59 protein-coding genes and 1 riboswitch are annotated in these 56,050 nt (G+C 69.9%); of the genes, 35 read left to right on the forward strand and 24 right to left on the reverse strand.

Annotated features, from left to right (window positions below; all coding sequences use genetic code 11):
- Window positions 1–394 (reverse strand): FAD-dependent oxidoreductase (locus ABZ193_RS16825; protein WP_354710479.1); only part of this gene is annotated, 394 nt, incomplete at its 3' end.
- Between the two features lie 105 nt (window positions 395–499).
- Between ABZ193_RS16825 and ABZ193_RS16830 the strand changes: the two genes are divergently transcribed.
- Window positions 500–1,342: a metalloregulator ArsR/SmtB family transcription factor gene (locus ABZ193_RS16830; protein WP_354710480.1), complete on the forward strand. Its 843-nt coding sequence runs from the start codon at window positions 500–502 to the stop codon at window positions 1,340–1,342.
- Window positions 1,343–1,877: 535 nt separating this feature from the next.
- Here the strand turns inward: ABZ193_RS16830 and ABZ193_RS16835 are convergent.
- Window positions 1,878–2,807 carry a cation diffusion facilitator family transporter gene (locus tag ABZ193_RS16835; protein ID WP_354710578.1) on the reverse strand — a complete coding sequence of 310 codons (930 nt, stop codon included), beginning with the start codon at window positions 2,805–2,807 and terminating at the stop codon, window positions 1,878–1,880.
- A 3-nt stretch (window positions 2,808–2,810) separates the two neighbouring features.
- A complete protein-coding gene (locus ABZ193_RS16840) occupies window positions 2,811–3,467 on the reverse strand; it encodes an isoprenylcysteine carboxylmethyltransferase family protein (protein ID WP_354710481.1) in 657 nt (218 codons plus the stop codon).
- Between the two features lie 135 nt (window positions 3,468–3,602).
- Between ABZ193_RS16840 and ABZ193_RS16845 the strand changes: the two genes are divergently transcribed.
- The 5 genes from ABZ193_RS16845 (at window position 3,603) to ABZ193_RS16865 (ending at window position 6,834) form a co-directional block, all read left to right on the forward strand.
- On the forward strand, window positions 3,603–3,863 hold the full coding sequence (locus ABZ193_RS16845; protein ID WP_354710483.1) for a hypothetical protein: 261 nt from the start codon (window positions 3,603–3,605) through the stop codon (window positions 3,861–3,863).
- A 303-nt stretch (window positions 3,864–4,166) separates the two neighbouring features.
- Entirely contained in the window at window positions 4,167–4,745 is a 579-nt protein-coding gene (locus tag ABZ193_RS16850; protein WP_354710579.1) for a TlpA disulfide reductase family protein, read from the forward strand.
- On the forward strand, window positions 4,742–5,515 hold the full coding sequence (locus ABZ193_RS16855) for a cytochrome c biogenesis CcdA family protein (RefSeq protein WP_354710484.1): 774 nt from the start codon (window positions 4,742–4,744) through the stop codon (window positions 5,513–5,515). The genes ABZ193_RS16850 and ABZ193_RS16855 overlap by 4 nt, the downstream gene beginning before the upstream one ends.
- A gap of 24 nt (window positions 5,516–5,539) precedes the next feature.
- Window positions 5,540–6,220, forward strand: a complete 681-nt coding sequence (locus tag ABZ193_RS16860) for a thioredoxin domain-containing protein (RefSeq protein WP_354710486.1) — start codon at window positions 5,540–5,542, stop codon at window positions 6,218–6,220.
- A gap of 50 nt (window positions 6,221–6,270) precedes the next feature.
- Window positions 6,271–6,834: a vitamin K epoxide reductase family protein gene (locus ABZ193_RS16865; RefSeq protein ID WP_354710580.1), complete on the forward strand. Its 564-nt coding sequence runs from the start codon at window positions 6,271–6,273 to the stop codon at window positions 6,832–6,834.
- Here the strand turns inward: ABZ193_RS16865 and lspA are convergent.
- The 3 genes from lspA to ABZ193_RS16880 are packed head-to-tail and all read right to left on the reverse strand — an operon-like array spanning window position 6,821 to window position 9,686.
- The gene (gene lspA, locus ABZ193_RS16870; RefSeq protein WP_354710487.1) at window positions 6,821–7,330 is read right to left on the reverse strand and encodes a signal peptidase II; all 510 of its coding nucleotides are present in this window, start codon (window positions 7,328–7,330) and stop codon (window positions 6,821–6,823) included. The two genes, ABZ193_RS16865 and lspA, sit on opposite strands and share 14 nt — an antisense overlap.
- Window positions 7,327–9,288, reverse strand: a complete 1,962-nt coding sequence (locus tag ABZ193_RS16875) for a cation-translocating P-type ATPase (protein WP_354710488.1) — start codon at window positions 9,286–9,288, stop codon at window positions 7,327–7,329. Before ABZ193_RS16875 ends, lspA begins: the two co-directional genes overlap by 4 nt.
- Window positions 9,285–9,686, reverse strand: a complete 402-nt coding sequence (locus ABZ193_RS16880) for a metalloregulator ArsR/SmtB family transcription factor (protein WP_354710489.1) — start codon at window positions 9,684–9,686, stop codon at window positions 9,285–9,287. Before ABZ193_RS16880 ends, ABZ193_RS16875 begins: the two co-directional genes overlap by 4 nt.
- Window positions 9,687–10,042: 356 nt before the next feature.
- Here ABZ193_RS16880 and ABZ193_RS16885 point away from each other — a divergent pair, with 356 nt between their 5' ends.
- Window positions 10,043–10,330, forward strand: coding sequence for a hypothetical protein (locus ABZ193_RS16885; RefSeq protein ID WP_354710491.1), 288 nt, complete (start codon window positions 10,043–10,045; stop codon window positions 10,328–10,330).
- 142 nt (window positions 10,331–10,472) lie between these two features.
- Here the strand turns inward: ABZ193_RS16885 and ABZ193_RS16890 are convergent, their stop codons facing one another.
- From ABZ193_RS16890 to ABZ193_RS16910, 5 genes are all read right to left on the reverse strand, one after another.
- Window positions 10,473–10,877: a TIGR03943 family protein gene (locus ABZ193_RS16890; protein WP_354710492.1), complete on the reverse strand. Its 405-nt coding sequence runs from the start codon at window positions 10,875–10,877 to the stop codon at window positions 10,473–10,475.
- A gap of 348 nt (window positions 10,878–11,225) precedes the next feature.
- Entirely contained in the window at window positions 11,226–12,227 is a 1,002-nt protein-coding gene (locus ABZ193_RS16895) for a permease (protein ID WP_354710493.1), read from the reverse strand.
- 80 nt (window positions 12,228–12,307) lie between these two features.
- Window positions 12,308–13,360, reverse strand: coding sequence for a C40 family peptidase (locus ABZ193_RS16900; protein ID WP_354710494.1), 1,053 nt, complete (start codon window positions 13,358–13,360; stop codon window positions 12,308–12,310).
- Window positions 13,361–13,488: 128 nt separating this feature from the next.
- The gene (locus ABZ193_RS16905; RefSeq protein ID WP_354710495.1) at window positions 13,489–14,148 is read right to left on the reverse strand and encodes a TetR/AcrR family transcriptional regulator; all 660 of its coding nucleotides are present in this window, start codon (window positions 14,146–14,148) and stop codon (window positions 13,489–13,491) included.
- Window positions 14,149–14,167: 19 nt separating this feature from the next.
- Window positions 14,168–15,604 carry an MFS transporter gene (locus ABZ193_RS16910; RefSeq protein ID WP_354710496.1) on the reverse strand — a complete coding sequence of 479 codons (1,437 nt, stop codon included), beginning with the start codon at window positions 15,602–15,604 and terminating at the stop codon, window positions 14,168–14,170.
- A 51-nt stretch (window positions 15,605–15,655) separates the two neighbouring features.
- On the opposite strand from ABZ193_RS16910, the gene ABZ193_RS16915 reads away from it, so the two are divergent.
- Complete coding sequence (locus ABZ193_RS16915; protein ID WP_354710497.1) at window positions 15,656–16,435, forward strand: alpha/beta hydrolase; 780 nt, start codon at window positions 15,656–15,658, stop codon at window positions 16,433–16,435.
- 35 nt (window positions 16,436–16,470) lie between these two features.
- Window positions 16,471–17,319, forward strand: a complete 849-nt coding sequence (locus tag ABZ193_RS16920; RefSeq protein WP_354710498.1) for a F510_1955 family glycosylhydrolase — start codon at window positions 16,471–16,473, stop codon at window positions 17,317–17,319.
- Here ABZ193_RS16920 and ABZ193_RS16925 read toward each other — a convergent pair whose 3' ends face one another.
- Window positions 17,320–17,922: a hypothetical protein gene (locus tag ABZ193_RS16925; RefSeq protein ID WP_354710499.1), complete on the reverse strand. Its 603-nt coding sequence runs from the start codon at window positions 17,920–17,922 to the stop codon at window positions 17,320–17,322. It abuts the gene before it with no gap.
- A gap of 113 nt (window positions 17,923–18,035) precedes the next feature.
- Between ABZ193_RS16925 and ABZ193_RS16930 the strand changes: the two genes are divergently transcribed.
- Window positions 18,036–19,424, forward strand: coding sequence for a molybdopterin-dependent oxidoreductase (locus ABZ193_RS16930; RefSeq protein WP_354710500.1), 1,389 nt, complete (start codon window positions 18,036–18,038; stop codon window positions 19,422–19,424).
- 30 nt (window positions 19,425–19,454) lie between these two features.
- Entirely contained in the window at window positions 19,455–20,324 is an 870-nt protein-coding gene (locus ABZ193_RS16935; protein WP_354710502.1) for an alpha/beta hydrolase, read from the forward strand.
- Between the two features lie 33 nt (window positions 20,325–20,357).
- Here the strand turns inward: ABZ193_RS16935 and pgsA are convergent, their stop codons facing one another.
- Window positions 20,358–20,960, reverse strand: a complete 603-nt coding sequence (gene pgsA, locus ABZ193_RS16940) for a phosphatidylinositol phosphate synthase (protein WP_354710503.1) — start codon at window positions 20,958–20,960, stop codon at window positions 20,358–20,360.
- 188 nt (window positions 20,961–21,148) lie between these two features.
- Here pgsA and ABZ193_RS16945 point away from each other — a divergent pair, with 188 nt between their 5' ends.
- Genes ABZ193_RS16945 through ABZ193_RS16980 form a run of 8 tightly spaced genes read left to right on the forward strand, consistent with a single transcriptional unit; the run spans window position 21,149 to window position 29,509 of the window.
- Window positions 21,149–21,490, forward strand: coding sequence for an NADH-quinone oxidoreductase subunit A (locus ABZ193_RS16945; protein ID WP_354710504.1), 342 nt, complete (start codon window positions 21,149–21,151; stop codon window positions 21,488–21,490).
- The gene (locus ABZ193_RS16950; RefSeq protein ID WP_354710506.1) at window positions 21,481–22,956 is read left to right on the forward strand and encodes a hypothetical protein; all 1,476 of its coding nucleotides are present in this window, start codon (window positions 21,481–21,483) and stop codon (window positions 22,954–22,956) included. The genes ABZ193_RS16945 and ABZ193_RS16950 overlap by 10 nt, the downstream gene beginning before the upstream one ends.
- Window positions 22,949–23,872, forward strand: a complete 924-nt coding sequence (locus tag ABZ193_RS16955; protein ID WP_354710507.1) for a complex I subunit 1 family protein — start codon at window positions 22,949–22,951, stop codon at window positions 23,870–23,872. Before ABZ193_RS16950 ends, ABZ193_RS16955 begins: the two co-directional genes overlap by 8 nt.
- A 16-nt stretch (window positions 23,873–23,888) precedes the next feature.
- A complete protein-coding gene (locus ABZ193_RS16960) occupies window positions 23,889–24,452 on the forward strand; it encodes an NADH-quinone oxidoreductase subunit J (protein ID WP_354710581.1) in 564 nt (187 codons plus the stop codon).
- Window positions 24,449–24,754 carry an NADH-quinone oxidoreductase subunit NuoK gene (nuoK, locus tag ABZ193_RS16965; protein WP_306996831.1) on the forward strand — a complete coding sequence of 102 codons (306 nt, stop codon included), beginning with the start codon at window positions 24,449–24,451 and terminating at the stop codon, window positions 24,752–24,754. Before ABZ193_RS16960 ends, nuoK begins: the two co-directional genes overlap by 4 nt.
- Before the next feature lie 4 nt (window positions 24,755–24,758).
- The gene (locus ABZ193_RS16970; protein ID WP_354710509.1) at window positions 24,759–26,582 is read left to right on the forward strand and encodes a proton-conducting transporter membrane subunit; all 1,824 of its coding nucleotides are present in this window, start codon (window positions 24,759–24,761) and stop codon (window positions 26,580–26,582) included.
- 16 nt (window positions 26,583–26,598) lie between these two features.
- Complete coding sequence (locus ABZ193_RS16975; RefSeq protein WP_354710582.1) at window positions 26,599–28,083, forward strand: NADH-quinone oxidoreductase subunit M; 1,485 nt, start codon at window positions 26,599–26,601, stop codon at window positions 28,081–28,083.
- A gap of 13 nt (window positions 28,084–28,096) precedes the next feature.
- On the forward strand, window positions 28,097–29,509 hold the full coding sequence (locus ABZ193_RS16980; RefSeq protein WP_354710511.1) for an NADH-quinone oxidoreductase subunit N: 1,413 nt from the start codon (window positions 28,097–28,099) through the stop codon (window positions 29,507–29,509).
- An 85-nt stretch (window positions 29,510–29,594) separates the two neighbouring features.
- Here ABZ193_RS16980 and ABZ193_RS16985 read toward each other — a convergent pair whose 3' ends face one another.
- A complete protein-coding gene (locus ABZ193_RS16985) occupies window positions 29,595–30,122 on the reverse strand; it encodes a DUF305 domain-containing protein (RefSeq protein WP_354710513.1) in 528 nt (175 codons plus the stop codon).
- Window positions 30,123–30,186: 64 nt separating this feature from the next.
- Window positions 30,187–30,594, reverse strand: a complete 408-nt coding sequence (locus ABZ193_RS16990; protein ID WP_354710514.1) for a four-helix bundle copper-binding protein — start codon at window positions 30,592–30,594, stop codon at window positions 30,187–30,189.
- A gap of 240 nt (window positions 30,595–30,834) precedes the next feature.
- Between ABZ193_RS16990 and ABZ193_RS16995 the strand changes: the two genes are divergently transcribed.
- Window positions 30,835–31,704 (forward strand): class I SAM-dependent methyltransferase, encoded by an 870-nt coding sequence (locus tag ABZ193_RS16995; protein WP_354710516.1) that lies wholly within the window; start codon window positions 30,835–30,837, stop codon window positions 31,702–31,704.
- Here ABZ193_RS16995 and ABZ193_RS17000 read toward each other — a convergent pair.
- Complete coding sequence (locus ABZ193_RS17000; RefSeq protein ID WP_354710517.1) at window positions 31,693–32,274, reverse strand: SDR family NAD(P)-dependent oxidoreductase; 582 nt, start codon at window positions 32,272–32,274, stop codon at window positions 31,693–31,695. The two genes, ABZ193_RS16995 and ABZ193_RS17000, sit on opposite strands and share 12 nt — an antisense overlap.
- A 153-nt stretch (window positions 32,275–32,427) precedes the next feature.
- On the opposite strand from ABZ193_RS17000, the gene ABZ193_RS17005 reads away from it, so the two are divergent.
- The gene (locus ABZ193_RS17005) at window positions 32,428–34,224 is read left to right on the forward strand and encodes a VanW family protein (protein ID WP_354710518.1); all 1,797 of its coding nucleotides are present in this window, start codon (window positions 32,428–32,430) and stop codon (window positions 34,222–34,224) included.
- Here the strand turns inward: ABZ193_RS17005 and ABZ193_RS17010 are convergent.
- The gene (locus tag ABZ193_RS17010; RefSeq protein ID WP_354710583.1) at window positions 34,216–34,665 is read right to left on the reverse strand and encodes a DUF2231 domain-containing protein; all 450 of its coding nucleotides are present in this window, start codon (window positions 34,663–34,665) and stop codon (window positions 34,216–34,218) included. The genes ABZ193_RS17005 and ABZ193_RS17010 overlap by 9 nt on opposite strands.
- Before the next feature lie 48 nt (window positions 34,666–34,713).
- Window positions 34,714–36,012, reverse strand: coding sequence for an NlpC/P60 family protein (locus ABZ193_RS17015; RefSeq protein ID WP_354710519.1), 1,299 nt, complete (start codon window positions 36,010–36,012; stop codon window positions 34,714–34,716).
- A 213-nt stretch (window positions 36,013–36,225) separates the two neighbouring features.
- On the opposite strand from ABZ193_RS17015, the gene ABZ193_RS17020 reads away from it, so the two are divergent.
- On the forward strand, window positions 36,226–37,173 hold the full coding sequence (locus tag ABZ193_RS17020) for a M56 family metallopeptidase (protein WP_354710521.1): 948 nt from the start codon (window positions 36,226–36,228) through the stop codon (window positions 37,171–37,173).
- Between the two features lie 24 nt (window positions 37,174–37,197).
- Here ABZ193_RS17020 and ABZ193_RS17025 read toward each other — a convergent pair whose 3' ends face one another.
- The 5 genes from ABZ193_RS17025 to ABZ193_RS17045 form a co-directional block, all read right to left on the reverse strand.
- Entirely contained in the window at window positions 37,198–37,935 is a 738-nt protein-coding gene (locus ABZ193_RS17025; protein WP_354710522.1) for a CbtA family protein, read from the reverse strand.
- Between the two features lie 12 nt (window positions 37,936–37,947).
- Window positions 37,948–38,181 (reverse strand): CbtB-domain containing protein, encoded by a 234-nt coding sequence (locus tag ABZ193_RS17030; protein ID WP_354710523.1) that lies wholly within the window; start codon window positions 38,179–38,181, stop codon window positions 37,948–37,950.
- A gap of 30 nt (window positions 38,182–38,211) precedes the next feature.
- Window positions 38,212–38,401, reverse strand: a riboswitch (cobalamin riboswitch).
- A 46-nt stretch (window positions 38,402–38,447) separates the two neighbouring features.
- On the reverse strand, window positions 38,448–39,503 hold the full coding sequence (locus tag ABZ193_RS17035; protein ID WP_354710524.1) for an ABC transporter ATP-binding protein: 1,056 nt from the start codon (window positions 39,501–39,503) through the stop codon (window positions 38,448–38,450).
- Window positions 39,500–40,978, reverse strand: coding sequence for an iron ABC transporter permease (locus ABZ193_RS17040; protein WP_354710525.1), 1,479 nt, complete (start codon window positions 40,976–40,978; stop codon window positions 39,500–39,502). The genes ABZ193_RS17035 and ABZ193_RS17040 overlap by 4 nt, the downstream gene beginning before the upstream one ends.
- Before the next feature lie 98 nt (window positions 40,979–41,076).
- Window positions 41,077–41,985 (reverse strand): iron ABC transporter substrate-binding protein, encoded by a 909-nt coding sequence (locus ABZ193_RS17045; RefSeq protein WP_354710526.1) that lies wholly within the window; start codon window positions 41,983–41,985, stop codon window positions 41,077–41,079.
- 332 nt (window positions 41,986–42,317) lie between these two features.
- Here ABZ193_RS17045 and ABZ193_RS17050 point away from each other — a divergent pair, with 332 nt between their 5' ends.
- The 4 genes from ABZ193_RS17050 to ABZ193_RS17065 all read left to right on the forward strand — a co-directional run bounded on the left by ABZ193_RS17050 (window position 42,318) and on the right by ABZ193_RS17065 (window position 48,813).
- On the forward strand, window positions 42,318–44,771 hold the full coding sequence (locus ABZ193_RS17050; RefSeq protein ID WP_354710528.1) for an AMP-binding protein: 2,454 nt from the start codon (window positions 42,318–42,320) through the stop codon (window positions 44,769–44,771).
- Window positions 44,772–44,874: 103 nt separating this feature from the next.
- On the forward strand, window positions 44,875–46,656 hold the full coding sequence (gene ctaD, locus ABZ193_RS17055) for a cytochrome c oxidase subunit I (protein WP_354710529.1): 1,782 nt from the start codon (window positions 44,875–44,877) through the stop codon (window positions 46,654–46,656).
- A gap of 233 nt (window positions 46,657–46,889) precedes the next feature.
- Window positions 46,890–48,320 carry a multicopper oxidase family protein gene (locus ABZ193_RS17060; RefSeq protein WP_354710530.1) on the forward strand — a complete coding sequence of 477 codons (1,431 nt, stop codon included), beginning with the start codon at window positions 46,890–46,892 and terminating at the stop codon, window positions 48,318–48,320.
- Window positions 48,321–48,360: 40 nt separating this feature from the next.
- Window positions 48,361–48,813, forward strand: a complete 453-nt coding sequence (locus tag ABZ193_RS17065; RefSeq protein ID WP_354710531.1) for a hypothetical protein — start codon at window positions 48,361–48,363, stop codon at window positions 48,811–48,813.
- On the opposite strand, the gene ABZ193_RS17070 is transcribed toward ABZ193_RS17065, so the two are convergent.
- Window positions 48,740–49,477, reverse strand: coding sequence for a cytochrome c biogenesis protein CcdA (locus ABZ193_RS17070; RefSeq protein WP_354710532.1), 738 nt, complete (start codon window positions 49,475–49,477; stop codon window positions 48,740–48,742). The genes ABZ193_RS17065 and ABZ193_RS17070 overlap by 74 nt on opposite strands.
- 83 nt (window positions 49,478–49,560) lie before the next feature.
- Here ABZ193_RS17070 and ccmA point away from each other — a divergent pair, with 83 nt between their 5' ends.
- From ccmA to ABZ193_RS17115, 9 genes are read left to right on the forward strand one after another with little or no spacing between them, the layout of a single operon-like run.
- Window positions 49,561–50,250 (forward strand): heme ABC exporter ATP-binding protein CcmA, encoded by a 690-nt coding sequence (gene ccmA, locus ABZ193_RS17075; RefSeq protein WP_354710533.1) that lies wholly within the window; start codon window positions 49,561–49,563, stop codon window positions 50,248–50,250.
- The gene (locus ABZ193_RS17080; RefSeq protein ID WP_354710534.1) at window positions 50,247–50,927 is read left to right on the forward strand and encodes a heme exporter protein CcmB; all 681 of its coding nucleotides are present in this window, start codon (window positions 50,247–50,249) and stop codon (window positions 50,925–50,927) included. Before ccmA ends, ABZ193_RS17080 begins: the two co-directional genes overlap by 4 nt.
- Window positions 50,924–51,643, forward strand: coding sequence for a cytochrome c biogenesis protein CcsA (ccsA, locus tag ABZ193_RS17085; RefSeq protein WP_354710535.1), 720 nt, complete (start codon window positions 50,924–50,926; stop codon window positions 51,641–51,643). Before ABZ193_RS17080 ends, ccsA begins: the two co-directional genes overlap by 4 nt.
- 3 nt (window positions 51,644–51,646) lie before the next feature.
- Window positions 51,647–51,769: a hypothetical protein gene (locus ABZ193_RS17090; protein WP_354710536.1), complete on the forward strand. Its 123-nt coding sequence runs from the start codon at window positions 51,647–51,649 to the stop codon at window positions 51,767–51,769.
- Entirely contained in the window at window positions 51,766–52,203 is a 438-nt protein-coding gene (locus ABZ193_RS17095) for a cytochrome c maturation protein CcmE (protein WP_354710537.1), read from the forward strand. Before ABZ193_RS17090 ends, ABZ193_RS17095 begins: the two co-directional genes overlap by 4 nt.
- Window positions 52,200–54,176, forward strand: coding sequence for a cytochrome c-type biogenesis CcmF C-terminal domain-containing protein (locus ABZ193_RS17100; RefSeq protein WP_354710539.1), 1,977 nt, complete (start codon window positions 52,200–52,202; stop codon window positions 54,174–54,176). The genes ABZ193_RS17095 and ABZ193_RS17100 overlap by 4 nt, the downstream gene beginning before the upstream one ends.
- Entirely contained in the window at window positions 54,169–54,654 is a 486-nt protein-coding gene (locus tag ABZ193_RS17105; RefSeq protein WP_354710540.1) for a cytochrome c-type biogenesis protein CcmH, read from the forward strand. Before ABZ193_RS17100 ends, ABZ193_RS17105 begins: the two co-directional genes overlap by 8 nt.
- On the forward strand, window positions 54,651–55,241 hold the full coding sequence (locus ABZ193_RS17110) for a hypothetical protein (protein WP_354710541.1): 591 nt from the start codon (window positions 54,651–54,653) through the stop codon (window positions 55,239–55,241). Before ABZ193_RS17105 ends, ABZ193_RS17110 begins: the two co-directional genes overlap by 4 nt.
- A complete protein-coding gene (locus tag ABZ193_RS17115) occupies window positions 55,238–55,867 on the forward strand; it encodes a redoxin domain-containing protein (RefSeq protein ID WP_354710542.1) in 630 nt (209 codons plus the stop codon). Before ABZ193_RS17110 ends, ABZ193_RS17115 begins: the two co-directional genes overlap by 4 nt.
- The last annotated feature ends 183 nt before the right edge of the window (window positions 55,868–56,050 follow it).

A 56,050-nucleotide genomic window follows, 5' to 3' on the forward strand; every position in this document is an offset into this window, starting at 1 on the left:
CGTGCACCGTCAGCGGCTCGGTGTCGCGCCCGTGGTCGACCACGCGGTCCCGGCCACGGCGCGCCACCCCCACCACCTCGGCGCCGAACCGCACCCGCTCGCCCAGCGCGGCGGCCAACGGGGCCAGGTAACGCGCGACCCACTCCTGTCCCGTCGGGTAGCCCTCGGCCGCGGGGCGTTCCCAGCCGGTGGCCTCCAACAGGCGGCCGGCCGCCGGGTCCACCAGCTCCGACCACTGCGAGAACAAGCGCACGTGGTTCCACTGCGCCACCGACGCCCCCGCCTGCGGACCACGCTCCAGCACCAGCGGCTCCAGACCCCGCTCCAGCACCTCGGCAGCAGCCGCCAGCCCGATCGGCCCGGCCCCCACCACCACGACGGGCAGCTCGCTCATCCCGACCCCTTTCATCGATCCAGCTCGATTGAGCACGTTATGGCAGACTCTATCGACCGGGGTCGATTGATGCAACCATCGATTCGGGTCGATACACTCGGGGGCATGACCACGACTGTCGCGCCCCAGGCGCAGGTCCTGCCGGACGGGGAAGCCGCCACCTACGCCGACTGGTTCGCCTGCCTGGCCGAACCGACCCGGGTGCGGCTGCTGCACGCTGTGGCCACCGCGCCCCGCGGGATCACCGTCGGCGCGTTGACCGACCTGCTTGGGATCAGCCAGTCCACCTGCTCACACCACGTGCGCAAACTCGCCGACGTCGGGTTCGTGCAGGCCCGCAAGGAGGGCACCGCCACCATCGTCACGGTCAATGCGGCGTGCTGCGCCGGCCTTCCGCAGGCCGCTGACGCGGTCATGGGGCTGCTCGCGCCGCGTCCGTGCTGCCCGGAAGACGTGCCCGCCGACGTCACCGTCCGGGCCCTGCGCGACGAGGACTGGTCCGCGGTGCGCCGCATCTACGGCGAAGGCATGGCGACCGGGGTCGCGACGTTCGAGACCGACGTCCCCAGCCACGCCACCCTCGACGCAAAGTGGATCGACGGACAGCGCTGGGTTGCCGAGATCGACGGCACCGTGGCCGGCTGGGCCGCCGCCACCCCGGTCTCCACCCGCGAGTGCTACTCCGGCGTCGCCGAAACCTCGATCTACGTCGCCGACGGCTACCGCGGCCGGGGTATCGGCAAAGCCCTCATCCGCCAGCAAGTCATCGCCCTCGACGAGGCCGGCTACTGGACCCTGCAAACCTCCATCTTCACCGAAAACCGCGCCAGCCTCGCCCTGCACCACTCCGCCGGCTACCGCACCATCGGCATCCGCGAACGCATCGCCCAGCGCGACGGCACCTGGCACGACACCGTCCTCCTCGAACGCCGCAACAACATCAGCTAGGTGACCGAGGCCCACAGGTCCGGCATAAGACGTCCGCCACCTGACGAGGACAACGATCGCGCCTAAACGCTCCCGCGAGGACCAAGGAATACTGGCCGGCCTACACCAAGATCACACTGGACATCGCCATCGACGGGCGAGCAACGGGCGGCGATGTCCTCGGGGAGACGAACCGCCGCATCAGCTTTCAGACGGGGCCTTCGATCGTGTCCCGCGTCTCGGACACGGACAAGCAGCTCCGGATGTACAAAGACAGGCAGCTCGTGCTCACCGCGCCGGTCAGTCTCGGTAAGCCCTCTGCGCGGGCGATGTGGTGGTGGTCAGCGACACCGGCGAGCAGGTCAGGCCCGGCGATGGTTGGACAGACTGGCGGTTCACCTGGGAGGAGTGGACGAAGAAGTCCTGAGCGTCGCTCGACCGTCGCGGGCGGGTCCGCCGCCAGTTCAGCAGAAGCATCGACGAACGCGGGGCACCAGCGCTCGCGAACCGATCTCGGCGGCATCAAATCGAGCTACTTCCCACCCTGATCACGCCGCTACCATTTCAAGTCTGCGCAGTGGCCGGCGCCGTCCTCCGGTTCTACCTGCAGAGTCGCGTGCTCGAGTTGGTAGCGCTCGGCGAGCATCGTCTGCGCGGCACGCAGCACAGCGGCTGAGTCGGCGCCACGGCGCACGAGAAGGTGGGCCGACACCACTTCCATCCCCGACGTCAGGGTCCACACGTAGACATCGTGCACGTCGGTCACCGGCGGCAGAGCGCGGATGTCGTTCGTCAGTTCCTCGACGTCGACGCGATCGGGAGCATGCTGCAACAGGATTTTCAGGGCCTGCCGGGCCAACGCGAACGCCCGCGGCAGCACGAACAAGCCGATCGCGACGCCGACGACCGGATCGGCGTAGCGCCATCCGAAGACCAGGGTAACCAGCCCGCTCACGAGCACGCCGACCGAGCCGAGCATGTCGGCCATGACCTCGAGGTACGCGCCCCGCACATTCAGGCTTTCCTTGGCGCCGGCCCGCAGCAACGCGAAGGCCGCGACGTTCATCACCAGTCCGACCGCGGCGACGATGGTGACCGGCAGCCCGGGCACCTCGGGCGGTTCAGCGAGCCGGTCGATGGCCTCATAGAGCACCCACCCCGCCACCGCGAACAGCAGGACAGCGTTGAACAGGGAGGCGAACACCTCCGACCGGTACAGGCCGAAGGTCCGGTTCGGACGGTCGCTCGCCCGCCGCGCGACCAGGATCGCCGCGAGCGCCATGAAGATCCCGAACACGTCGGTGAACACGTGCGCCGAGTCCGACAGCAACGCCAGCGACGACGTGGACAGGCCGACCACGACCTGCGTCACGAACGTCGCCAGGCCAAGCCCGGCAGCGATCGCCAACCGGCGGACGTGCTTACTGGACGGGCTTGCGGCCTGCGCCGCGGTCATTCCGTGCCCGTGACCGTGGTCCTGTGCCATCACTCAGCCCTTCCTCGACGCGGTTTCCGCGTTCCGCACCTCGCGAAGCCGGCCCACGCCAGGCACGAACCGGCCCACTCGCGCAGCGTAAGCGAGGTAACTTCTCCCCTGCGTCGCCCGCAAGTGAGGCTCCTCCACAAACCTCACCTGCACTTGCACAGCCACGATCAGCACGACCAGCCCCGCGACGGCGATGACGTTCGCGGCGAGGAGCACCAGCCCGGCGGCCGCGATGATCATGGCGGTGAACACCGGATTGCGCACGAGCCCGAAGAGGCCTTTGATGACGAGGTTCGTCCGCTCCCCCGCCGCCACGCCCACCCGCCAGGACGAGCCCATGGCACCCTGCGCGGTCACCGTCAGCACCACACCCGTACCGGCGAGCACGACTCCGACCAGGACAACCACCGGTGCCCCGAGCCAGGCTGGCGGTGCCACCAGGCCAGCCCACTGAGCGGCCGGCGGCACCAGCCCGAGCGCGAGCGCCAGGACGAACGCGACGCCGCCGCACCACTCCACCGACCCTGGCCTGCCACTCACGCCGTGGAACCCTGTCGAGCCGGTCCGCCGGTGCTGCAAGACCGCGCGCAGCCCGAACGCCACGACCATGAAGACCACCATCGCCGCGAAGGCGACACCCCCGAGCATCCTGCTGTCCACCGGCATCTCCTCTCATATGCATACATTGCTATGTATTTATGTATCATTGTGCGGTGATCACGCAAGGTCCGCACACCTCGTCTCGAAGGTGGGCGGCTGTGAGAACGGCGGAACGCGGTGGTTAGCCTGTTTGGCGTGCCCGGCACCGTGAGCTCCCGGCCCTCCGCGCGATCCGCCTTCGCGCGGCTCGTCGCGGTGCTCGCGATTGTCGCCGGTATCGCCATGCTCCACGACTCCCCGTGCGCTGTGGGCAGCGCCGGGCCATGCCTTCCCGCGGGGGACACCGCAAGCGCCGTGACCTTTCAGGTGACCGCGGCACCTCTCGTCGACCTGAATGCGGGCGCCGCCCTCACCCCGCAACCGCCCGACGGCGTGGACGATGTGCTCGGCGCGTGACTGATGGTCCTGATGGCAGTCCTGTTCGTCGCGACCGGCTTGCGCCGCCCCGGGACCCTGCCGTCACAGCCCGGTCCGGCTCGTCGGCTGTTCCCCGCCGGAAGTCGGCCCGCTGCCCCCTGCATCGAACAACTCTGCGTGCTCCGGACGTAGGCCGGTTCCACGACTCGTCCTGACGCCCTGATCGGCGCGTCGGTGACGCGGTGGAACCCGCACCTACGTTCCGACGAGCACTGGAGTTCTTCTGTGCGCGCATTTTTCCCCTGCCAGCGCCGTGCGCGGTCACGGACCGCCGTGGTCGCGGTGTTCGCCGCGCTGGCCGTGACCGGCTGCGGCACCGGGTCCGATGCCGTGGTCCCGGGCAGCACGTTCGAGTTCGTCGCGCCCGGTGGGCAGACGAGGATCTTCTACGATCCGCCGGAGCAGCGGGGCAAGCTGCCGGAGATGTCGGGTGAGAGCCTGACCCAACCGGGCCGCCGGCTGAGCCTGTCCGACTACGCGGGGCAGGTCGTCGTCCTCAACATCTGGGGTTCGTGGTGCGGTCCGTGCCGGGGCGAGGCGGACGATCTGGAGCGGGTGTTCGCCCGGACCCGCGACTCGGGTATCCAGTTCCTCGGGGTGAACGTCCGCGACGAGATGCGTGGAGCGGCCGAGGACTTCGTGCGCAACCTCGATGTCGGGTACCCGTCGTTCTACGATCCGCCCGGCCGGACGTTGCTGGCGTTGCGGGGCTTTCCCCGCAACGTGGTGCCCTCCACGATCGTCCTGGATCGCCAGCATCGCGTGGCGGCGGTCTTCTTGACCGCGCTCCTGGACACCGACCTGCAGCCGGTCGTCGAACGGATCGCGGCGGAGCCGTCCGTCCCGGGCGGTCTGCCGTGAGCCTGACCGACCTCGCGATCTCGGGACCGCTCGTCCTCGCCACGCTCGTCGCGCTGGCCGCGGGCATCATCTCCTTCGCCTCACCGTGTTGTATCCCGCTGGTGCCCGGCTACCTGGCCTACCTCGCGGGCCTGGTCGGCACGGACCCGGGCGAGGTCGCCGATGACGGCGCGGCTCGGCGGGACCGCTGGCGGGTGGCCGGTGCCGCGTTGTTGTTCGTCCTCGGTTTCACCGTGGTCTTCTGCGCAGCGGTGCTGACCGTGCTCGGCGTGTCCGACGCGCTGCTGATGAACCAGGACCTCCTGCAGCGCCTCGGCGGTGTCGTCACCATCGCGATGGGTTTGGCCTTTCTGGGGCTGATTCCCGCGCTGCAACGGGAGTTCCGCCTCCGGCACCGCCCGCGACGCGGCATCTGGGGCGCTCCCGCACTCGGCGCGGTGTTCGGCCTGGGCTGGACACCGTGCCTGGGCCCCACCCTCGCCGGTGTGATCGCCCTGGCCAGCGGCACCCAGGCCGGACCCGCGCTGTGGCGGGGCCTGCTGCTGGTGCTGGCCTACTGCCTCGGGCTCGGGCTGCCCTTCGTGTTCCTGGCGCTGGGTGCCCGCTGGGCGGTCGGCACGGCCGGGTTCCTCCGGCGCCACACCCGGGGCGTGCAGATCGTCGGCGGCGTTCTCCTGCTGACGGTCGGCGTGCTGCTCGTGACCGGGCTGTGGGGTTCGCTCGTGGCGGCCCTGCGCAGCCCGATAGCCGGATTCACCACCTTGCTCTGACATTCCTCGAAAGGTTTCCTCGTCATGACACGAAACACGAAGCTCTCGCTGGTCGTGGTCGCGGTGGTCGCCGCTGTGGTCGGGATTCTCCTTGTGGTGAACGGCACCGGCCGACAGGCTCCGTCCACGGAGGTCGCTTCCTCCGCCGGCTCGCTGCCGCTCGAGGCGCAATCGTTGCTGGTGCGGCCGGACAGTCACCGGCTGGCCTCCGCGGCCGATGGCAAGGTCACGGTCGTGGAGTTCTTGGACCTGGAGTGCGAGGCGTGCGGCGCTGCCTTCCCCGGTGTGGAACAGCTGCGTGCCGAGTACGGTGACCGGGTCACGTTCGTGATGCGTTACTTCCCGATTCGCAGTCACCGCAACGCTGAACTGGCCGCGCGTGCGGTGGAGGCGGCCGGGCGGCAGGGCAAGCTCGAACCGATGTACCAGCTGATGTACGTCAACCAGCCGCAGTGGGGAGACCAGCAGGTGTCGCACCGGGACACCTTCCTCGGCTTCGCCCGCCAGCTCGGCCTGGAGATGGCCCGGTTCGAGTCCGATCTGGACAGCCCCGAGGTCGCTGACCGGGTGCGCCGCGACCAGGCCGACGGAACCGCACTGGGAGTGCGCGGCACGCCGACCTTCTTCATCAACGGCTCGGTCTTCCAGGGCAGGCCCACCTACCAGGGCCTGAAGGCCGCGATCGACCAGGAGCTGGCCCGGTGACCACGGCCACGACAGAATCGACAGGTCAGCGCTCGGCGTTCACCACCAGGCTGCTGCCCTGGCTGCTGACCGGCGCGGGGCTGATCGGTCTGGCCGCCTCCGTCACCTTGACGATCGAGAAGATCGCTTTGCTGCGGGACCCGGACTACGTGCCCTCCTGCAGCATCGACCCCGTCCTGAGCTGTGGCTCGATCATGCGCACCGCGCAGGCCGAGGTGTTCGGGTTTCCCAACCCGCTGCTGGGGATCGCCGGTTTCGCCGTGGTCGTGACGACCGGGGTCGTCCTCCTCGCCCGGGCGTCACTGCCCCGGTGGTACTGGCTCGGCCTGCAAGCCGGCACCACGCTCGGCATCGTCTTCGTGCACTGGCTGATCTACCAGAGCCTGTACGAGATCGGCGCCCTGTGCCCGTACTGCATGGTCGTGTGGGCGGTCACGATCCCGATCTTCTGGTACACCACCGTGCACAACCTGGGACACCGCCACCTGCGCGCACCCCAGGCCGCCGTGAACGTGCTGACGGCCTATCACGGCCTCATCCTCACCGCGTGGTACCTGCTCATCGGGATCGCCGTGCTCGCGGCGTTCTGGGACTACTGGATCACCCTGGTCTAGCGGTCGAGTCGCTGCTGTCGGTGTTGCGGAGACTGGCGAGAACCAGTACCGCGGCACCCACGGTGATGAAGACATCGGCGAGGTTGAAGGTGGGGAACCACCCGGTGTGCAGGTAGTCGGTCACGACGCCGTCCACCGCCCGGTCGGCCAGGTTGCCGGCCGCCCCGGCCAGCACCGCGGCCAAAGCCGTCCACACGAGCGCCGTCGCAGTGCGCGCCGCCTTCCACGCGAACACGACCAGGCCGGCGATGACCAGCCCGGCGACGCCGAGGACGACGCCGCCGGGCAGGGAGTCACCGAGGCTGAAGGCGACCCCCGAGTTGAACGCCAGCCGCAGGTCGATCAGCGCGAGATCCACCGAGGACCCGTCAGCCAACGCGCGCTCCGCCCAGATCTTCAGGCCGAGATCGAGCGCGGCCAGCAGGACGGCGGTGGCGGCGAGGGCGAGCCGCACGCGGTTCGCCCTGGCCGTTTTCCTCGCTGGGCTGTCGGTCATGCGCCGACCCCGGCCGGCACCGCCGCGGCTGGCCGGTGCGCAGCCGTCGTGATCTGCAGCTGCCGGGTGCGCCCGGCACGCACGCCGTTGGCAATGACCACGACCTCGGCCAGCTCGTGCACCAGCACCACGGCGGCCAGACCGAGCACGCCGAACAGCGCCAGCGGCATCAGCACGATGATCAGCCCCAGCGAGAAGCCGACGTTCTGCAGCATGATCCGGCGTGCGCGGCGGGCGTGGGTGAACGCCTGCGGCAGGTGCCGCAGATCCTCGCCCATGAGCGCGACATCGGCGGTCTCGATGGCCACGTCGGTGCCCATCGCGCCCATTGCGATGCCCAGATCCGCGGTCGCCAGAGCGGGTGCGTCGTTGACTCCGTCGCCCACCATCGCCGTCGACCGCTGAACCCGCAGCTTCTCCACCAGACGGGCCTTGTCCTCCGGCCGCAGCTCGGCGTGCACGGACTCGATACCGACGTCCTTGGCCAGCGCCGTGGCCGTGGCGTGGTTGTCGCCGGTCAGCATCGCGACGTGGTAGCCGTCCCGGCGCAGCTGAGCCACCACCTCGGCGGCTTCCGGACGGAGTTCGTCGCGGACCGCGATCGCCCCGACGACCTCGCCGTCGTCCTCGACCAGCACCGCGGTCGCGCCGGCCTGCTGCATCCGCTCCACGTCCGCGGCGAGCGCGCCGGGCTCGAGCCAGCCCGGGCGGCCGAGCCGGACGCTGCGGCCATCCACACGGCCGGTGAGTCCCGCTCCCGTGACCGCTTCCACGTCCGCCGCCGGGGACACCTCATCGACAGCGGCGAGGATCGCGCGGGCGAGCGGGTGCTCGCTACGCGCCTCCAGCGCCGCGGCCAGGTGCACAACCCGCTCACGGCTCGCGCCGCCGGTCGTGGCGACCTCGATCACCGCGGGCCGGTTCGCCGTGAGCGTGCCCGTCTTGTCCAGCGCCACCCCGCGCACCTTGCCGAGCGCCTCCAGCGCCGCGCCGCCCTTGACCAGCACGCCGAGCTTGCTGGCCGCCCCCACCGCGGCCACCACCGCCACGGGTACGGAGATCGCCAGCGCACACGGCGAGGCCGCGACCAGGACGACCAGGGCCCGCTCGATCCAGGTGACCGGATCACCCAGCAGACTGCCGATCAGCGCGATCAGGGCAGCAGCGACCATGATCCCCGGCACGAGCGGCTTGGCGACGCGATCGGCCAGCCGCTGCGAGGCGCCCTTGCGGACCTGTTCGGCCTCGACGATCTTCACGATCCGCGCGAGGGAGTTGTCCTCGGCGGTCGTGGTGACCTCGACCTCGAGCACACCGGTGCCGTTGATCGACCCGGCGAACACCTCGCTCCCGGGGCCGGCCTCGACCGGCACCGACTCCCCCGTGATCGCCGAAACGTCCAGCGCGGTACGGCCGTCGCGGATGATGCCGTCGGTGGCCAGCCGTTCCCCCGGCTTGACCAGCATCCGGTCGCCCACCCGCAACTCCGCCAGGGACACCACGAGCTCCGTGCCGCCACGCAGCACGGTGGCCTGCTCCGGCACCAGCGACAACAACGCGCGCAGGCCGCGGCGGGTACGGGCCAGCGAGTACTCCTCCAGGCCCTCGCTGATGGAGAACAGGAAGGCCAGCATCGCGGCCTCGCCCACCTCACCGAGGATCACCGCGCCGACCGCGGCGATGGTCATCAGCGTGCCGACGCCGATCTTGCCCTTGACCAGCCGCTTGAGCGTGGACGGCACGAAGGTGTAGGCGCCGACCACCAACGCCACCGCCTCCAGCACCAGCTCGACCGGCCGCGCGGCACCGGCCCAGCTCGCGATGAACGCGGCCAGCAGGAACACTCCGGACGCCGCCGCGAACTGCAGCTCCCGGACCTGCCACAGCCGCTCCGGCTCGTGCTCCTCGGCCTCCTCGCCGACCACCGGTTCGTCGTGGCCGCAGCACGCGTCGCTCATCTCGCGCTCTCCCTCGTCTCTTCGTCCACACCGGCGACCGACGAATCCGTGCCGTAGTTCGGGCACAGCGCCACCGCGTTGCCCGTGGCCGCCAGCAACGTCTCCGCCGATGCCAGCAGGTCCATCAACTCCGGCCGGGCCAGGCTGTAGAACACCTGCCGGCCCTGCGGGCGCCCCACCACCAGCGCGCAATCCCGCAAGCAGGCGACATGAGCCGACACCGTCGACTGCGCCAACCCCAGCTCGGTCACCAGATCGACCACCCGCGCCTCACCATGGGCAAGCCGCTGCACGATCGCCAGCCGCGTGGCATCCGAAAGGCTGTGGAACAGCGCCACGGCCGGATCCAACCCAGACCCACTCGACGCGAGGCATCCATCGGTGCTATTCATCGTCACATGGCGATGATAACAGTCACGGGCGATAGAATCGAGGGGTAGCGATGCAGGACCCGGGCATCCCGAACGCTGGTCAGCTGTGCTTGTCAGCAACATCAGCCGACTCGACACCCGCCGGACTTCCTCACCAGCTGAACAACCTGACGGCACCGACGTCGAATCAGACTTTCTCGGGTGCACAAGGAATCCAAACCCTCGACAGTTCGCGAATTACAGTTTTGACAATTGCTTCGCCGGTGAATCAAAATCCGCAACCGGTCGCGATAAGTGAACAAATGAGCGCACGCCGCCCCTTGTCCACCCACATCCATGGGCGCATAGTGAGATTCCACCATCGACCGGAACTCAGGTGAGTCATGATGAAGCGCAAGATTTTCGCATTCGCCGCCGCCCTGTCGTTGTCGTTCGGCCTGATGAGCGGCGTCGCGTCCGCAACAATTCATCCGATTGTCGAGTCGGCCGATTGTGCCAATCCGACCGCGGACGCGCACCACCCGCTCGGCGACGTCGCCGATCCGATCGGTCAAACTCCGGGCGCCGGGTCGCACTCCGAGCAAAGCACCCTCAGAGCGATCCAATCCGCCAACGAGAACGCGTTCTTCGGGCACAAGCTCGACGGCCAATGCGGGAAGGTCGGGCAGTAGCACAGCATTATCTCAGGGACGCCGCGCTGCTCCTGGGCAGCGCGGACGGACCCCGGCGCCCCGGGCTGGGAAGACCGCTCAGCAGCGGAGAACCCGTTCCTGACATGGACTCCGTCGCAGAACGGCTTCTCGTCCAGGCGCGTCAGTACTCGTACGTGTCCTGTGGGGTGGGAATCGGCCGAGCACTGTGCACGATCAAGGTCGGCGTGTAGCGGTTGCTTTCGGTCGCGGTGTTGGGTGCGACGGTTCCGGTGACGGTCAGCCACTGGTCGTCCCGGTAGTGACCGAGGTTGTCACCGACAAGCCGCGCATGAAGGGGGAAGGCATCGGCGGCGCAGCAGTTGATGACGATGCGGGCGAGGAACGGGGCGCCTGCCTTGTTGCGGACGACGAACCCGGTGACCTGAATCGTGCGGCTGTCGAGCGTCCCGGCGCTGTCCCACCCGGCGCGGGTGATGACATCCGTGAAGCGCATCGGGACGACCTCGCCTGGCGGCAGGGGTGGGAAGGGGACGCGGCGCGTGGTGTCCGGGCTGGGGGCAGCCACGGTGCGATTCCCCGCCCGGTTGACCCGCGTCGGCGCCCAGGGCGGGAGGGGCGATGAGGAAGATGGCCAGGACGGGGACAAGGAGCAGCCACGGGCTTCGTGGGGCGTGATGGTGCTCGTCGGCGCAGGCCGGGCCTGGAGGCGGTCCGGCCTGCCCGGTTGGGCCTGGGCGGGCGGCGCGGATGTCGCGCGCGATGGCGAGGATCGCCAGCGCGACGATCACGATGCCGGCGGTCAGCAGCCACGGCGCCATGACCGGCTTGACGTAGCGCAGATAGCCGGCGTCGAGGACGATCTTGATCAGCGCGCCCCCGACCAGGAGCAGAAGTACGTTCTGCGTCTCCCGCTTCATCGACCACTCCCCAGCAGAGGCAGCCCGACCGCGACGGCGCATCCGATGGCGACCAGGAACGTCAGTGGCGCGAAGCGGAGGGCGAACCGGCGGCCGAAGGTCCCGGTCTGCAGCGCGATGAGCTTGAGGTCGACGGCCGGGCCGACCACCAGGAACACGAGCCTGGGCACCAGGGGAACGGCGGAAAGTGATGCCGCGACGAAGGCGTCGGCCTCGCTGCACAGCGCCAGCACAACGGCGAGCACGGCCATGACGAGCACGCCGAGCACCAGGTTCCCGCCCAGGGTGCCCAGCCAGGACTGCGGGACGACGACGTTGAGAACGGCGGAGGCGAGCCCGCCGATGACGAGGAACCCACCCGCTTCGACGAGGTCGTGCCGTGCCGTCTCGGTGAACACCCGCCAGCGGGACTCGCCGACCGGCCCGGACAGCCGGCCCAGCGCACGCTCCGCGATCCACTCGGCGCGGCCGAACCGCTGCCACAACCAGCCCGTCACCACAGCGGTGGCCAGCGAGCCTCCGAATCGGGCCAGCACCATCTCGGGCCGGCCCGGGAAGGCAACCGCGGTGGTGACCAGCACGACCGGATTGATGGCCGGGGAGGCCAGCAGGAACGCGAGTGCCACCGAGGGGGCCACCTGGTTCTGCATCAACCGGCGCGCGACCGGCACCGACGCGCACTCGCATCCCGGCAGCGCGGCCCCCGCCAAGCCCGCGACCGGAACCGCGAGCCCAGGACGGCGCGGCAGCAGCCGCCGCAGGCGCTCGGCGGGCAGGAACGCCATGATCGCCCCGCTCAGCAGCACTCCGGGCACCAGGAAGGGCAGGGCCTGCACCACCACGGCGACGAACACCGTCGACCCGGTCCGCAACGCCGCTACGTCGAACAGATCGACCAGGTAGCTCTGGGCCAGCAGCGCCACGAGTAGCACCACGCACAGCACCTGCAGGGAACCGATCGATCCTCGCCGCCACCTGGTTCGGGCGGGTGCCGTCACCGATCCTCGCTCCCCATGGTCAACTCTCTTCTGGTGCGTGGCGCCCGTGGCCGCCCGGCGTCCTCAACGAGCCGTCAGCCTCAGCCGACGATCCGCCGTGCGCCGATGTAGTGTCCGTCACCCTTTGCGGACCGGACGTCCACGAGCTGCCCTTCGGTCGGGGCGTCGACCATCTTCCCGTTGCCGACGTACATGCCGACGTGGTGGATCTTCGACGGATCACCACTGCCGTCGTCGAAGAAGACGAGGTCACCGGGCTGGAGCTCGTTCATCGACACCGGCCTGCCGACCGTGTACTGCTGCCGGCTCGTCCGAGGAAGACTGACCCCCGCCTGCTTGTAGGCCCAGCTGGTCAAGCCCGAGCAGTCGAACTCGCTGGGGCCGGTCGCTCCCCACTCGTACTCGGAACCACGCTTGGAGAGCGCAGCCTGCAGCGCGTCGTTCGCCGCGCCCGGAGGCCCGAGGTAGGAGCCGGTGTCCTGCACCGTGTTGAGGACTTCCCGTTCGCTGGCGGACAGGGCGTTGAGCGCCTGCCGCACCTGCCTGATCTGGGTGTTGAGATCCCGCCTGCGCTGGTTCACGAGGTCCAGTGCCTGTTGCGCCTCGGCCGCCGCGGAATCGGCACGGGTCTTCGCCTCCGCGGCGGCTGCCTGGGCGGTTGCCGCCTGGCTGCTCGCCGCCTGCAACTGGGTCAGCGCCTCCATGTTGTTGGCGGACAACATGCTCAACGCCGACATGCGCTCGAGGTAGTCCTGAGCCGAACTGCTGCCCATGATCGCCGACAGCCGGGCGAACTGGCCGCCCCGGAACGATTCCGCGGTGAATTCGTCCACCGCGCCACGGAACTGCCCCTCGGCAGCCTGGGCGCGGGCGAGAGCCTCGTTCGCGGCAGCCAGGTCGGCGTTGGCCCGGTCACGGATGATGTTTGCGTTGGTCAGGTCTGCTTGGGCGCCTAGCAGATCCTCGTCAGCCTGCGCGGCGGCAGCACCGAGCTCCTGGTACCGCTGCATCTCCTCGGAGCCTTCGGAGGAGGGCTGAGCCCCCGCGGGGATGGCGATCAGAGTCATCGCGAGGACCGCTGTGGCCGCGAGGGCCCTGACGGCGTTGGTGAGTCTGCGGTTGTGCGGGCGCACCTGAGGTGGTTCTCCTTTGTGGATCAGCGAACGTTGTTCGACCTCCCCGAAGGTCCGCGGTCACAGTAGGGTAACGAGCAGTCGTTGTCCACTATCGTGTTTCGTACTACAGGTTGTCGTTGTATTTCTCACGCTTGGTGATCAGGTCGACCGGCCGCTTCGTCCGATGGATCGTGAGCTTCGGCACATCTCCGCCTGTGCTGTTGCGATGCGCGGGTCTCGAGCACGGACAGCAACGTCGCGGTGAGCACGCCGGGGGCCTGCTCGGTGGTGAGTTCGCCGTTGCCGACTTCGTCCGCGGCAGCGTGGATCAGCGCGTAGCAGGTCGTGACCAGCCAGTCTTCCGGCAGGTCGGTGCGGAACACGCCTTCGCTCCGCCCCCTCGCGATGAGCCGTTGGACGTGACGGAACGCCCGGTCGTGCCGGCGGCGCAGGTGTTCGGGCCCGAGAACCTCCAGCGCCACGGCGTGGAGCCTGCGGTACTGGTCCAGAATGGACCATGAGGTGCCCACCAGTCTGGCGAGACATTCCGCCGGCGGGCCGTGGTCGAGGCGGAGGTTGCTCAGGGCCCGATCGGTGTCTTCGATCGCACCCTGGATGACAGCTTCGAGCAGGACTTCCCGGGACGGGAAGTGGTTGTAGAGGGTTACCCGGCCGACACCCGCGGCCTGCGCGACCTCGATCATGGAGGGGTTCCTGCCCTTGCCGAACAGGTCGCGGGCAGCGGTCAGGATTCCGTCGATGTTGCGCTCGGCGTCCGCTCGCCGGCGTGGTGGGGTGGCGGCCACGTCCACAGGGTACGGGCGATCAGTGGCCGTGCCCGGTCACCGCCTGCGGCTTGCCCGGCGGCACGAGGCCCACGGCGATCACACCGGCGGCCGCGGCCACGATGGCGCAGAGGAGATAACCGCCGACGAAGCCGGTGGTGTCAGGTGCGATGGCACCGATCGAAGCGACCGCGACGGTCGAGACGGCGGCGACGCCGATACTGCCACCCAGCTCGTGGAAGGTGTTGATCACGCCGGAGGCGACCCCGGATTCGGCGTGCGCGACGTTCGCGAGGGTGGTCGTCGTGGCGGTGACGAAGATCGGACCGATACCGACCGCGGCCAGAAGGAACCCGGGCAGCACATCGCCGTAGACGCCGGCACCCGGATGGATCCGGGTGAGCAGCCCGGCCCCGATCGCTGCGAGCAGAAAGCCCGCGACGGCCACGGCCCGGCCCCCGATCTTGCTGATCAGGTGCGCCGCCAGCTGCGCGCCAAGCGTGAGCGCGATGGCCACCGGCAGGAACAACAGCCCCGTCTTCAGCGCACCGAAGCCGAGCACGTGCTGGAAGTACAGCGAGGTGAGGAAGAACAGGCCGAGCAGCAGGCCCGTGGCGATCAGCATCAGGAACGTTCCGGACACCACCGGCCGTTGCGCGAAGGTGCTCGGCCGCATCAGAGGATTGCGGGCACGTGACTCGATCCAGGCGAACGCGGCGTACCCGAGCAGCGATCCCGCGAGCGCGAGCAGCGTGCCGGCCGAACCCCAGCCGGCGTCACCGGCGTGAACCAGCGCGTAGATGAGCAGGCCCGTGGCGACGGTGACCGAGAGCGCACCGGGCAGATCAAGCCCTTCTCGCCGGTCGTCCCGGCGGTGCGCCGGGACGACCACGGGCAGCGCAAGGACCACGAACAGCCCGACGGGCACGTTGACGAAGAACACCCATTCCCAGCCAGGCCCCGCCGTCAGGAGCCCGGACAGGAGCACGCCGACCGCAGCGCCGCTGCCGCCGATGGCCGCCCAGATTCCGAGAGCACGATGACGTTCCCGTCCGCTGAACGTCGTGGTGATGATCGACAGCGCTGATGGTGAGAGCAGCGCCGCTCCGACACCCTGGACCGCGCGGCCCGCGATGAGCATGACGCCTCCGGTCGCCAGGCCGCAGACGAGCGAGGCGACCGTGAACAGGGTGAGCCCGGCCAGAAGGGTGCGGCGTGCGCCGAACGCGTCGGCCAGGCGCCCGCCGAAGACCATCAGTCCACCGAACCCGAGGGTGTACGCGGTGACCACCCACGTCAGTGCGTCCCGTCCCAGCCCGAGGTCGGTGCCGATCGTCGGCAGCGCCACCTGAACGACGGTGATGTCCACGATCAGCATGAACTGCGCCAGGCAGAGCAGCACCAGGGCCGACCAGCGACGAGGTGGGGGCGACGCGTGGGCGGTCAGAGCACCCGATGCGTGGTGTGCGTGGGTCATGACACCTCCATAACTTGAACACCGGTGTTCAAGTTATTACCGTACGGGGGTATGGATGTCAACCAGACGCTGGTCCTTCTGCACGGGGGTGGAGTGGACAGCCGGGCGTGGGCTCGCCTCCTCCGACGACTACCGCCGAAGACCGACGTTCTCGCTCTCGACCTCGCCGGCCACGGCGCGGAACCCGGATTCGACTACGGGCCGGACGTGGTTTCCCGGCTCGCCGGCCTGACAGCGGTCACACTCCGGGACCGTGGTGTCGAAACGCCGCTCGTCCTGGGACATTCACTGGGCGGCGCGGTCGCACTCGAACTCGCACGCCTGGTTCACGTCTCCGGCGCGATCGCCCTCGCACCCATCGGGTTCTGGAGTCCCCTCCGCGGCAGGTACGCGGCCGCAGCGCTGCGGCATGCATCGAAGCTCAGCCGTAACCTGCACATCCCGCTGCGCGACCGCCTCCTGGCCGGCCGCGTGACCCGATCCGCCGCGCTCGGCCTGTTCTCGGCGGAACCCAGCATGATCAGCGCAGAGGAAGCGTCCACGATGGCATCGGCGCTGGCGGTCAGCGACATCGCGGCGATGAGCCGGCACACCGGGCGCTACCGGTTCCGTCGGGCTCCCGAGATCACGGCACCGGTCACCATCGTCTGGGCCGGCCGAGACCGCATCATCGGTCGTCGCGGTGCCCGCCGCGCCGCCGAGCTACTGCCAACGGCGACGCAGGTCGTGATCCCGCACAGCGGACATCTGGTGCCCACTGATGCGCCCGGCGAAGTCGCCCGGATCATCACGTGCCACGCCACGCTCCGGCCCCAGAGAGGCGACTACTAGTATTCCTAGTAATGACCCCCCGGGGAAAGGTCGGCATGCGCGCACGCCTCCACACCAAACTGCTGCTCGCGATCACAGCTCTGACGCTGTCCGCCTGCGCAGCGCCGTCCGCGACCGGGGGCGACAGCACATCCGCCACGCCGGACCTGGCACACGTGCACGGGCTCGGCGTCGACCCCGCGGACGGCGTGCTCTACGCCGCGAGCCACTACGGACTGTTCAAACTTCCACCGGGCGGCACACCCGAGCGAGTCGGCCCCGTGCAGGACGTGATGGGGTTCACCGTCGTGGGGCCCCGGCATTTCCTCGGCAGCGGCCATCCCGGATCTCGCACTGACGGGCCTCCCCACCTGGGCCTCGTCGAAAGCACCGACGCGGGCCAGACCTGGCACGAGCTGTCCCTCGCGGGTCGCGCGGACCTGCACTCGATCGAAGCGAAGCACGGCCTCGTCTACGCCTACGACAGCCAGAGCCGCCAGATCATGGTGACCACCGACATGCGGAACTGGGACAATCGAGCCCGCCTCGCCCTCAGCGACTTCACCGTCGACCCCGCCAATCCCGACGTCGTCGTCGCGAACACCGCGGACGGACTGATGCGAAGCGACGACGGTGGGCGCAGCTTCTCCCCGTTGCCTGACGCCCCGGCCCTGGTTTTCGTGGAGTGGCCTGCCACTGACACGCTGCTGGGCTCCGACCCGAACAACACGATCTACGTCAGCACAGACGGCGGGCTCAGCTGGGCGCGACGGGGACAGGCGCCCGGTCCACCGGGCGCGTTCGCCGCGTCCAGCGTTTCCGACGTGTACGTGGCGACCGAAACAGGGATCCACTACTCGTCCGACGGTGGCCGCACTTTCACGGTCCGCCAAGTGTTGGCTTGATCAGCCGGGCGGACGTCCGGCCACCGCGGCCAGAGCCAGTGTCACCACGGAGTCCTCGGCCTGCTCCCGAGTCCACTGTTGACCGACGCGCAACGCCAGGTAGGTCCAGCCAACCTGGTTGAACAACACGGTCGCCGTCCGGTCGACGTCGGGCACTTCGGCGAGACTGCCGTCGGCGATCCCGTCCCGCAGCAGCCGCGCGAGGGGCTCGACGAACACCGTCCGAGTTGCCAGCGCCCGGTCACGCTCGGCCCCGCTGACCTTCTCGGGTTCGTGGAAGATCCCGCCGTCCTCGGCGAACAGGCCGACCAACAGGTGCCGCCACGGATCCGCGACCTGGCACGTCGCTCGCAGGGCGCGTTCCAAGCGCGCCAGCCCAGTCCCGTCGGACACGAGCGTCGGCCAGACGGCTTGCTGGTACTCGTAGCCCGCCCGGATGCTCAGTAGTTCGATCACTCGTTCCCGGGTCAGGCCCTTGCGGTGCAGGGTCATCCGGGATGCACCCAGCCGTCGCGCGATGCCGGCCACCGAGAGAGCCGCCAACCCCTCCTCGGCGAGGATTTCCAGACCCGCCTCGGCGACTCGGCTTTCCCATTCGTCCATGAGACGCTACTGTATCACTTCGAATACGGGCCAGTATCGCGAGCGGAGGAGCCATGCGAAGGAAGCCGAGAGCCCCACGACGAACCGCGGGGTACCGCGCGGTCGCTGCCGGGTTGGCGGGACTGGGTCTCGGCGAGCTGGTCGGGGCCACGAAGGGCCAGTCGTTGATCGACAACGTCGGCCGGAGCGTGGTGGACTGGAGCCCCCGGCAGGTGGTCGATCTGACCGTGAAGCTCCTGTCGAGCCAGGACAAGCCGGCGATCCGCGCAGCCGTGGGCGCGACGGCGATCAGCACGACCGCCGCCTTGGCCCGTCTGCCCAAAGCCGCCCGCACCTCGGCTCTCATGGCTCTCGCCACCGCGACCGCAGGGCTCGCGCTGCGCCGCCCGCCCCGGTCGGTTCCGGTGACTCTTGCCGCGGCGACCGCCGGAGCTGTTACGACGAGTGTCGCCTTGTCCGGCAGCTCGGGCCTGGGTCGCTCGACAGCATGGGCCCTCCTGGGCAGCGGTTCACTGGTGGCTGCGCGGAGTCTGCTGGCGAGTCGTCGGCGGCGGCACGAAGTCGAGACACAGCGGCCGCTGGAGACCGCCGCCGTGCCCGAGGACGGAGCCGCGGCGGTGCCCGGGCTGGCTCCCCTCATCACCCCGGTCGACCAGTTCTACGTCACGGATGTCAACCTCAGCACGCCGCTGATCGAGCAAAGCCGGTGGCGGCTCACGATCGCGGGACTCGTCGCCGAACCCCAGCGATGGTCTTTGGCCGACCTCATGGCGGAGGCCGAGGAGTTCGACGCGGTCATGGTCTGCGTCCACAATCCGGTGGGCGGGCACCGGCTGGGCAACGGCAGGTGGCACGGCGTGCCACTGCGAACCCTGCTGGACCGGGCGAGCCCGTCCGCCGAAGCGGACACGCTGGTCACGCGAGCGGTCGACGGGTTCACCATCTCCCTGCCTGCCGAGCCGTTGCGGACCGGGCAGTGGAAGGGCTACGTCGTGGTCGCTCTCAACGGCCGGCCGTTGTCGGCAGCGCACGGCTATCCGGCGAGGGTGTTCGTGCCGGGCATCTACGGGCAGTACACCGGCGTGAAGTGGCTGACCGAGCTGGAACTGACGACCGGCCCCCACTCCGACTACTGGTCCCCGCGGGGGTGGCCCCACGAGCCCGCCTGGATCCAGCCGCAAGCCCGCATCGACGTGCCGGCGGAGGGCGTTCGAGCCGGCCGGTCGCTCCCGGTGGGCGGCGTCGCCTGGGCACCGCCACACGGTGTCGCGGGTGTGGAGGTGCGCGCCGACGACGGCCCATGGCAGCCGGCGCGGCTGGCACGCGAACTCTCACCGTCATCGTGGCGACGATGGACGGCCGCCCTCGACCTCAGCCCAGGTGCGCACTCGGTCCAGGCCCGGGCCATCAGCCGATCGGGTGAGGTCCAGGACGGCCGGGTGCGGCCCCCATACCCCGTCGGAGCGAGCGGCTGGCACACGGTCGCTGTTCGCGTCTCGTGACAACCGACTTCACGCCCAAGGAGGCAAACCGTGGCCATCTCCGCTCAGCTGGGCGCGCCGCGCCGAACAGAGCTCACCGCCGGCCCCATCGAGTACCGCGAGCGCGGGACCGGCGCACCCGTCGTCTTCCTGCACGGGATCATCGCCAACGGTGACGTCTGGCGAAACGTCGTCCCCGAACTGGCCGGCCAGTACCGCTGCATCACCCCCGACTGGCCGCTCGGTTCGCACCGGCTGCCCATGCGTGCCGGCACCGACTTCACCCTCTTCGGGCTGGCGAAGCTCGTTGACGAGTTCCTCGCCGCGCTCCGGCTCGACGACGTGGTGCTGGTCGCCAACGACACGGGCGGTGCCATCGCGCAAGCGGTCGCGGCGCGCCACCCGAACCGGCTCGGCCGGCTGGTGCTGACGCCGTGCGACGCCTTCGGCAACTTCCTGCCTCCGCCGATCAAGCACCTGCAGGTGTTCGGACGCACGCCCGCAGGGCTCTACCTGCTCGCGCAGGGGCTCCGCTCGCGAGCCGTCCAGCGACTGCCGATCGCCTTCGGCAGGCTGACCGAGCGGCCGATCCCGGCGGAGATCATGCGGTCGTACACCGAACCACTGCGGAAGCGCAGCGGCGTGCGCCGGGACTTCGCCGCACTGGTGCGGTCCATCAGCTCCGAATTCACACAGGAAGCCGCTCGCGGCCTCGTCACCTTCCGCCTTCCCACGCTGATCGCCTGGGCCCGCGAGCGGCGCCGGTTCTTCCCGCAAGAGCACGCGCACCGGCTCGCCGGCATCCTGCCCAACGCACACCTGGAACTACTCGAGAACACCGGTCCCTTCATCAGTGAGGACCAGCCGGTGGCACTGGCGCGCCTGATCCACGACTTTCTCGCGGTCAGGGCTACCGCGTAACCGTGACCGTGCTGTCCTGCGGGGCTCCGCTCATCAACCGGCGTTCCGCGCGGCCTCGACCACCACCCTGATTCGATGCGCGAGAGTCAGCAGGGACAGCAACGCGAGCAACCACAGCGACACCTCGACGGCGTGAGGCACGCCGAGACCCTGAAGGCCGGTGCCGATGAGCGCTATGACCAGCCGCTCGGCGCGCTCCGCGAGACCGCCCTCAGCGGGGAAACCCGACGCCGCGGCTCGCGCCTTGACATAGGAGATCACCTGGGCGAGCACGAGGCACACGAGCGCGACCGCCGCAGCCCGCGAGTTGCCGACCGCGAACGCCCACCACGTGATGGCGGCGAAGAGCGCGCCGTCGACGAGGCGATCACACGTGGCGTCGAGCACCGCGCCGAACCGGGTCGCGCCTGTCACACGGGCCATCGCCCCGTCGACCAGGTCGAGCATCACGAAGGCCCACACGGTGAAGGTGCCGGCGAGGAGCATCCCGCGCGGCAGGAACACGAGCGCACACGAGACCGCGCCCGCTGCGCCGAGGAGAGTCACGACGTTGGGCGTCAGCCCGACCTTCAGCAGCGCCGCGCCGAGCGGATCGATGAGACGCGCGACGAAGGCACGGGCGAAGGTGTTGAACATCGGACACCACCATCGGAAGGTGACAGGGACCCCGACCACAGGGGAACAAGCCGGCGGCTTGGCGACCCGAGCGAGCCGTTCTTCACTATTAGGGTTACCCCGTAATGGTATAAAGCGTGTCGGCAGGCCGGACGCGTTCCCACCCTCTAGGCTGCCTAGTAGATCGACTTCGACCACAGGAGGGCGCGGTGACTGGTGCGGTTACGGCTCTCGTCGCCGTGGTTGCGCTCGTGGCCGCCATCTACGGCGGCTCGATGCTGGCACGATTGGCACCCACGGCACGCGAGGTCCACCCCTTCCTGTCCGGCGGCGCACCCGCGGAGCACGCCGTGTCGCGGTACCACGTCCGCTGGTACACGGTCACGATGATCTTCCTGGCCTTCGACATGGAAATGGTGTTCATGTACCCGTGGACGCTGGTCGTCTCGGAGGTCGGCACCGCGGCCGTGGTGGAGATGTTCCTCTTCCTCGCGCTGCTGTTCGCAGGCGTCTGGTACGCGTGGCGGGAGGGCGTGTTCCGGTGGACCTGACATCCTGGTTGCTCCGCCGGACGCCCGTGCGACCGCTGATCGCCGCGGCGCCGGGCGGTACGGCCGCGCGCCTCGCCGCCGAGCGGGAGGCGCGAGTCCGTGGCTGGCGGCCGGCACTCAACCCGGCTGAAGCCAACCTGCTGATCGTCGCAGGCCAACCACAGGAGCCGATGGCCGCGGCGGTCGAAGCGGTCTGGCGGCAGATGCCCTTCCCCCGTGTCCGCGCAGAACTCCTCCACGCGGCGGAAGTCGAGGGCGCACTGGACGACGCGGTACGCCGACTGCACTCCGCCGATCACCAGCGCGCCCAGGCGCACCAAGCCCATCCAAACGACCCTGCCGGCCACGAGCACGGTGAGCACCCCGATGCCCACGGCGCTGAGACCCACACCATGGACCACGGACACGGCGAGCCGCACGAAGGCCATCCGCGCGCGGCGCACGGCCACGGTGATCACGGCCCCGCCTCCTCGATGACCCCCCATCACGGCGCCCACGACGACCATGCGCAGCACCACGAGCATGCGTCGCAGGGCCAGGCCGGGCACGAGCAGCACCACCGGGATTCGCCCGCGCACCGCGCCGAGCAGGAACACCACGCCAAGCACGACCAAGGGGGCCACGAGCACGACAGGCCCGCCGGCCCCGATGGGCACGCGGGCCACGGTGACCATGGTGAACACCCCGGCCATGGTGAGCCCATCCAGCACACCGCCCAGGGCAACCACGGCGGGCACGCGGACCAGGGCGGCCACGGCGGGCATGACGATCACGGCGGGCACGGCGGGCACGCGGGCCACGACATGAGCGGCATGGAGATGCCTGGCGGTATCCCGATGGCCGACCGCTCGCCGGACCGTGACGGGCTGCAGCTGGATCAACTGCACGTGCAGCTCGGCCCGATCCTGCCGGCGTGGCCGGAGGGGCTGGTGGTCCGCACGGCGCTCCAGGGCGACGTCATCCAGGAAGCGACTATCGACTTGCTTCCAGCCCCGCGCGGGAGCGACCCCTTCTGGTCGTCGCTCGCGGAGGGCGTGCCCGGCACGGCGGCGCGGCGACTCGACAGCTGTCGCCGGCTGCTGACCGTCGCGGGTTGGGAGGAGGCGGCGGTCGTAGCGGCCCGGTTGCGGGACAGCGCCCTGGCAGGCGAGCGGATCGACCCGGAGTTCTCCCGGTGGGCACGCCGGGTCCGCAGATCACGGGTCTTGCGGTGGTCGCTGTCCGGCGTCGGGGCGCTCGACGAGCCGGGGTCTCCGCTGGCCGGAGATGCGATGGACCGGTTGACGCGGTGGCTCCACGACGCCGAGGCGGAGCTGCGCGACGGCGTCGCCGCGAACGCGGAGGATCCGGTCGGGGCCCTCGAGCGCTTGCCAGGCCTGCTCGCCGGTAGCGAGTTCGCGGCCGCTCGGCTCATCGTCGCCAGCCTGGATCCGGAACTCGAGCGTGCGCGGGTGGCCCATGGTTGAACAGCTCCCGTTCTGGGGCGGCCTGGTGTTGCCGCTCGTCCTGGTGTTGCTCGTCGCGGCCGCCGCGGCCTGGGACTCGGTGCTCGCGTCCCAGGCGGCCGGAAGCCGGAACGGCGCACTCATCGAGCCGTTTCGCGCCGTGGCCGGGCTGCTGGTCCAGCAACGGCGCCGGACGCTCGCGGCGGACCTCCTGCTGTCGCGCGGCGGTGCGCTCGCCCTCGTCGTCGCCGGCTTCCTGGCCTCCTTGGTGACACCGCTGGGCCGGTGGGTGGTGGCGGATTTCTCGATCGGAATCGTGTGGTTCAACGCCATGGAGGCGGTGGCGTGGGCCGCGGTGTGGCTCGTCGGGTGGGGCGCCAACTCGGCGTTCGGCCTGATCGGCGGGTACCGCTTCGTCGCCCAGGGCCTGGCCTACGAGCTGCCGCACATGTTCGCGTTGATCACCGCCGCGCTGGGCGCGGAATCGCTGCGGGTGGCGGATGTCGTGGCGGCCCAGGACGAGCTGTGGTTCGTGGTGTGGATGCCGGTGGCCTTCGTGGTCTACCTGCTGTCGGTGCTCGCGATGGCGTTCTGGGGACCGTTCGACCAGGCTGTCGGGCCGGACCTCGCCGGCGGAGCGTCGGCCGAGCTGTCCGGTGTAGACCGGCTGCTGTTCGAGGCGGGGCGGTGGCTGCTGCTGGTGTCGGGTGCGGCCTTCGCGGTGCCGTTGTTCCTGGGCGGTGGCGCGGGGCCGCTGCTGCCGGACTGGTTGTGGTCGCTGGTGAAGACCGCCGCGGTGCTGGCGGTGCTGGTGTGGATCCGTCGCCGGGTGCCGACGGTGCGGATGGAGCGCTACCAGGAGATCGCCTGGATCGTGCTGATCCCGCTGACGTTGGTGCAGGCGCTCGTGGTGTCGCTCGTGGTGCTTGCCCGGTGAGAGAGGAGCGCACGTGATGTGGGCACAGATCGCCTTCTGGGTCTGCGCCGTCGGCTCGGTCGTCACCGGGGTCGCGGTGTTCCGTGTGGATTCGATGGCGCGGGCGACGTTCGCGTTGCTGGCGTCGTTCGTCTTCGCGGCCGGGACGGTGCTGCTGCTGAACCTGGCCTACCTGGGGGTTCTCGTGATCCTCATGATGATCATGGAGATGGTCGTCATGGTCGTGTTCATGATCATGTACATGATGAACCCGGCCGGGTTGATGCCGATGACCATGGTGCACAACCAGAAGGGCTCCCTGGCGATCGCGGGCGCGGTGTTCGCCGCGCTCGCGGCCGGGATCTTCCTGATCCCCTGGCCGACCTCCGGTGAGCCGCGCCCGGAGGACACGACCCGCGCGCTCGGCGAGGCGCTGATGGGCTCGAAGATGCTGGTGATGATGGTGCTCGGGCTGTGCCTGTTCGCCACGATGGTGGCCACGGTCGTCCTGGCGGCGCACCGGGGCCGCTACGACCGCTACGGTGACCGGCTCGACGCCAAGCGCCCGCACGATCCGGTGCGAGGGGGCTTGAACCGGTGATCCTGCAACAGTTCCTGCTCCTGGCCGCGGCGTTGTTCAGCGTCGGCCTCTACGGCGCGCTGTCCCAGCAGTCCATCGTGATGATCATGATGGGGCTGGAGCTGATGGCCAACGCCGTCATCGTGGCGGCGTCGGCCTACTGGTACTTCGCCTCGCCCAGCCGTCCCGACGGCCAGGTCGTCGTGGTCGTCGCGCTCGTGCTGATGGCGGTGGACATGGCGATCGGGTTCGCCGTGACGACGGCGATCTTCCGGCGGCGGGACGTGGACATGACCGACTCCGCCGCCGACCTCAAGGGCTGATCCGATGACCCTGTGGTTGCTCATCGCGCTGCCGTTCCTCGCCGGAACGGCCCTGTTGGTGTCGGGACACCGGGCCGACCGGCTCGCCCCGTGGGCCGGGATCGCGACAGCGGCGGTCACCGCGGTTCTGGCGATCGTCGCCGCGGTGAGCGCGCCCGAGGTGTCGATGCCGTTCCTGGCCGGCCTGCGGATCGGGCTCGGCGTGGACGGCCTGTCGGCAGTCATGGTGGTCACCGTGGCGGTCGTCCTGGTCGCGGTACTGGTCTTCGCGGCGGGCGAGTTCGGCGCTGCGGAGTCCCGCGCTCGTTTCCACGGGCTGATGCTGGTCTTCGCGGGCGCGATGCTCGTGACGGTCACTGCCCGCGACCTGATCGTGCTGCTCATGGCCTGGGAGGTCGTGGGGGCCTGTTCGTACGCGCTGATCGGGTTCTGGTGGCGCGAGGAGCGCCGCGCGGGCTCGGGCGTGGTCGCCTTCCTCACCACCCGGGCCGGGGACCTGGGGTTGTACCTCGCGGCGGGTGCCGCGCTGGCGGGCGGGGTCGGCGGGCTCACCCTGGCCGGGTTGCCCGCCGCGGCGGGCGGCTGGCGGGACGCCGTCGCGGCCGGGCTGGTGCTCGCCGCGCTCGGCAAGTCCGCGCAGTTGCCGTTCAGTTTCTGGCTCTCCCGGGCGATGGACGGCCCGAGCCCGGTGTCAGCATTGCTGCACTCGGCGACGATGGTCGCGGCGGGCGCGTACCTGCTGTTGCGCGTGGAGCCCCTGCTGGCCGTGACGGGCTGGGCCGCCACGGCCACCGCCTGGATCGGGGTGCTCACCGCGCTGGTGCTGGGCGCGATCGCGGTGGCCCAGCGCGACCTCAAGCAGGTGCTGGCCGCGTCGACGTGCTCGCAGATCGGGTTCATGGTGCTCGCCGCGGGCACCGGCGGTGTGGCGGCCGGGACCGGGCAGCTGGTGGCGCACGCCGCGACGAAGAGCCTGCTCTTCCTCGGCGCCGGGGCGTGGCTGGTCGCATTGGACACCAAGGATCTCGCGCGGCTCAAGGGAGCGGCGCGACGGTTCCCCGTACTCGGGTCGGTGTTCACGGTCGGCGCGCTGACCCTGGCCGGTATCCCCCCGCTGTCGATCTGGGTGACGAAGGACGCGGTCCTGGCGAGCGCGCTGGCCGGCTCACCCGCCCTCTACGTCGTCGGCCTGGCGGCCGCGCTGCTCAGCGGAGCGTACGTGGGCCGCGTGCTGGCGGTGCTCTGGCTGCCCGCCGAACCGGATGCGGTCCGGCCGTTGAACGCTTGGCTCCTCGGCCCGTTACCGGTGCTCGCGCTGGCCGCCACGGTGCTCGGGATCGTAGGCCTGCCCGGGCCCGCGCGCTGGTTCGCCACGCTGCTGGGCGCGGCCGAGGTCCCCGAGACGTCCTGGCTCGAACTGGTCGTCTCCGGGGCGCTCGCGATCGCCGGTGCGCTGGCCGCCGCCTCGTGGACCCGGGCGGAGAAGCTCGCGGCGCCCGGCCTGTTCGCCGGCTGGCTCGGGCTCGAACGCCTCACCCGGCTCGTCGTCGTGACGCCGACGGTGCGGCTGGCCGACGGTCTCGCCCGCTTCGACGACCGGGTCGTCGACGGTGGGGTGCGCGCGGCCGCCGCGACCGCCGGTGCCCTTGCCCGCCTGACCGACCTGCGGGTCGAGTGGTCGATCGAGGGCGCCGTCCGTGCGGTGGCCAGGGCGGCGCGGTCGCTCGGGCGGCAGGCGCCCCGGCCGCAGACCGGCCAGCTGCACCACTACTACGCCCAGGCCGCGGTCGGGCTGGGCGTCCTTGTCCTGTTGTTGATCGTGCTGTGACGAACGTGAGGTGAACGTGCTCAGCGTCGTGGTGTTCCTGCCGCTGCTAGCGGCGGTGGTGCTGTTCGCGGTGCCGCGCGTGCCCGACCGGTTCGTCCGGTGGTGGTGGGTGTCCGTCTCGGCCGTGGAGTTCGCCCTGGTCATCGCGTTGTGGGCCGGGTACCCGGGCGGGGACGGCTACGCCTACGAGGTGAACCTGCGCTGGATACCGAGCGTCAGCTCCGGCTACCACCTCGGGGTGGACGGGCTGAGCCTGCCGCTCGTGGCGCTGACCGCCGGCCTGTTCCTCGCGTGCGCGGTGTACTCGCTGCGCCAGGACAAGCGGGTGCGCTCCTTCGCCGCGCTGTTCCTGTTCCTGGAGACGGTGAGCCTGGGGCTGTTCGTCGCCCTGGACCTGATCCTGTTCTTCGTCTTCTTCGACCTCTCGATCGTAGGGATGTACTTCGTGATCGCGGGCTGGGGCCACCGCGACGCCGCCCGTGCCGCCGTGAAGTTCTTCCTGTACACCTTCGTCGGCTCGCTCGCCCTGCTGGTCGGGTTCATCGCGCTCTACCTCGCGGCCTCCCCGCACACCTTCGACATCGTGGAGCTGACCCGGCAGATGCCGCTGGCCGGTGGCGGATGGGCCGCCGGGCTGGTGCTGCTCGCGCTGGGCCTGGGATTCGCGATCAAGACCCCGACCGTGCCGTTCCACACCTGGCTGCCGCCCGCCCACACCGAAGCCCCCGCGGCCGGGTCGGCGATCCTGGCGGGCGTCCTGCTGAAGATGGGCACCTACGGGTTCGTGCGCATCATGATGCCGATCCTGCCCGATGCGTGGCGCCGCTACGCCGTGGTCGTCGTCGTGGTCGGCGTCGTCAGCGTCCTCTACGGCGCCCTGGTCGCGCTGGCGCAGCGGGACTTCAAACGGATGATCGCCTACACCTCGGTCAACCACATGGGCTACATCATCCTCGCGGTCGGCGCCGCCGGACTGGTCGCCGACACCGCCGCCGAGGCGCGCCAGCTCGCGGTCACCGGAGCGGTCACCCAGATGGTCAGCCACGGCCTGGTCACGGCCGCGCTGTTCCTGCTGGCCGGGGTGCTCTACGACCGCGGCGGCACCTACGACATGTCCCGCTACGGCGGGCTGGCCGCCAGCGCGCCCCGCTTCGCCGGGCTCACCGCGGTCGCGGCGTTCGCCTCGCTCGGCCTGCCCGGGTTCTCCGGGTTCATCGCCGAGTTCCAGATCTTCACCGGCTCGCTCGGCGCGACCCCGGTCGCCACCGTCCTGGCGTTCCTCGGCATCCTGGTCACCGCCGCGCTGTTCCTCCGCGCGTTCCAGCGGATCTTCCTCGGTCCCAGCCGCTCCCCCGAACCCGCGGCCGACCTCACCGTCGCGGAGGGCGTCTCGATCGCGCCACTGCTGGTGCTCGCCGTCGTCATCGGCGTCTTTCCGCGATTCCTGCTCGACCTCATCGAACCGGCATCGCGCGCGGTCCTCGACCTGATGGCCCGGTGATCCTGCCGTGGAGATGATGAACGAAGACCCGTCCGCGCTGCTGCCCGAGATCTTCCTCGCCGTGGCCGCGGTCGCCGCCCTGCTGCTGGGGTCCTACCTCCCCCGGCACCGGCAAGGGCCCGTCCGTCTGGTCACCGCCCTCGCCTGCCTCGCCGGGCTGGTCGCGACCGTGGTGACCTGGGGGCACGACGAGACGGTGTTCGGCGGCAGTTACGCGATCGACGTCGCCACCAACGCCGCGCGCGTGATCGTGCTGGTCGCCGTGCTCATCACCCTCGGCATCAGCGCCGGCGAGTTCCGGGCCGTGCCGCGGGAGTCCGAGCTGTACGTCCTCGTGCTGCTCGCCGCCCTCGGCACCGTGCTGCTGGCCGGGGCGAACGACCTGATGCTGCTGGTCGCCGCCTTCCTGATCGCCAGCATCCCGCTCTACGCCCTGGCCGGGTTCGCGAAGGACGACACCGGCACCGAAGCCTCGCTCAAGTTCTACCTGCTCGGCGCCTTGCTCGGCATCGTCATGCTCGCCGGCGCGACCGTCCTGTTCGGAGTCGGCGGAGCCAGCGCCTACGCCGAGATCGGGGAATCGCTCGGCGCCGCCCCGGTCGCCGCCGTGGCCGCGGGTTTCGTCGGGGTGCTCGGCGGGCTGCTGTTCAAGATGGGCGCGGTGCCGGCGCACTTCTGGGTTCCCGACGCCACGGAGGGCACCAAACCGCCGGTGGCCGCGTTCCTGACCACCGTGCCCAAGATCGGCGCGGTGATCGCCGCCTACCGGCTGGTGTCCTCCGCCCTGGCGGACTCGCCCGTCGACTGGGCGCTGCTGCTGGCGATCATCGCCGCGGCCACCATGACCCTGGGCAACCTCGCGGCGTTCTTCCAGCACAACGTCCGCAGGCTGCTCGCCTACTCCACCATCAGCCAGGTCGGCTACCTGCTGATGGCCGTCACCGCCGCGCTCCGCAGCGACCTCGCCCTGCCCAGCCTGCTGCTGTACGCCGCCGCCTACGCCATCACCAACCTCGGCGCGTTCGCCGTGGTCTGCGCACTGCCCAAGGCCGCCGTCATCGAGGACTACCGCGGCCTGATCCGCCGCCGCCCCTGGCTCGCCGTCAGCCTCGTGGTGTGCCTGCTCGGGCTCGTCGGGACCCCGCCGACCGGGGTGTTCGCGGGGAAACTGACGGTGTTCACCGCCGCGTTCGACGGTGGCTACGCGTGGCTCGTCGTGATCGCCGCGATCAACACCGTGGCCAGCCTGTTCTACTACCTGCGCTGGATCGCCCCCGCCGTGCGCTCGGGGGTCTCCCCCGCCGCCTCGGACGTCGACCGGTGGTCCGCCGGCACCGCCTATGCCGGTGCCACAGCCTCTGTGGTGCTGGGCCCGCTGGCCGGTCCGCTGCTGACCGTGTTCGGCGGGAGCCTGATCGTGATGTGACAACGGTGAACGCGGGAGCGGGGCCCGGCCTGTCCCTGGAGCCGGGCCCCTTCTTCTCGCAGTTCCCGGCAGCAGCCGGGGTCCGCTAGCCGAGTGCCGCGAGCAGGTCGTTCATCCGGGTGATCTCACGGCTCTGGTCGGTCTTGGTGGTGCGTGCGATGTCGAGTGCGAACCGGTCACGACCGTGTTCGAGTTCGTCGATCGCTTCGGCGACAGCCTGGCCGTGGTGGGGGCGCATCATCATCAGGAACATGCGATCGACCATGGCGCCCTCCGCGCCGCGAAGCATCTGCAGATCCTGCTGCTCCATCTCCCGCACCGGCGCGGGCGGTGGCTCGGGCTTCGCGCCGTGCCGGCTCAGCCAGGCCTGCATCTGCCGGATCTGCCCGCTCTGCTCCTCGGCGATGTGCGCCGCGAGTTGCCGCACCTCGGCGTTCGTCGCCTTGGCCTGGGCAACCTCGGCCATCTCGACGGCCGTCTGGTGGTGCGGTACGAGCATCGCGATGAAGCTGATGTCATGACCGGTGACGCGGTCGTTGCCCTTGGCGTTGTTCGAGGTCGAGGCGCTCGCCGCCGGTGCGACCACCAACGCCGCCGCGGCCAGCGCGCCCACGACGAGACGGATGCGGCTTGGAGCGATTCGGAAACGCATGCGATCTCCCTTTCGGATGGAGGGCTCAGCCCAGTGAGGCAATGAGGGTGCGGCACGCCTGCTCGCAGCGGCGGCATTCATCCGCGCAGACACGGCAGTGGTCGTGGTGCCCGGCATGCCGGGCGCACTCGTCACCGCACGCCTTGCAGGCAGCCGCGCAGGCTTCGAGGATCGAGCGGGGGAGGTTGGCGTCGTAGCCGGTGTGCCGCGACAGTGTCCGGCCGGTGGCGTCGCAGATGTCGGCGCAGTCGAGGTTGCCGCGAATGCATTTGGTCAGTTCGGTGACCTTTTCCTCGCTGAGACAGGCGTCCGCGCACGCGCTGCACGCCTGAGCGCAGCTGAAGCACGCGTCGATGCACCGCGCCAGCGCCTCCCGGTCCACGCCACCGAGATCAGCCGGGTAGGCGCCGAGCATTTCAGCACTCCTGGTCATCAGGTCTCCTATCCAGAGTCGTAGCCGTGCGGCCGGTCGCCCGGGTACCCCCTCGAACGCGGGCCACACACATCGGCGAAATGACCCTTGCGTCCGGAACATGTCGCCATGGGAAGCCTCAACCCGTTGCACCGGAAGGATCTCGCGACAGATCGAGCGGATGACGTAACAAACTACTATGCTCGATAGTCTTAAACAGGGTAGGAGTGGCGGCTCAGCCCAGTGGACGATGGAGGACCGATGGCACTCTCCAACCAACGGCGATCGGACCAGCGAGCCGCGAACACCCGCGACGACGCCGTCCGCGACCAGTACGCCGACGCCTCCGCGGCCACTGGTTACGTCGCGGCTCACGAATCAGGACCGTCCACCCGGTACTTCTTCTCGCGCCTCCACGTCGTCGACGAAGCCCTGGCGCCGGTCGCCGGCGAGCTCCTGGACGTCGGTTGCGGCCCCGGCATCCTGATCAGTCATCTCCTCGCCACCCGGCCCGGGGACTTCCGGATCACCGCGTGCGACCGTTCCCCCGCGATGATCGAGGCCGTCGCGGAACGCACCGGGCGCGCCGGCGTCCGCCTCTCGGTCGCCCGGATCGAGGACATGCCGTTTCCGGACGACAGCTTCGACGTCGTCGTGGCCATGGGCGTGCTCGAGTACGCCGACGTCCCCCAGGCGCTGCGGGAATTGGCCCGCGTCGCCCGGCCGGGTGGCCTCGCGGTCGTGACCATGCTCAACCCCTTGAGCCCCTACCGAACCTTCGAATGGTGCGTCTACTGGCCGGCACTGCGCCTGCTCGGGCGGATCGAACGGCTGCTCGGGGTTCCTTCCGAGAAGCGGCACGGAGTGCCGAGGTCCGGGATCCGCGCGCTGCGCGTGAGGCGCCTCCGTCGCATGTTGCGGGACGCGGGGTTCCACCCGACGGACCTCGTCCACTACGACGTGACACCGTTCCTGCCACCCCTGGACAAGATCATCCGCCGGTGGCGGCAGGGCTGGCGGCACCATCCGGAGAAGACCGTGAGCCGCGGCGCGAGCCGATGGCTGGGTACCGGCTACCTGGTCACCGCACGCCGGGTGGACCAGCACCCCCGCGGGCGGCTATCGGAGTGATGTCACCGAACGCACTGCGGCTGCGATCGACTCGACGCGATCGGAGCCCGTCGAACCTGCGGTGGCATCCCTGGCCGGGTCGATCACCGTCACTCGAACCCCGTGCCGCTCTTCCTCCTCGCGCAACGCCTCGGTCAGCACCGAAAGCGCGGCCCTGCTGCCCACATAGGCCGCCCGGTTCTCCGGTGAGTCGGTGCTCCTCGCCGAGTCGATCACGATCACGTGCCCACGCGCCGCTCTCAACGCAGGCAACAGCCGATGCGTGAGTTCGGCGAAGTCGAACAAGTTCGCCTGGTACAGGTCTCGCCATACTCGTGCGCTGGTGTCCCGCAGCGGACCGTCGGCGAAGACATCGGCACAGTGCACCAGGATTTCCACGCCTGCCGGCACAGGGTCGAGTTCCGACCACGGCCGGCCGGGCGGACAGACAGCCGCCGCAGGGGACGCCATGGCACCGGCCACCCAGACCTCGTGGCTGCCGGCCAGGGACCGCACGATGGTCCCGACGAGTCTTCGGTTGTCGCCGATCACCACGGCCACCGGGCGGGAACCCATCGCTGTCGCCTCCATGAGGCCGAAAATCCGAACGTAGCATCGCCGGAAGCCCGCCGCACCTGTCTGCACCTGGAGTGCCGAGCAGGCAACTACCTGTGATAGTAGTTACCAGCTGTGGCCCGACATCGGGGCAGCGGGCCGGGATCAGGGGAGACAGTGGTTCCTTCGATGGACGATGCGGACAGGACTGCCGACGACCAGGGGCGCGGCGACCAGACCGCCTACCTGCCCCTCGCGGGCAGCGTGAGCGATTCTCAGCCGAAGCAGCGGCCCTGGTGGCGCAGGCCCGCGGCGATCGCGGGCGCGGCAGTGGTGGTCGTGCTCGGGGTGCTGTATCTGCTCGACCTCACCGTGACCGGCGGCGAAGTCCCGCGCGGGACGGTCGTGGCGGGTATCCCGGTCGGCGGCATGAGCACCTCCGCGGCCGAGCAGAAGCTGCGTGACGAGCTGACGCCGCGGCTCACCCGGCCTGTCCAGGTCGTCGCCGGAACGGCCGAAACCCAGTTCCTCCCGGCGGACGCCGGAATCAGTGTCGACTTCGCCGCCACCGTCGCCCAGGCCGGGTCCCAGCCGCTCAATCCCTGGACCCGCCTGACCTCGCTGTTCAGTGACCGCGATCTCGACATCGTGGCCACGGTGAGCGAGGACGGCCTGGCCGGGACACTGGGCAAGCTGAAGAGCAGCGTCGACCGGCCGGCCGTCGAGGGCGACATCCGCTTCGACGGGTCCACCGCGATCCCGGTGGACCCCCAGCCCGGCCAGGTGCTCGACACCGACAGCGCGCAGCAGGCGTTGCTCACCGGGTGGGCCCGCTCGTCCCGAGTGGAGCTGGCGGTGCAGGAGGTACGACCGAAGGCGACGCGGGAGGGCGTGCGAGCCGCCCTGGCGCAGGTGGCCGAACCCGCCGTCTCGGGACCGGCCGGCGTCCGCGGCGACGGCCGCATCGCCACCGTGGAGCGACGACGCATCGCCGCCGCGTTGTCCTTCCAGCCCGCCGAGGACGGCTCTCTCGTGGCCCGGCTGGACAAGGCGAAGCTGGACGCTCTGGTCGATCAACTCGCTCCGACCGAGAAACCCGGTCAGGACGCGCGGATCAGCTTCGACACCGGCGCGCCCACCGTGGTGCCCTCCAGCGACGGCAGGGTCATCGACTGGGACCAGACCCTCGCCGGGCTCCTGCAGGCCATCAGCCGGGGCGGCAACCGGACGACCGACGCCCGGTACGTCACCACTCCCGCGAAGATCACGACCGAGCAGGTCCAGCAGGCTGGGATCAAGGAAGTGATCGGCGAGTTCACGACGGGCGGCTTCGCCCAGGACTCTGGCGTCAACATCCGGGTGGTCGCCGAGAAGGTCAACGGTGCGGTCGTCCTGCCCGGGAAGACCTTCAGCCTCAACGGGTACACCGGACCCCGCGGCGCCCCGCAAGGCTACGTGGAAGCGGGCGTGATCGAGGACGGTGTCCCGGCACGCGAGGTGGGCGGCGGAATCTCCCAATTCGCGACGACCCTGTACAACGCCTCCTACTTCGCGGGCATGACCGACGCCGGCCACAAGGAACACAGCTTCTACATCAGCCGTTACCCGGCGGCGAGGGAGGCGACCGTGTTCCAGAGCCCGGACGGCAGCAGCGTCATCGACCTGAAGTTCAGCAACGACTACCCGACCGGCGTGGCGATCCAGACCATCTGGACCCCCAAGTCGATCACGGTGCGTCTGTGGGGCACCAAGCACGTGACGGTCGAGTCCGTGCCGGGCCCGCGACGGGACTACGTCAACCCGACGACGGTCACCAAGCCGGCGGGTACCCCGTGCAAACCGGTGCAGGGCCAGCAGGGCTTCACGGCATCGGACACGCGGATCATTCGCGACCTCAGCGGCAAGGAGATCAGCCGCAGCACCCGGACCGTCCGCTACAACGCCGAGCCGAACGTGGTCTGCTCGGGTCAGCCCGGCTCATCGTGACGCGGCCCGGATGGCCGCACCCGTTCCCATCGTGACCACCAGCACCGCGGCGTTCACGAGGGAGAACACCAGGAGACCGGCGGGAACCGGCCGGTCGGGCGGTGCGCCCAGCCGCATCAGGTAATCCAGCATGTACAGCACGATCACAGCACCGGCGAGCATCAGGTGGACGACGAAACGCCGGTGAGCCACGGTGCCGACCGGGATCGGGAGCGACTCGACGAACCCGGCCAGGCCGGCGACCACCGCCGCGAGCAGGCCGATCGCCACCAGCCAAGTCGACGCGGTGGTGAACTCCGCCGGCCTGCCGGCCGACCGGGAGGCGACGTCGAACACCGCGCTGGCCACCCAGCACCCGATCGGCAGCGTCACCAGCAACGGGTGCAGCAGGACCTTCCGGCGTCGGCCGGGTGGAGTGGCGGGTTCCGGCTGGGAGGGCATTTCCACCTGGTCTCCCCGACGTCAGAAACGGACAGCGTGGTTCCCGGCTCACCCGATCAGGCGACTGGCGAACGGCAGGATCCCGCCGTAGCGAACCGCCGACACCTTCACCAGCGTCCCCGACTGCTGAGCCTCGACCATCTGGCCGTTGCCGAGGTAGAGCGCGATGTGATGGATCCGGCCGGCTGTGCTCCACGCGAGCAGGTCGCCAGGACGCATCTGGGACAACGGTACCTTGCGGCCGAGGGCGTACTGGTAGCCGCTGTAATGCGGCAGGGGCCGGACACCGGCGAAGGCGTAGATGAGCAGGCCGGAGCAGTCGAAGCCGATCTTGCGGTAGTCCCCGAAGGAATCGGCCACCCCGCCGTCGCGGATGCCCAGGGTGGGGCCGTAGGCGTTGCCACCGCCCCACGCGTAGGGCACCCCGATCTGGGAGAGCGCTCGGGCGATCACCGCCTCCACGGTCGCGCCGGCGGGAGCCGTTGGGCGCTGCGCGGAAGGACCGGACGGGCGCTGCCCGGAAGGACGGGCGGCTGGAGCTGCCAGAGCTGCCTGCCGAGCGCGTTGCTCGTCGTCGCGTTGCTTCTGCGCGAGCCAGTCCTCGTAGCGCCTGCGCTGGCCCTGCAGGCCGCCGAGCCGGCTCTGCGCGTCGAAGAGCCGCTGCTCGGCGGTGGCCTTGTCCGCCTCGAGCTGACCGGCCCGCGTCACCTGGCTCTGCTGGGCCTGCACCGCGGCGGCCAGCGCGGTGTCAGCACCGGCCTTGGCCTGCGTGACGTCCGCCTGTCTCTGCTGTGCCACCTGCAGTGCGGCGCGGGCGGCGGCATCTGCGTTGCCCTTCTCCGTCTGCGCGCGCTGCAGGTCCTCCAGCACGTTGAACTGGCTTTGGCTGACTGCGGTCAGCATCTGGGCGCGGGCGAGCAGATCCCGGGGGTTCTCCGCGCCGACGTAGGCGGAAATCGAGTCGAGGGTGCTGCCCTGCTGGAAGCTGGCCGCGACGAACCGGTCGAGGTTCTGCCTCGCGGACTCGACCGCGAGGCTGGCCGAGTCCGCCATCCGCCGTGCTGTCTCGGCGTCACGCTCGGCCTGCCCCGCGGCGTCCTGCGCGGCCTGCAGGTCGACGAGCGCCTTGTTGGCGTCCTCGAGCTTCACCTCGACGTCGTCCTGCAGCGCGGTCAGGCGGGCTTCGGCCTCGGCCAACTGGTTGGCGAGCACCCCGACCTCGGCCGCGCCCGACTCGGCAGCCCGTCGGCTCGAATCGATTTCGGAATCGCTCGGATTCGGCGGCGGCGGGGGAACGGCCGCGCTGGTGCCCGTGATACCCAGCGAGGCGGCCAGCAAGACCGACACGACTGTCCGCCCGCGCCACCTGCTTTCCCTGGCTGTCACCGCCGCCCTCCCACCCACCGGTCTTGATCTACTAGAAACGCTAGTAGATCAAGACCGGAAACACGGCCGGACACACCTGACCCACTCGGGGGACATTCCGGACGTATCCCTGTGTACTATTACTCGTAGTAGTTACGATGCCGTTTCCGACGTCGAGAGAAAGCCGGTGCGGACATGCTCGTGGCCTTCGCACTGCTCGCCGGGGCAGTCGTGGTGGGATGGTGCGTCCCGGCACTGCTGTGCCGGCAGGATCCGAGCCGGGCCCCGCGGACGATCCTGGCCGCATGGCTGATGGCGGTCCTCGGAGTTGCCCTGTCCGCGACAGTGGGCGTGATTCTTCTGCTCACACCCGGACACGGCATCTTCCTGGTGAAGACGGCTGAGGACTGCTGGACCGCGCTCTCCCGTGGCACCCTTCCCTCGGCCGGGCAACTGACCGGACTGGCCGGAGCGCTGCTCCTCATCGTGGTGGCCGCCCGGTTCGCCCGGTACACGGTGCGCGACCTCCGCGAGCGGGCCCATACGAGCGAAGAGTGCCTGACCACACTTCGCGCTATCGCGCGATGCGACGGAGATTCGCCGCCGACCTTCTGGGTCGACGACGACGAGCCGATGGCCTTCAGCCTCGCCCGCCGTCCCGCCGGCATCGTGGTGGCGACGACCGGCCTCGCCCGGACCCTGTCCCCGGTGGGAACAGCTGCCGCACTCGAGCACGAGTACGCCCACCTGCGCGGCAGGCACCACCTGTTGATCCTGCTGCTCGATTCCCTGAGCAAGGCACTGCCGATCGTCCCGTTGTTCCGCCAGGCCCCTGCGGCGGCACGCGAACTGGTCGAGCTCGCCGCCGACGACGCGGCAGCCCGCACTTGCGGCGCCGAAGCGATCCGCTCAGCCATCAGCGCATTGGCCTCTCACGACCTGCCGTACGGCTCGCTCACACTCGCCGACGACTCCGTCAGCCACCGGCTGACCCGGCTGGACGCCAACCCCGCACCAGCCCGACCGCGCCCGCGGGCAGTCTGGTCGGGCCTTGCGGCCCTGACGGCGGTGGTCCTGCCCGCGGCCGCCGCCATCGGCGTGCTGACCGCTGTCATCGCGACCTGCCAGCTCGCCGTTGCCTGAAAGCGACGCCCCTCGGCTGCCGCCCTACGAGTGAGCCAGGCGCGCCGGTGCTCGATGAACCACGGGCCTCGCCCGTTCGCCGAGCAAACCGAACCCCGCTCCCAACGCGGTCCACAACAGACCGAGCGAGGCCAGCGAGAGCAGCCGGAACTGCCAGACCAGCGTCGCCGGGGCGGTCACCGGATCCGGGTTGTCCGGCAGCAGGAACAGCACGATCAGGCCGATGACCACCGTTCCCGCGACCGCGAACTGTCGCGCCGGGTCCGGCACGCCCCGCCGTCGCAGGTACCCGGCCAGCTGCCAGGCCGCCATGACGAACACGATGCTGATCGCGATGGCGGCAAGCCATGAGTTCGCCCGCTCGGAGACCGTCGCGGGCGCGCCGACTCCCGGCGGGTTCCCGGGATACCGCAGGAACGGCAGGAACTCCACGGCCAGGAACGCCGCACCGGCGAGGCGCAACGACAGCGACCACGGACGATCCTCCGGCCGCCGGCGCTGCAGGACCGCGTACACCACGGCGAACAGCACTCCGAAGGCGAGGCCGGTGACCGTGGTACCGAACAGGAGCCCCGCCTGCTGCGTCGAGCGGCTGAACACCTCTGCGGATTCCGGCGCACCCTCGGCCGCCCGGCGGGCCGCTTCCAAGGCGATGGCGCGGTCGAGAACGGGCTCGGCGAACACCCAGGAAAAGGCTCCGGAGAGCAGGCCCGCGGCACCGCCGGCGAGCAGCCCACGGCCGAGGAGAGGCAAGAGCGTCATGACCGGCCCCGTTCAGTGGCACGGCGCGGCGAGCAGGTGCCGTCCGTCGTGGGCGAATTCGTGGATGTAGTTCATGGCCGACGAGAGTTCGCCGAACACCGGGGACAGCAGCGCCCCCTGGTCCAGGAAGATCGCGTAGAGCGTGAGCAGGGCGATCGCCACCGCCAGTCCGGCGATGACGATGTCGCGGGCGCCCTTGGTCAGCACCCGCGACCGGGCAGGCTGGGGAACGGCTGGAGTCGCCACCCTTCATCTCCTCACGGGGTACACGCGCCCCGGTCAAGGAAGCCGACGGGTCAGTGTCCTGACTCCCGGGTCACCGCTCGCCCCGACCTTCCCGCCGGAATGAGCCGGCCGTGGTCGTCATGGGGTTCGCTACCCGGTCACAGTGGCGGGACCGTCCCGGAATCACACCGGGTTCCTGCGCACCGTCGCCTCGATCTGCACTTGTCGGCAAGCAGCATCTCCCGGCGCCCTCGCCCGGTCAATCCGGCAACCGGGCGGATCTACTATCAGTGATCGTTGTCACTGTCCGATGTGGGGAAGGCGAGTACGTCACCGTCCACCGCGAGCCGGACCCGGTCTCCGGGGTCAGGCAGACCCACGCAGGGGACCCGGGCGGTGATCCGCGGGCCGCCGGGCACGATGTCGAGCACCACCGAGGCGTCATGGCCGTAGAAGCTGACCTCACGGACCCGTGCTTCCACCCCGGCTTCCTCGCCCGCATTGACCTTGATCTGCTCAGGTCGCACCAGAACCTCCGCCGGGCCTTCGACCGTGACTTCCCGGACCGGGACGGTTCCCAGAACGCAATCCGCGATGCCATCGCGCACCCACGCGGGCAGCAGGACGGCCTCGCCGACGAACCGCGCCACGTCCGCGTCCCGCGGCCGGTGATAGAGCGTCGCCGGTGCCGCGAGCTGCACCAGCCGGCCAGCACGCATCACGGCGACCTCATCGGCGAGGGACAGGGCCTCCGCCTGGTCATGGGTCACCAGAACGGCGGTCGCGCCCGCGCCGCGCAGTGCGGACAGCACGGCTCTCCTGGTGCCCTCGCGCAACCCGGCGTCGAGTGCCGAGAAGGGCTCGTCCAGCAGTACGATCGCAGGTGCGGGAGCGAGCGCGCGGGCCAGCGCGACACGCTGTTGCTGTCCCCCGGAGAGTTCGTGCGGGAAGCGGGACGCGAGCTCGTGGTCCAAACCGACCAGGTCGAGCAGTTCGGTCAGGCGGTGGCCGGCACGGCGGGCGTGCCGCGACAGCCCGAAGGTGATGTTCTCGGCGACGGTCCGGTGCGGAAACAACGCACCCTCCTGGGGCACGTATCCGACCCTGCGCCGTTGTGGCGGCATCGACCGGCCGTCGGCGAACACCGTCCGGCCACCGAAGGTGATGGTGCCGGAATCGGGATCGGCGAACCCGGCGATCAGCCGTAGCAGGGTGGACTTCCCGCACCCGGACGGACCGAGGATCGCGGTGATCCCGCGGGCCGGGACGTGCAGGTCGACACCGCGGAGTACGCGGGTCCGGCCGAACGACTTGACGATGCCGGACAGGGTCAGCTCGGTCATCTCCCGGTTGCCCTTCTCGCCTCACAGGTCAGCAGGTAGGTGGCTGGGGCGGACAGCAACACCATCACGACAGCGAAGGGGGCCGCCGCGCCGTATTCGACGCTGTTGCTGTACTCCCAGAACTGGGTCGCCAGGGTCTGCGTGCCGATCGGCGACAGCAGGAGGGTGGCGGTGAGCTCCGTCGCGACGGCGATGAAGACGAGCGCGGCGCCGGTGCCCAGGCCGGGAGCGATCAGCGGGAGCGTGACCCGCCGCAGGGTTGCCAGACGCGTGAGACCGAGACCATGCGCGACGTCTTCGAGCTCCGGTGGGGCCTGTGCCAGCGCCGTCCGCACGTTGACCACCGCGCGGGGCAGGAAGAGGATCGCGTACGCGACGATCAGCAGGACGGTCGTCTGGTAGAGCGCGGGCGTCAGCCGGATGCTGACGGTGACCAGGGCCAGGGCGACAACGATGCCGGGAAGGCCGCTGCCGAAGTAGGTCAGCCTTTCGATCGAGGTGGCGAACCGCCCTCGGTTCCGTACCGCCAGCCAGCCGACCGGGATCGCGAGCAGAACCGTGACGACCGCACCCAGGGCCGCCAAACCGAGGGACATCCCCGTCGCCGAGAAGAGCTCCCCGGTCGGGACATCGGCCGGCGGACCGGTCGTGAGCCAGAACGCGAGGCTGCCCAGAGGAACTCCGAGCGTCAGGAGGACGAGAGCGGCCAAGGTCACGACCGCCGGCCCGGTGAAACCGCCGAGCCTGGTCGGCGCGGCCTGTCGTGCGGCGCCCGCCCCGACCCGGGCGTACCGCAGCCGGCCCTGCAGCCGCAGCTCACCCAGTAGCAGGAGCAGGCAGAGCAACGCCAGCACGGCGGCGAGCATGTTCGCGGCCGGTCCGTTGAACGAGGACTGGAACTGGTCGTAGACGGCCGTCGTGAACGTCGGGAAGCGCAGCATCTGCAACGCTCCGAACTCCGCCAGCAGGTGCAGCCCGACGAGCAGGCACCCGCCCAGCACCGCGGGCCGCAGCTGTGGCAGCACGACGAGCCGGAACGTGCGGAACCGGCCGTACCCCAGGCTGTGGGCGCTCTCCTCCAGCACGGGGTCGAGTCCCCGCAGTGCCGCGCCCACGGGGAGGTACACCAGCGGGAAGTACGACAGCGTCACGATCGAGACGGCGGCGTAGTACCCGTTCGCGCCCGGCAACAGGGACACCCATCCGTAGCTGTTCACGAAAGCGGGAACGGCCAACGGGGCGACCAGGAGCACGTGCCACACCCTGCGACCGGGCAGCGAGGTCCGCTCGACCAGCCAGGCCGCGCCGATACCGATCGCCGCGGACAGCAGCACTGATCCGCCTACCAGCCGGACGGTGTTCCACAACAGTTCGGCGGTGCGCGGACGGAAGACCAGTTGCTCGATCTGCGCCCACCCCGCGCCGATGGTGTAGACGACGACGAATCCCAGCGGCACCAGCGCGAGCAACCCCACCAGGCCAGCTGCCGACCGGAGGACAGCCGTCCCCCGCGGCCGTCTCCCAGCCCGGAACCGGCGGGCGCCGGCCCGCACCGCCGGCGAGACCGAGCGGCTCAGATCAACCCCGCCTTCTGCATCATGCTCACGACCATCGGCCCGTTCAGCGTCGCGAGGTCCACGGCGGGCGGGTCCAGCTCGGTGAACGGCTTCAACTTCGGGTTGGCCGGAACACCGCTTGCCACGGTGTACTCCAGCGCGTTGCTGTCAGCGAGGATCTGCTGACCTTTGCGTCCGGTCAGGTACCGGACGAGCTGCTGGGCCTGGGCTTGCTTCTCGCTGCTCTTCAGCACGCCGGCCCCGGAAGTGCTGACGAAGGCACCGGCATCCTTCCCACCGAAGAACTTCAGCTCGGTGTTGGCGCTGATGGCCCCGGCCTGGGCGCGGTCCTTGTACCAGTAGTAGTGGTAGATCACGCCGGCCTGGATCTCGCCCGCGTTGACCGCGGTCAGCACCGCGTTGTTAGTACGGTAGATCTTCGCGTTCGCCTTGAGGCCGTCCAGCCACTGCTGCGTCGCCGCTTCGCCTTCGACAGCCAGCACCGCACTCACGATCGCCTGGAAGTCCGCGCCCGCCGCGGCGACCCCGATCTTGTCCTTCCACTCGGGCTGGGCGAGGTCGACGATCGAAGCGGGAAGCTGCTCGAGCGTCAAGGCCTTGGTGTTGTACACGAGGACGGTGGAGCGGGCCGCGAAACCCACCCACTCGCGGTTGCCGGGAACGAAGCGCTCAGGCACCTGCGACAGCGTCGCGTCCTCGATCCGGGCGAACAATCCCTTCGACTGCACCAGGTTCATCGCCGGCGAGTTCTCCGTCACGAACACGTCCGCCGGGGATGCGCCGCCTTCCTGGACGATCTGGTTGGCCAGCTCGGAGTCCGAACCGGACCGGATGTCGACCTTGATCCCGGTCTCCTGGGTGAATCCGTCCACCATGGCCTTCGCGGCGGGCTGCGCACTGTACAACGTGAGAACGTCTCCGCCCGACGCCGAACCGCCGCAAGCCGAGACGCTGACGGCGGTCAAGACGCTGACCGCCACCGCCACCGCTGTCCTGAACCGCTGCATCAAGGCCCCATCTCGCCTGAGAGTCGAACTTAGGTCGGCCTACCTTAAGTCGGCGCGGGATCGAGGAACAGCATGGGACGAATCACAGCGAAGCCAAGCCTTACTTTGGTTAGGCTTGACTGCTCTTCGTTCCCCTTCTCCCGGGGGAAGATCATCTCTCTCGACACCGAGGACGAGTCGCAGTGGACAGTCAGGTCGCGCCACGGGGGACGCCGGATCAGGAGTCAGGAGTGGGATTCGCACATTCCCTGCGCTCGTTCGGCGGCCGGACGGCACTCGTGGGACCCGATGGAACGACTCTCACCTACGAGGAGCTCGCGCACCGCGTCGACGAAGCGATCCAGCGGCTTGGCCCGGTCCGCCGGCTCGTCCTGCTCACCGCGTCCCATGACCTCGGCACCGTGGTCGCCTACCTCGCGTGCCTCCGCGCCGGACATCCGGTGATGCTCACGTCGAGCGAGCAACCGGACGCACTCGTCGCCCGGTATGACCCCGACGTCGTGATCCACGACCCGCACGGCCCCACCCGGTGGGAGGAACGCCGTACCGGCTCCGCGCACGTGCTGCACCCCGACCTGGCCGTCCTGCTGTCGACCTCGGGCTCGACCGGCTCACCGAAACTGGTCCGGCTTTCGGCGGCGAACCTCCAGTCCAACGCGTCGGCCATCGCGGACTACCTGGAGATCCGGAGCAATGACCGCGCAGTCCTGTCACTGCCCTTGCACTACTGCTACGGGCTTTCGATCATCAACAGCAACCTCCTGCGGGGCGCCGCAGTCCTGCTGACCGCGCAGTCCGTGGTCGATCCCGGGTTCTGGGCCTTCGCCCGGCGCCACCGCGCGACCAGCCTGCACGGTGTCCCCTACACCTTCGAGTTGCTCGACCGTATCGGGTTCGACCAGCTGAAGTTGCCGCACCTGCGCTATGTCACCCAAGCCGGTGGCCGCCTGCCGCCGGAGACAGTGCGCCGCTACGCCGAACTGGGCCGACGCGACGGCTGGCGGTTCTTCGTGATGTACGGCCAGACCGAGGCGACCGCACGGATGTCGTACCTGCCCCCCGAACTCGCCACTTCCCGGCCCGGCACGATCGGCCGCCCGATTCCTGGTGGCCGATTCGAGATACGCCCCGACGACGGCGGGGACGAGGGCGAACTGATCTACCACGGCCCGAACGTCATGCTCGGGTACGCCGAAGGGCCGGCCGACCTGGCCCTCGGGCGCACAGTCGAGGAGCTGGCGACAGGGGACATCGCGCGCCGTTGCGCGGATGGGCTGTACGAAGTGGTCGGACGCCGGAGCCGCTTCGTCAAGGTGTTCGGCCAGCGCGTCGATCTGGACGTGCTGGAACGACGGCTTCGGGAATCCGGGCAGGACACCGCGTGCACCGGGAACGACGAGTACGTCATCGTCGCAGTGCCCGGCTCCGGGGATCCTGGCCGCGTACGGGATCTCGCCTCGGCCCACACCGGGCTGCCCGCACATCGCATCCACATCCGGGTGCTGAGCGAGTTTCCCCGGCTGCCCAACGGAAAGATCGACTACCCCGCCATCCTGCGCGGCGGCCGCACGCCGGAGCCGGCCGGCCGCTCGGTGCGCCAGGCGTTGGCCACCGTCCTGAACCGGCAGGACGTGTCCGACGAGGACACCTTCGTCAGCCTGGGCGGCGACTCCCTGTCCTACGTGCAGATGACCCTCGCCCTCGAACGCCTGCTCGGTCACGTTCCAGCGAACTGGCACCTGACGCCCGTTCGAGACCTGGAGAACCGGGTCGCGGTCAAGCGGGCGACGACCGTCGACACCGACATCCTCCTGCGGGCACTCGCGATCACGTTCGTCGTGGGGACCCACGTCGGCCTGTTCCGGCTGCTCGGCGGCGCCCACCTGCTACTGGTGATCGCGGGGTGGAACTTCGCCCGGTTCGCACTGGCCGGCCGCTGCCGGGACCGCACCAGCGGGAACCTGCTGCGGAGCGCGGCCCGGATCGCGGTGCCGGCCGTCGCGTGGATCGGCTGGCGAGCGGCGTCTCAACCCGACGTGGTCCTGTCCAACGTCCTCTTGATCAACAACTACCTCCGCCAGGGTGCCACCGGCTACTGGTACGTCGAAGTGCTGGTTCAGACCCTCGTCGTGCTGGCGATCGTGTTCGCCGTCCCGGCCGTGCGGCGTCTCGAGCAGCGCCATCCCTTCGGCCTCGCGGCGGCGGCGCTGGCCGTGGCGACGTCGGCGCGTCTTCTCGTCGACGACACGAGTGGGTTTCCCGAACGCGTGATGAGCATCCAGGGGACGGTGTGGTTCTTCGCCTTGGGCTGGGCCGCGCAACGTGCTGTCCGCGGATGGCACAAGCTCGTCGTACTGGGCGGGGCGATGCTGCTGGTCTCCGACTACTTCGTCGACCCCCGGCGGGAGGCGCTCATCCTCGTCGGACTACTGCTGCTGGTCCTGACACCGCGACTGCCGCTGCCCAAGCCCGTCGCCCGCGCGGCAGGGTTGCTCGCAGGCGCCTCGCTGTACATCTACCTGACCCATTACGCCGTGTACCCCGCATTGCTGCCTTACGTCCCTCCGCCGGTAGTGGTGGCGGTCTGCCTCGCAGCCGGATTGGCGGCCTGGCAAGCGACGGGTTGGCTGACCGGCCGGTGGACGATGCTGCGGGACACTCGCGCGATGACCACCCGCCGGTAGCGATTCGGCGCGCCGGGACCGGCCTGCGCTCATCACGAGGCCATCACTACTATCTCCATTAGTAGTCTGATCGGCCTTCCGGGCACAGGAACGGAGCTCACACATGGTCGTCAAGCCCGCCCCGGTCTCGGTGCGTCCACTGCGCGCAGCCGTGGCGCCACCGAGGGGTTCCCTCCTGCTGCGGCTGTTCCGCACGACGGACCACAAGCAGATCGGCATCATGTACCTGGTCACGTCGTTCGCCTTCTTCATGGTGGGCGGCGCCATGGCGATGCTGATGCGCAGCGAACTCGCGCGGCCGGGCCTGCAGTTCCTGTCGCAGGAGCAGTACAACCAGCTGTTCACCATGCACGGCACGATCATGCTGCTGCTGTACGCGACACCCAGCGTGTTCGGGTTCGCGAACTTCATCATGCCGCTGCAGATCGGCTCGCCGGACGTGGCCTTCCCCCGGCTCAACGCGTTGTCGTACTGGCTGTACCTGTTCGGCAGCCTGATGGTCGTCTCCGGCTTCCTGACCCCGGGTGGCGCGGCCGACTTCGGCTGGTTCGCCTACACCCCGCTGTCCAACGCGATCAACTCACCCGGGATCGGGGCCGACCTGTGGATCATGGGCCTGATGGTCTCCGGTCTGGGCACCATCCTCGGTGCGGTCAACATGGTCACCACGATCGTCTGCCTGCGCGCGCCCGGCATGACGATGTTCCGGATGCCGATCTTCACCTGGAACATCCTGGTCACCAGCATCCTGGTGCTGGTCGCGTTCCCGATCCTCACCGCGGCCCTCGCCGGGCTGGCGGCGGACCGCCTGCTCGGCGCCCACGTGTTCGACCCGGCCAACGGCGGGGTGATCCTCTGGCAGCACCTGTTCTGGTTCTTCGGCCACCCCGAGGTCTACATCCTCGCGCTACCGTTCTTCGGCATCGTCTCCGAGATCATCCCGGTGTTCTCGCGCAAACCCGTGTTCGGCTACAAGGGCTTGGTCTACGCCACGCTGGCCATCGCAGCCCTGTCCGTCGCGGTGTGGGCGCACCACATGTACGCCACCGGCGCGGTGCTGCTGCCGTTCTTCTCCTTCATGACCTTCCTGATCGCCGTCCCGACCGGTGTCAAGTTCTTCAACTGGATCGGCACCATGTGGAAGGGCCAGCTGAGCTTCGAAACGCCGATGATCTTCTCGGTCGGCTTCCTCGTCACCTTCCTCTTCGGCGGCCTCTCGGGCATCCTGCTGGCCGCCCCGGCCATCGACTTCCAGGTCTCCGACAGCTACTTCGTGGTGGCGCACTTCCACTACGTGCTCTACGGCACCATCGTGTTCGCGACCTTCGCCGGCATCTACTTCTGGTTCCCCAAGATGACCGGGCGGATGCTCGACGAGAAGCTGGGCAAGCTCCACTTCTGGACCACGTTCCTCGGCTTCCACGCCACCTTCCTGGTCCAGCACTGGGTCGGCGCCGAAGGCATGCCGCGCCGGTATGCCGATTACCTGCAGTCCGACGGCTTCACCACGCTGAACACGATCTCGACGATCGGCGCCTACCTTCTCGGCGCGTCGACCCTGCCGTTCATCTACAACGTGTTCAAGAGCTACCGCTACGGCGAGCGCGCGACGGTGGACGACCCGTGGGGCTACGGCAACTCACTCGAATGGGCGACCTCGTGCCCGCCGCCGCGGCACAACTTCACCGAGCTGCCCCGGATCCGCTCCGAGCGGCCGGCCTTCGAGCTGCACTACCCGCACATGGTCGAGCGGATGCACCGCGAAGGTGAGATCACCTTCACCGGCAAGCCGAAGGTCCACGCCGGGGTCAAGGCCCCGTCGCAGGCCCTCACCGACGCGATCATCCCGGGCGACCACGACAAGGACAACGCGAGCGAGCAGTGAAGCAGCCGACGACGACCGCACGAGACCTATACTATGGATGTTCGTAGATCGAGCCGTCAGCCGAGGGAGTCATGACACCTTCCGAGCACCAGCCCCTGTTCCTGGGACGTCGCATGAGCCGGCGCGGATTTCTCGCAGTGGGAGCCGGCGCGACCGCGGCGGTCGGCTTGGCCGCGTGCTCCTCGGGTGGGAGCTCCAGTTCAGGGGCGAAGATCGGGCCGGCCTCACCTCTGGTGGCGCAGGCCGAGCAGACCCGGCGCGCGGGCAACGCGAGCGTCCAGTCGGTGACCCTCGACGCGGTGCTCAGTGACGTCGACCTCGGCGGTGTGCAGGTGAAGACCTGGACTTTCGGCGGCTTCCTCCCAGGAAAGGAGATCCGGGTCAAGCGGGGCGAAGTCCTGCACGCGCTGCTGACCAACCGGCTCCCCCAGCCGACCTCCATCCACTGGCACGGGCTCGCGCTGCGCAACGACATGGACGGCGTACCGGACGTCACCCAGGCCGCCGTCCCACCCGAGGGAAATTTCACCTACGAGTTCGCGGTGCCCGATGCGGGCACGTACTGGTTCCACCCGCATGTGGGCGTCCAGCTGGATCGCGGCTTGTACGCTCCGCTCATCGTCGAGGACCCCGAAGACGGCGCCAATTACGACAGCGAACTGGTGATCGTGCTCGACGACTGGCTCGACGGAACCGGCACCGACCCCGACGCCGTACTGGACAACCTGCGGAAGAACGGCATGGTGATGGGCGGATCGACCGACTCATCCATGCCCGAGATGGGGCACGACGCGATGCCGGGCATGACCTCGGAGATGCCGGGGATGGCCGGCGTGGGCAAGTCCAATGTGCTGGGCGGCGACGCCGGCGACGTGAGCTATCCGCACATGCTGGCCAACGGCCGCATCGGCAGCGCACCCACGAGCTTCGAAGGCAGGGCCGGCCAGCGGATCCGCCTCCGCTTGATCAACGCCGGCGGGGACACCGCGTTCCGCGTCGGCGTCCCCGGAGTCGCGATGCACGTCACGCACACCGACGGCTTCCCCGTCGTGGCCCCCGGCGGCGTCGACTCCGTGCTGCTCGGCATGGGAGAACGGATCGACGCGATCGTCACCCTTCCGGACCAGGGCGTTCCCGTGCTCGCGATCCCCGAGGGCAAGGAAGCGCCTTACGCACAGGTCCTGCTCCACTCCGGAGCGAACCGGGCGGGCACCGCGAACGACGCCGCGGTCGCACAGCTGAAGATGTCCGGGATCGCCACCGTCGCCGACTTCACCGCGGCGCCCACCGTGACCCTGCCGGACAAGAAGCCGGACGTCACGCACGACCTGACCCTGGCGGGCCCCGGCGAGAAGTACGACTGGACGATCAACGGCAGGCCGTTCGACCCCCGCACCGGTCTGCCCATCCAGCAGGGACAGCGCGTCCGGCTGCGGTTCGTCAACAACTCGGACATGTTCCACCCGATGCACCTGCACGGCCACACCTTCCAGGTGCGCGGCGCGAACGGGAAGGGCCCCCGCAAGGACACGGTGATCGTCCTTCCCCGCGAGACGATCGAAGTCGACTTCGACGCGAACAACCCGGGCCAGTGGCTCACCCACTGCCACAACATCTACCACGGAGAAGCGGGCATGATGACGGTGGTGTCCTATGTGGAGTAGACACCTCAGGCGGTGGGCGCCGCCCGCGGGTGCGGCGGCGGTGAGCGCCCTCGCCGTCGGTGTGCCGACCGACGTCATCGACACGACGTTGTTCACCCGGATGACGCCGGTCCGCTGGTGGGAACCCCTGGTCCTGGCCCTCACCGCCCTGCTGGCCGGGTTGTGGGTCGCCATACCCCGCCCCACCGGTGATGTCCGTGGGCGCGGGGGCGTGCTGGGCGCGATCACGGCGGCGGTGTTCGCCGTTGGCTGCCCGGTGTGCAACAAGATCGTCGTGGCGCTGCTGGGCATTTCCGGCGCCCTCGGCGTCTGGGCACCCGTGCAGCCGGTGCTGGCGGGCCTGTCACTGCTCGCCCTCACCGCCGCGGTCCTGCTGCGGTGGCGCCGCCGCACCTGCCCGGTCGACGTCCCGGCGCAGCTCACACCGGGGGCCAGCCCAGACGCGCGAACGCCGCGAGCATCCGGCCCATCAACTGCGTCCATCCCCCGGTGAGCATCGCGATCCCCATCGCGATCAACAGCACGCCACCGACGATCTCGATCTTGCGTGTGTGCTTGCGCAGCCATCCCAGGCCGCGCTGCCCCCGCGCGATGCCCGCGGCGACGAGGACGAACGGCACGCCCAGTCCGACGGAATAGGCGAGCAGCAACAGGGCACCGGTTCCCACGGTGGCGGTGCTGGCCGCGGTCGCGAGGATCGAGGCCAGCACCGGCCCGACGCACGGTGTCCACCCGAGCGCGAACGCCGCCCCGAGCACGACCGCCCCGGCCGGCCCGCTGCGCACCCGGTGCAGGTCGAACCGGACCTCCCGGTGCAGCAACGGAATCCGCACCACACCCAGGGTGACCAGACCCATCACGATCACCAGCACCCCGCCGACCACCATCAGAGCCTGGCGCTGCTGGGCCAGCAACAGCCCGAGCGCCGAAGAGGTCGCTCCCAGCGCCACGAACACCGCCGAGAAGCCGGCGATGAACAGCAGCGACGCGGCACCCACCCGGCGCTTCGTCACCACGGCCGGCGCACCCACTTCCGAGGGCCTGCTGACACCGGAGATGTAGGACACGTACCCCGGCAACAGCGGCAGCGCGCACGGCGACGTGAACGAGACCACTCCGGCGAGCACCGCCCACGACAGCGAGGCGTACAACTCCACTCGACAAACCTGTCTGCTCGTTCGGAAGCCGGGCTGGACGGGGGCATGACCGCCACTCGCACCGGGCTTGTAGTCTACGAGTGATGATAGTAGGTGGCTTGGAGGCGGTGGTCACCGTCGCGGAGCTGGGCGTCGACCTCGGTCGCACGCCGGTCCTGCGAGGTCTCGACCTCGTCGTGGGCGCCGGCGAGGTGGTCGGGATCCTGGGCCCCAACGGTTCTGGCAAGAGCACTCTCCTCAGAGTGCTCTCCACTCTGCTACCGCCGACCACCGGCGGTGGTGCGGTGCTGGGCGCGCGACTCAACTCTGCCGCCGTCCACGGAGTACGGCCGTCGATCGGCCTGGTGGGCCACGAATCCGGTCTGCACCCGCGGCTGACCCTGTTGGAGAACCTGCGGTACCTGGCCGTGCTGACCGGGCGCCCGGAGGAGCAGGCGAGGGAGGCACTCGACGTCGCCGGTCTCACGCGTGCGGCCGGACGGCGCGCCGAGCAGTGTTCCCAGGGGATGCGCCGCCGCGCGGATCTCGCCCGGATCCTGGTGACGGAGCCGTCCCTGCTGTTGCTCGACGAGCCCCACGCGGCCCTCGACCGGTCGTCGTTCGGGCTGGTGGACCTCGTGGTGCAGAGGGTCCGCGCCCGGGACGGGGGCGTCGTGATCGTGTCGCACGATTCGCCGCGACTGGAATCGCTTGCCGACCGGCTTCTGGAACTCGACGCCGGGCGACTCGTTCCCGTCGGGTCCGGAATGGTGGCGGGGGGTCCGCGGTGGTGACGGCGCTGGCGCCCAGTCCGCTGCGCCAGGCACGCGAAGTGGCCAGGGCCGAACTGCGGATCGAAGCCCGGGGTGGCGAAGTTCTGTGGATCATCACCCCGTTCGGCGCCGTGGCGTTGTTGCTGGTGCCGATGGCCGTGGGCCCCGACCGTCCCCTGCTCGCCGGGATCGGCATGGGGATGTACTGGGTGGTCGTGCTGTTGTTCGGCGTGCTGGTGACACTGCGCCAGACAGCGAGCGACTCGTCGGGCCACCTGGCGATGCTGCGCCTGGCCGGGGTGCCCGCGGCGGCGCGCGCCGCCGGCCGGGCCGCCGCGAGCGCGGTCGTGCTGCTGCTGTTCGAAACCCTGTTGCTGCCGGTCGCGATCGCCCTCTACCAGCCTGACCTCACCGGTTGGACGTGGTTGCCGGTGGTCATGCTGCTCACGGCCGCGGGCCTGGCCGCACTTGGCACCCTCGCCGGGACGCTGGTGCACGGCTTCGCCGGCCGCAGCAGCCTCGGTCCCGTCCTGGTCTGCCCGCTGGCGCTCCCCCTGCTCCTGGGGGCCACCGAGACCTTGCAGGCCGTGGCTTACGGGCGCACGCCGTGGCTGTGGCTGCTGGTGCAGATCACGACGTCGGCGATCGGGTGGCTGGCGCTGCTGCTGAGTGCGAACGCTGTGGAGGAAAGCGCATGAGCCTGCTCGGACGTCGTCTGCCCGTCGCGACCGGGATCCTGGTGGCGGCCGGACTGGTCGGCGCGGTCGTCGCGCCACCGGACCGCATCCAGGGCGAGTACCAGCGGTTGATGTACGTGCACGTGCCGACGGCGTGGGTCGCGTACCTGTGCTTCGCCCTGACCGGCGTGCTGAGCGGACTGTGGCTGTGGCGCCGCGGGGACCGGTTGGACCGGGCGGCGGCCGCGAGCGCGGAACTGGGTGTGCTGTTCACCGGCCTGACCATCGTGCTCGGCTCGTGGTGGGGAAAGCCGGTGTGGGGGGTGTGGTGGACCTGGGATCCGCGCCTGGTGACCACGGCGCTGATGTTCTTCGTCTACCTCGGCTACCTCGCCTTGCGCCGCGGCACGCTGGACCCGGTGGTGCGCGCGCGCCGCTCGGCCGTGCTCGGGATCGTGGCCCTGGTGCAGGTGCCGATCGTCCACATGTCCGTCGTGTGGTGGCGCGCCCTGCACCAGCCACCCACGGTGCTCAAACCGGGGGACCCCACGATCGACCACCGGATGTTGCTGGTGCTCCTGCTCAACGTCGCGGCCTTCACCGCCGTCGCGGCGATGCTGCTGCGCGCCCGCATCCGGTTGTCGGTGCTCGAAGAGGATCTCGCCGCGTCCCGCGCGGCGGAGGACCGTGAACTCGCCGGCGGAGCCGTCCGCGCTCCCCGGCTGGAAGGCCGGTGAACGATGTCCGAATGGGCCTGGGTGGTGGTCGGGTTCCTGATCGCCTTCGGCTCCCTGGCGGGTTACACGATCAAGCTGATCCTGCACTCCGCCGCGATCCGGCGGGAACGGGAGCGGCACCGGTGAAGCGTTACCGCCTGCTCGCCGTGTCGGGGATAGGCATCGTGGCCGTCCTCGTCGGCGTCCTGCTGTTCGGCAACCTCAACGGCAACCTCGTCTACTACCTGACCCCGGGGGAGGCGATCGCCAAGCACGGCGACTACCCGGACGGGCGGCGCTTCCAGCTCGGCGGGTTCGTCCGCCCGGGTAGCGAGCAGCGCATACCCGGTGGACTGGAGTTCGTCGTCGCCTCCGACACCACGCCCGACAGCCCCGCCATCACGGTGCTGCACACCGGCCCGGTCGCCCAGCTCTTCCAGCCCGGGATCGGTGTGGTCGTGGAGGGTGCCTGGCGGGGCCAGGAGTTCGTCTCCGACACCATGATCGTCAAGCACGACGAGAACTACCGGCCACCCGCGCCGTCGACGTCCCCGGTACCCAGTGGCGGTGACCCGCGATGAAGTACGCCCTCCCCGCCGCGGGCTGGGCCGGCGCGCTCCTCGGTCTGGCCGCGTCCCTCGTGCTCGCTCTCTACGGGTTCCGGGCCCAGCGGCACCCCGACAAGGTCCGGGTGAGCCAGCTGCGGGCCGCCACGTCGATGATGGCCGTGGGTGCGGCACTGTCGATGCTCGCGCTGGAAACAGCGCTGTTGACCGACGACTTCACGATGTCGTACGTCGCCGAGACCCACTCGCGCGCCACGCCACTGCTGTACACGATCACCAGCGCCTGGTCGGCGCTGGACGGCAGCATCGTCCTGTGGGCCGTGATCCTCGCCGGATACATCCTGTTCGCCGCACGAAAGATCACCGACACCACCGACCGGCTGGGCACCGGCGCACTGGGTTTCATGGGCCTGGTGGCCGCGTTCTTCTTCGGCCTGATCACGACGGTGGCCAACCCGTTCGAGATCCTGCCCGACCCGCCCGCCGACGGACCGGGACCGAACCCGCTGCTGCGCAACGACATCATGGTCGCGATCCACCCGCCCCTGCTCTACCTCGGATTCGTCGGGTTCACGGTCTCCTTCGCCTACGCCATGTCCGCTCTGGTGATCCGGCGGGCGGGCGTCGACTGGCTGGTGCGCACCCGGCGCGCGAACCTGGTGGCGTGGAGCTTCCTCACCGCCGGGCTGGTGGTGGGCGCGTGGTGGTCATACGAGGTGCTCGGTTGGGGCGGCTACTGGGCCTGGGACCCCGTCGAGAACGCCGCGTTCATCCCCTGGCTCGTCGCGACCGCGTTCATCCATTCCGCCGTGGTCCAGGTCAAGCGCGGGATGCTGCAGGCGTGGAACTTCGTCCTGGCCCTCGCCACGTTCGGGCTGACCATCCTGGGCACCTTCCTGACCCGTTCGTCGGTGGTCGCCTCGGTGCACTCGTTCACCCAGTCCGGGGTCGGTCCGGCCCTGCTGGGTTTCTTCATCGTGGTACTGGTCGGCGGGTTCACCCTGTTCGCCGTGCGCGGCGAGGCCGTCGCGAACCGGACCCGGTCGCTACGGCTGGCCAGCCGGGAGGGACTGTTCCTGCTCAACAACCTCCTGTTGTGCCTGTTCGCTTTCGTCGTCCTGCTCGGGACGGTCTACCCGATCTTCGTCGAGGCCTTCACCGGAAACCAGGTCTCAGTCGGGCGCCCGTTCTTCGACCGGATGGCTGTTCCCCTGTCCTTCGCGCTCCTGCTGGCGATGGGGGCCGGGCCGTTCACGCCCTATCGATGGGCCACTCCGGCTCTGATGTGGACCAGGTTGCGATGGCCACTCCTGGCTGGCAGCGCCGCCGCTGCGACGGTCACGCTCTCGGGAATCCGTTCGGTCGGGGTCGTCGTCGTGGTCTTCCTGGCGATCACCATCGTCGCCGCCGCCGTCCGGCACCTGCTCGTGACCGCACCGAACCGGCGGCCGTCCGGGCTGTGGCGGCTGATCAGCGGGCAGCGGGCCTACTGGGGTGGCCAGCTCGCCCACATCGGGGTCGCGGTGGTGGCGGTGGCGATCGCGGTCGCCGGAGCCACGGCGACTCGGACGACCGTCACCCTCGAGCCCGGGGGTAGCACTGAGTTCGGCGGCTACACCGTCACGTTCGACCGCGCCGAGCAGCACACCGAGCCGGACCGCGTCCAGCGGGACGCGCACCTGTTCTTCCACTCGGGCGGGGAGCTCGCCTGGACCGCCACACCGAAGCTGGAGTCCTTCACCAACCAGCCCCAAGCCGTCGGCATCCCGAGCGTCTGGAGCACCGCGGGCCGCGACATCTACGTGGCGCTGGCCCAGCTGGCCCCGGACACGATCACGGTCAACTTCTACCGCTACCCCCTGATGTCCTGGCTGTGGGCAGGCGGTTTCCTCATGGCCGCCGGCGGGCTGTGGGCGCTGACGGATCGGCGTCGCCGCCCGGAAGCCGGAGACCGCTCCCCCGCGGAGGAGGCGGCCGCAAGTGCGTAGAAAGCTCATCAGCATCGCCTTCCTGGCCGGCGTCCTGAGCCTGCTCGGTGTGGTGGTGGCTCAGCTGCTGACCGCGCCCGACACCGCGGGCGATCGCGCCTACCAACTCGAGCAGCGCCTGCGCTGCCCGGTCTGCAAGAGCGTCTCGATCGCGGAATCGCCGTCGGAGACCGCCACCGCGATGCGTCAGGCCGTGCAGGAGCAGGTCACGGCCGGCCGTAGCGACGAAGAGGTCGTCGACTACTTCCGGGCTCGCTACGGCGACTGGGTGTTGCTCGACCCGCCCGCGCGCGGCCGCACCCTGTTGCTGTGGCTGCTGCCGGCTCTTGGAGTGCTCGGCGGGCTCGTCGGTGTCGCGGTGCTCGCGCTGCGTCGGCGACACCAGCCCGCGCCGTTCCTGTCCGAGGAGCAACGGCAGCAGGTCTCGCATGCCGTGGCGGATGCGCGCGGGAAGTACCGTCGCGAGGATCTGTTGTGAGCCGTGAACGCGAACAGGCCGAGGAGGAGCGCGAGCAGGCGGTGCGCGACCTCGTCGCGCTGGACGAGCAGGTCCGAGCGGGTGAGATCCCGCCCGGCCCCGCCCAACTGCTCCGCTCGGAGTACGAACGCGCCGCGATCGACGCGATGGCTCGCCTCGACGAGCTGCGCAATCGGCCACAGAGGAGCGGGCCCGGCAGCCGCGGAACCCGAACCCGAGCGCTGGCCTACCTGGGCACCGTGCTGCTCGCGGCCGTCGCCGCGCTGATCGTCCTGCCCGATTCGGTGCAACAACGCCCGCAGAACGGGTTTGTCACCGGCAACGAGGTCATGCAGACCAACTCCCCCACGCCGATGCCCATGCCCATGCCGGCGGCGACGCCCTCGCTGCCCGCGGACGCCGACGCCGCGGCGACCGCACTGTGGATCCAGGCGAACGTCGAACTGTTCCAGCGCAACGACCCCGAAGCAGCCCTGCGCACGCTCGACCAGCTTCGGCAGCGCCCGGGGTTGAGCGCGTCCGCCCAGCAGGACATCGCCGCGCTGGCCGACACCGCGCGACGGGAACTCGGAAAGGCAGGCCGATGAGCACTCCGGCGGATACCGACGACCCCCGCACCTCGACGATGCGGTGGCTGCGCTGGGCCGCGCTGGCCGTCGCCGTCGTCACGATCGCGGTGGGCGCGATCCTGGGCACCGGGCTGGGCAAGGACCCGACCCTGGTCGACACACCGCTGGTCGGCAAGCCCGCCCCGGACTTCACACTGCCCTACCTCGAACGCGACGGTGAGCTGGCGCTCTCCTCGCTGCGCGGGCGCATCGTCGTGGTGAACTTCTGGGCCTCGTGGTGCGTTCCGTGCCGGTCCGAGCAACCGGTCCTCACCGCCGCGGCCGACACCTACGCCGAGGCGGGGGTCACCTTCGTCGGGATCAGTTACCAGGACCAGCGCCGGCCCGCCGTCGACTTCCTCAATGAACTGGGGCGCGGCCGGGAGTACCAGTACGTCACCGACCCGGAGTCCCGCACCGCGATGGACTTCGGCGTCTTCGGGATACCCGAGACGTTCTTCATCGACCGCTCCGGCACGATCGTCGCCAAGATCACCGGCGAGACGGACGCACCGCTGCTCGGCCGGATTCTGGACGACATGCTGGCCGGGCGCCAGCCGCAGTCCCGCACGGAGGGGTCGGTTCAGCCCGCCCCGGGTCAGTGACGGCTACCGCGACACCGGACTCTGTCCTACTATGAATGTTCGTAGTACGCCGCGACGCTCGGCGGGAGGACCCGTGGCGCGAAAGTGCCCGCTCACGACCACAGCGGCCGGCTACCTACTCGGCATCCTCGACCCGCAAGAGCACGCCGAGTACGACCGGCACGCCGGGATGTGCGCACCCTG

Source organism: Amycolatopsis sp. NPDC006125 (genome assembly GCF_040614195.1).
GTDB lineage: Bacteria > Actinomycetota > Actinomycetes > Mycobacteriales > Pseudonocardiaceae > Amycolatopsis_E > Amycolatopsis_E tucumanensis.

What these genes read in the sequence shown, in the direction of transcription:
- ctaD (WP_354710529.1), top strand. Translation starts at nt 44,875, where the DNA reads ATGGTCGTCAAGCCCGCCCCGGTCTCGGTGCGTCCACTGCGCGCAGCC.
- ABZ193_RS16960 (WP_354710581.1), top strand. Translation starts at nt 23,889, where the DNA reads ATGTGGGCACAGATCGCCTTCTGGGTCTGCGCCGTCGGCTCGGTCGTC.
- ABZ193_RS16970 (WP_354710509.1), top strand. Translation starts at nt 24,759, where the DNA reads ATGACCCTGTGGTTGCTCATCGCGCTGCCGTTCCTCGCCGGAACGGCC.
- ABZ193_RS16910 (WP_354710496.1), bottom strand. Translation starts at nt 15,604, where the DNA reads ATGACCCACGCACACCACGCATCGGGTGCTCTGACCGCCCACGCGTCG.
- ABZ193_RS17025 (WP_354710522.1), bottom strand. Translation starts at nt 37,935, where the DNA reads ATGACGCTCTTGCCTCTCCTCGGCCGTGGGCTGCTCGCCGGCGGTGCC.
- ABZ193_RS16920 (WP_354710498.1), top strand. Translation starts at nt 16,471, where the DNA reads ATGCGCGCACGCCTCCACACCAAACTGCTGCTCGCGATCACAGCTCTG.
- ABZ193_RS17000 (WP_354710517.1), bottom strand. Translation starts at nt 32,274, where the DNA reads ATGGAGGCGACAGCGATGGGTTCCCGCCCGGTGGCCGTGGTGATCGGC.
- ABZ193_RS17100 (WP_354710539.1), top strand. Translation starts at nt 52,200, where the DNA reads ATGAAGTACGCCCTCCCCGCCGCGGGCTGGGCCGGCGCGCTCCTCGGT.
- lspA (WP_354710487.1), bottom strand. Translation starts at nt 7,330, where the DNA reads ATGACCGACAGCCCAGCGAGGAAAACGGCCAGGGCGAACCGCGTGCGG.
- ABZ193_RS16955 (WP_354710507.1), top strand. Translation starts at nt 22,949, where the DNA reads ATGGTTGAACAGCTCCCGTTCTGGGGCGGCCTGGTGTTGCCGCTCGTC.
- ABZ193_RS16860 (WP_354710486.1), top strand. Translation starts at nt 5,540, where the DNA reads ATGACACGAAACACGAAGCTCTCGCTGGTCGTGGTCGCGGTGGTCGCC.
- ABZ193_RS17115 (WP_354710542.1), top strand. Translation starts at nt 55,238, where the DNA reads ATGAGCACTCCGGCGGATACCGACGACCCCCGCACCTCGACGATGCGG.
- ccmA (WP_354710533.1), top strand. Translation starts at nt 49,561, where the DNA reads ATGATAGTAGGTGGCTTGGAGGCGGTGGTCACCGTCGCGGAGCTGGGC.
- ccsA (WP_354710535.1), top strand. Translation starts at nt 50,924, where the DNA reads ATGAGCCTGCTCGGACGTCGTCTGCCCGTCGCGACCGGGATCCTGGTG.
- ABZ193_RS16995 (WP_354710516.1), top strand. Translation starts at nt 30,835, where the DNA reads ATGGCACTCTCCAACCAACGGCGATCGGACCAGCGAGCCGCGAACACC.
- pgsA (WP_354710503.1), bottom strand. Translation starts at nt 20,960, where the DNA reads ATGTTCAACACCTTCGCCCGTGCCTTCGTCGCGCGTCTCATCGATCCG.
- ABZ193_RS16875 (WP_354710488.1), bottom strand. Translation starts at nt 9,288, where the DNA reads ATGAGCGACGCGTGCTGCGGCCACGACGAACCGGTGGTCGGCGAGGAG.
- ABZ193_RS16835 (WP_354710578.1), bottom strand. Translation starts at nt 2,807, where the DNA reads ATGGCACAGGACCACGGTCACGGGCACGGAATGACCGCGGCGCAGGCC.
- ABZ193_RS17035 (WP_354710524.1), bottom strand. Translation starts at nt 39,503, where the DNA reads ATGACCGAGCTGACCCTGTCCGGCATCGTCAAGTCGTTCGGCCGGACC.
- ABZ193_RS16980 (WP_354710511.1), top strand. Translation starts at nt 28,097, where the DNA reads ATGATGAACGAAGACCCGTCCGCGCTGCTGCCCGAGATCTTCCTCGCC.
- ABZ193_RS16915 (WP_354710497.1), top strand. Translation starts at nt 15,656, where the DNA reads ATGGATGTCAACCAGACGCTGGTCCTTCTGCACGGGGGTGGAGTGGAC.
- ABZ193_RS16925 (WP_354710499.1), bottom strand. Translation starts at nt 17,922, where the DNA reads ATGGACGAATGGGAAAGCCGAGTCGCCGAGGCGGGTCTGGAAATCCTC.
- ABZ193_RS17005 (WP_354710518.1), top strand. Translation starts at nt 32,428, where the DNA reads ATGGACGATGCGGACAGGACTGCCGACGACCAGGGGCGCGGCGACCAG.
- ABZ193_RS17020 (WP_354710521.1), top strand. Translation starts at nt 36,226, where the DNA reads ATGCTCGTGGCCTTCGCACTGCTCGCCGGGGCAGTCGTGGTGGGATGG.
- ABZ193_RS17010 (WP_354710583.1), bottom strand. Translation starts at nt 34,665, where the DNA reads ATGCCCTCCCAGCCGGAACCCGCCACTCCACCCGGCCGACGCCGGAAG.
- ABZ193_RS16990 (WP_354710514.1), bottom strand. Translation starts at nt 30,594, where the DNA reads ATGACCAGGAGTGCTGAAATGCTCGGCGCCTACCCGGCTGATCTCGGT.
- ABZ193_RS16830 (WP_354710480.1), top strand. Translation starts at nt 500, where the DNA reads ATGACCACGACTGTCGCGCCCCAGGCGCAGGTCCTGCCGGACGGGGAA.
- ABZ193_RS17090 (WP_354710536.1), top strand. Translation starts at nt 51,647, where the DNA reads ATGTCCGAATGGGCCTGGGTGGTGGTCGGGTTCCTGATCGCCTTCGGC.
- ABZ193_RS16885 (WP_354710491.1), top strand. Translation starts at nt 10,043, where the DNA reads ATGATGAAGCGCAAGATTTTCGCATTCGCCGCCGCCCTGTCGTTGTCG.